Below are 57,671 nucleotides of genomic sequence, written 5' to 3' on the forward strand. Positions count from 1 at the left end.
TTCCTTGAACTTTAAGTGCTGCATTTATTCCAGCTACTAAGCCTTGCCCAGCTGCTTCTTCATAGCCCGAGGTTCCGTTGGTTTGTCCCGCTGTAAATAGTCCAGAAACTAATTTTGTTTCAAGAGTTGGACGGAGTTGATGAGGCATCACCACATCGTATTCTATAGCATAACCCGGACGCATCATTTGAGCATTTTCAAGTCCTGGAATTGATTTAACTAAATCAAATTGGACATCTTCAGGCATTGAAGTTGAAAGTCCACCAATATAGACTTCTTCTGTATTCCGTCCTTCCGGTTCAAGGAAGAGTTGATGACGAGGTTTGTCAGCAAAGCGAGTGATTTTGTCTTCTATTGAAGGACAGTAACGTGGCCCTACTCCTTTAACAATTCCTGAAAAAAGTGGTGCTCGGTGTAAATTATCACGCAAAATAGTATGACTATTCTCAGTAGTATAAGTGAGCCAGCATGGAATTTGATCTTTTAGATAATTTTCATCAGAGCTCATAAAACTAAAATGATTAGGCGCTTCATCACCTGGTTGAATTTCTGTTTTATCGTAATCAATAGAACTTGCTAAAACGCGTGGAGGCGTTCCCGTTTTAAAACGACCAATTTCAAATCCAATTTCACGTAAATTATCTGCTAGACCAATTGATGAAAGAGAGTTATTGGGTCCTGAAGAATATTTAAGTTCTCCAATAATAATTTCACCACGCAAAGCTGTTCCTGTAGTGATAATTACTGCCTTAGCACCATATTTAGTTCCTGTAGAAGTTTTGATTCCGATGACTTTTTTCTTTTCTTCATCAAGAATAAGTTCTTCAACCATTCCTTGACGGAGTGTCAAATTTTCTTGGTCAGAAACTGTATTCTTCATTGAAGCGGCATATTCATCTTTATCGGCTTGAGCACGAAGAGCTCGAACTGCTGGACCTTTTCCGGTATTAAGCATCTTCATTTGAATATAAGTCTTATCGATGTTGCGACCCATTTCACCACCGAGCGCATCAATTTCTCTGACAACAATTCCTTTAGCTGACCCACCAATTGATGGATTACATGGCATAAAGGCAACCATATTAAGATTAATCGTCATGAGTAGTGTTTTAGAGCCCATCCGTGCAGCTGCTAGTGAAGCTTCAACCCCTGCATGTCCTCCTCCAATGACAACAACATCATAATTTTCTTGAAAATTCATTTTATACTACGAATTTTTTAAATTCGCCTTTCTTTATATTTTGATAAAAGTTCTTGCAAAAATACTGACAGAATTATTTATCATTCTTTTACTGACAGCTTTTATAGCCCTTAATTAGCGTTGTTAAAAGCTGTCAGTAAATATTTTGCAAATAAAAAAGCCAAAGCTGTGAAAAATATGTCAAAAGATCCTCTCATCAGTTACTGACAGAAAAATCAATTGTGATTATTTTCTGTCAGTAACTTTTAAAAGTCTCTTGTCATATTTTCCCGAGCTTTGACCATCGAGTTCTTATCTAAGATAATGATATTTTAACTCATTTTAAACATTTTTTCAAGACTATTTTCTTATCATTTTAAATCTTAGACTGTTTTTAAAAGATTTCTTCCAATTCACGGTATAAAACTTGCTCAATGATATCTTGAGCAGACAGATAATCACTAAAAAGAATGATACGGTCTTTTTCCTTATCAGTAGAATCATACTGACCTGCGTAATCAATTTTACCATCAGCTAATCTTACTGGAATAGCACTCCCTTGTGGATAGATGCCTAAAAACTTCCCTGAGTTAATTCCTTCGCCCATCAATTTCAAATAAGGTAGCTCATTTTCAGAACTCACGCCTTCCAAAGTTAAGTCATATTGTTGCCCCTCAAAAGTTACCGAAGGGCCTGAAATAACAAGAGTTTTAGTTTTCTTAGTGATTGAGCTATTCTTCCAAAGCCCTGATAGTGTTAGAAAATTTTCTTTTTTGATTTCTTTGGTGTTTATTTTGATTTCCATATTATTTGATTCTGTTTTATTTTCAGTCGAATTTTGTGTGCTTGCTGTTGAATTCGATAGTGAATGCTCTTTAGATTGTTCCTGAACATTATGAAATAATGCCAGTCCAAGAACTGCGATAAGTAATATTAAAAATCCATCTAATATAATTAACGGTTTCTTCATAGCGCCTCCTAACATTAGATTTATATTATAAAATAATTATAATACAATTTCAAGTTTCTTACCAATGAAATGCTTACGATTATTCTATCAGAACAAAAGAAAGCTTACTCAACCAGTAAACTTTCTCATTTTTTAATTTTCAGTTTTCATTGAACAGAAACGTTCTGGGAGTTCTCCAGATTTTTTACTATAACCTGAGCGCTTTTTCTCAAGCGGAATCGCATGCCAGTCTTCCAATAAAGCAATGCTGTGATAGCGCTGTAAATAACCTACACAGTCTTCACACCATTCTTCATCTCCGTTTTTCCAAAATGCTGTTTGCAAGCCAGACTTGCTAGTGAATTCTTTAAAATTCTCAGCCATTTCAAACCATTCTTTTTTATAACATTTTAAAGCTTTATAAAAATCATCAAACTCATCTACTGAAACTATATCTTCTTTCCAGCCGTCGAAGAACCACCATGGTTCATCGGTGCCGTACATTGTAACTACTCTATACATCTCTTCTTCTTTCCGCTGATTTTTTTCTTTGTATCTTTGCATACCTATTCTAGCGGATTTTTTTCTTTTTTTAAAATAATTTGCTTAATACTTTGATCTTTGTAATTAATAAACTTTAAACCAGATCTGCTTCAATTGTTTTAAGGCAAAAATCCCAAAATTCTTGAAGTCGCTCTTTTTGTTGCGTTAAATGGAGAATTCCAACAACAGCTTCAAAACCCGTTGATATTCTGTAAGTAACAACATCGGTATTTTTGGCCGTCGTTTTAGAATGAGCATTGCGTCCTCTTTTAAAATAGGTCAATTCATATTCAGTCAAAAAATCAACTTCATCCATTGCAGAAATAATTTTTGCTTGCGCTTTAGCTGACACAAATTTCGTTGCATTTTTTTGAAGCATGGCGGGCTTTGTCAGGCCTTTATCTAATAAGTACTCACGCACAAAGACCTCATAAATCGCATCCCCAATATAGGCCAATGCAATACCATTCAAAAGTTCTGCTTGTTGCTTATTCACGATGCCACCGTACCCCGTCTTTTGTATCTTCAAGAACAATACCTTGAGCTTTTAAAGCGTCACGAATTTCATCTGACTTCGCAAAATCACGGACTTCTCGTGCCAATTGTCTTGCTTCAATCATGACTTCAATTTCGCTGTCCAAACTTTGCTCAAATTCAAATTTAATCCCTAAAATTTCTAAAACTTGGTCAAAAAATTCTTTGACCTCAGGCCCACCGTTTCCTTTATTAACCCAAGAAACAAAGTCATAAAAAACAGTCATTCCATTGGCAATATTGAAATCTTCATCCATGGCAGCAACAAAATCATTTCTGAAAGTCGTAAGTGCTGACAAATTAGACTCAGCTTGCTCATCCAAATGACGATAAGCATTTTCAATTTTTTTGATATTATTTTCAGCTTCTGTCAGTGCATCATCAGTAAAATTGACTGGTCTTCTATAATGAGTAGTTGCTAAAAAGAAACGCAAAATTTGTGGATTAACTACTTGAAGGAGTTCATGAACCGTTGTGAAATTGCCTAGTGATTTAGACATTTTTTCACCGTCAACATTTACGAATCCATTGTGCATCCAATAATTAACAAACTTTTGTCCAGTTTTTGCTTCAGATTGTGCAATTTCATTTGTATGGTGTGGAAATTCTAAATCTGCTCCTCCACCATGAATGTCAATTGTTTCGCCTAATAGTGAAGTTGACATGACTGAACATTCAATATGCCAGCCTGGACGACCAGCTCCCCAGGGCGCTTGCCAAGAAACTTCATCAGCTTTTGCAGATTTCCAAAGAGCAAAATCGGCTGGTGATTCTTTAAGTTTTGTTTCTTCATCCGTACGTCCAGAAGCCCCTGCAAGTAAATCTGCAAGATTTTTATTTGCTAATTTAGCGTAATCTTTAGATTTAGATACACGGAAATATACGTCTCCTTGAGAAACATAAGCAAATTTTTTATCCACAAGTTCTTGAATAAACTCAATCATCGCTTCGATGAATTCTGTTGCTTTCGGATTTTGAGCGGCTCTTTTAACATTTAAGGCATCAGTATCTTCATAAAAAGCAGCAATATAACGTTCAGAAAGTTCTTTAGTACTGATATTTTCATTAGCTGCTGCCTTGATAATTTTATCATCGACATCTGTGAAATTAGAGATATATTGAACTTCAAATCCTCGAAATTCCAAATATTTTCTAACCAAATCAAAAGCAACAACAGAACGAGCATTTCCCACATGGATGTAATTATAAACGGTCGGTCCGCAGACATACATTTTTACTTTTCCAGGTTCAATCGGCTGAAAATCTTCTAGCTGTCGACTATAAGTATTATATATTTTCATTCTATTTCCTTCTTAATCTTCATCATAAACAATAGAGGTGATAAGAGAACGTATTGGTAAGTAGAGCAATGGAATCCCCGTATAAGCAGGATATCCAATACTCGAAATCACAATAGCAAGAGCAGACATCACAATCAAATCCCAAGGTTTTCGTGACTGATGTCTGCTGATTATTATTTCATTCAGGCGGTAAGTATATTTGATAATCAAAGAAGCAAACCGTGAGGTCACAATAATATATAAAACATAGATGATTGTGAAGTATGCGGGATGAATTCCATTATCAATTTGGGTCATAAAGGGAAAAAGTGAGACAAGCATGAGAAAAATTGTATAAGCAAAAATCTGCCAACCACTAATTTTCTTTATGCGTCCAAAGAACTTACTAAATTGAAAATAATAAGAAACAACAACCAGAAAACTCACAAAGAAAATAATGAGTGAGCTGCTTGTTTCACGAAAATCATACTGATTATTGCCAATAAGTTTTGGTAAAGGAATTTCTAAAACCATAATCGTTGCAATGATAGACATAACAGCATCCGTAAATGATTTTAAAGTTGCAAGTAAATGTCCCTCATAAATGGCTACTTTTCTCTTTTTCACTTCTCATTTCTCCTCACAAATGTGATGAATGATAGCTTGCTTCTCTTTTTTCTTCAAGGCTTGTGATGCGCTCGACATCTTTTTTACCTTTAACTCGAACAACTTTTGCAGGTATTCCAACGACAGTTACTTCTGGCGGAACATCTGTTACCACAACAGCGCTCGCCCCTACTTTTGCATTTTCTCCAACTTCAATAGGACCTAAAAGTTGAGAATGGGCAGAAATTAATGCCCCTTGTCTAATTGTTGGATGACGTTTCCCTTTATCTTTTCCTGTACCACCCAAGGTAACTCCATGATAAAGTTTGACGTTCTTTTCAACAATGGCAGTTTCGCCAATAACTAATCCAGAACCATGGTCAATAAAGACGCCATGGGCAATTTCTGCTCCTGGATGAATTTCAATTTGAGTCCAAAATCGCCAAAATTGTGAGTGCATCCGAGCCAAAAGTTTCAAATGATGACGCCAAAGAAAATGTGAAATTCGATGAGCTGCAAGAGCTTTTACTCCCGGATAGGTCAAAAAGACTTCCAGAGCAGTTCTAGCTGCCGGATCATTTTCTTTGGTCACTCGAATTGCTTCAGACCAAAAACCTTTCTTTTTTTCGTTCATTTTTTCCTACTTCGTTAAAAAATACTTATAGTAAATTATACCATAAGCATTGTGGGCCTTGTTGATTCAAAAACGTGTAATTGACTAAATCAAGCTTTCAATTGATTTAATCTCTTGTTAATTCTTCCCAAGTGACCATTGAATTTTGAACTTCTTCTTGTGAGTAGTCCAAAGGATTTACCGTAATTCCTAGGCTTTTTCCTAAGTCATTTATGGCTTCATCTTCTCCATTTAATAATTCATCAATTTTTAAAAGTAGAACTTGTCCATTATTTTCCTTAAAGGCTTGGCTAAAGTAGGCTTCATTGTGCCATTTAGCCAAACTATCTAAATTATCAAACAAAGGAAGATATTCTTCATTGTCCTGATTGATTAGATTAGGGAAAGTTCTCTGACCACTTGTTGTGACGAAAGCTGGAACGAAATAATATTTTTCTCTTTGTTCAGCCTCAAGATTTTCCGGACTAAAAACTTTATTCAAAATTTCAGTATAATGAACTAAAAATTGCATTAATTCTGGTGTCCCAAAGTAAACGGTGTTGCCTTTATCTTCATCTTGAGGTAATTTAGGATTGATTGCTAAAATATCAATATCCGTTTCCATTAATTGGTCTAAAATTTCAATTAATGAGTGCAATTCCCATTCCGTCTCAAAGTCTGTCAGTTCTGACAGGAAAACTTCAAGTTCTTCTTCTGTTGTAAAAACAGGTAGTGCCTTGTGGTCTTCAATCGGAACAAAGAAAACTGATTTTGGTGCCAATACTGGAAATTGATGAAAAGCATAGACCAATGAGAGGTCTTCCATAAATGAGCCTGGATTTGCTAATGAAACTCGCAAACGTTCATCTAGTTCTGGATTGAGATTATAATTTGACATATTTTTTGCTGACAGACCTGTCAGTGATTATTTATAAGCTAAATAAACAAATAATTTACTGACAGAAATCCAAGCATGAATAATCACATTTCGGTTATTATCTATCCATTAGCCATCTATGACTTCTGGATAGACTAGCATTTTCATCAGTAAATTTTATTTTATTTCAAGGTCTATTTTTACAGCTTTTCCATTTTATGATTGAGCTTATTCTGGTTTTTTAGTTGAGAGTTCTGGAAACTCTTCATCAATATGTGATTTACGTTCACGGCGCTCAAAACTGTGGTTTCCAACTTTATTTCCCTGATTATTACGGTCATTATTACGACGGTCAAAACCATTACCACGGTTACTATTTCCGTTACCTTTGCGACGGTCACCATTTTCACGGCGTTCTCTTGGTTTACGCTCAGGTTCAACATAACCTTCTGGTTTCTCAACTAAAGCACGCATTGATGCATCTACGCGACCCTTGTCATCAATTTTCATGATTTTAACTTTGACAGTGTCACCTAATTTCACAACATCTTCAACATTTTCTGTCCGAGCCCAAGCCATTTCAGAAATATGCACCATTGCATCTTGCTTACCAAATAGATTTACAAAAGCACCAAAACTTTCGATACGAACCACTTTTGCATCGTAAATTTCACCAACTTTCGCTTCCCGAACAAGTTCAGCAATAATTTCTTTAGCACGATCAATCGCTGCTTGGTCAGAAGAGAAAATTGAACAAAGTCCTTCGTCATCAATATCAATTTTTACGCCCGTTTCAGCAATAATTTTATCGATTTGCTCGCCACCTTTACCGATGACAACTTTAATCTTATCGACAGGAATTGTAATTGTATCAATTTTAGGTGCTGACGGTGCCAACTCTTCACGAGGTTGTGCAATTGTTGCTTCAATTACATCAAGAATTTGGAAACGTGCAGTTTTTGCTTGTGCAAGAGCTTCAGCAAGAATTTCTGGTGTAATTCCTGAAATTTTAATATCCATTTGTAGCGCAGTAATCCCGTCACGAGTTCCCGCAACCTTAAAGTCCATATCACCAAAATGGTCTTCAAGCCCTTGAATATCTGTCAAAACAGTATAATTTGTTCCGTCAGAAATCAAGCCCATCGCAATCCCAGCAACTGGTGCTTTGATTGGCACACCACCAGCCATCAGTGCAAGTGTTCCTGCACAGATTGAAGCTTGTGATGACGAACCATTTGATTCTAAAACTTCAGCGACCAAACGAATGGCATAAGGGAATTCCTCTAAAGAAGGCAATACTTGTTCTAAAGCACGTTCACCGAGCGCTCCGTGACCAATTTCACGACGTCCAGGTGCTCCGTAACGTCCTGTTTCCCCAACAGAGTACTGTGGGAAATTATAATGATGCATAAAACGTTTTTTATATTCATCATTCAAACCATCAATGATTTGTGCTTCATTCATTGGTGCCAACGTCAATGTTGATAAAGCTTGGGTTTGACCACGAGTAAATAAACCTGTCCCATGTGTAATATTACGTGGGGTAAAGTCAATTTCAGCATCAAGCAGGCGAATTTCATCAATCTTACGTCCATCAGGACGGATTTTATCTTCAGTAATCAAGCGACGAACTTCCGCATGTTCCATTCCTTCAAGAATTTCAGCAAGATCACGCAAAATGATTGATAGATTTTCATCGTTCTCATATTTTGCACTGTAAACAGAAATTATCGCCTCTTTAACTGCTTTTGTCGCAGATTCACGCGCCAATTTTTCTTCAATTTGAACTGCTTTTTGCAAATCTGAATTGTAAGCTGCAATCACTTCGGCTTTTAAATCTTCATCAACATGCAAAAGTTCAACTTCAGCTTTTTCTTTTCCAACTTTTGCAACAATTTCATTTTGAAATTCAATTAATTCTTTAACAGCATTATGTCCTGCCAAAAGTGCACCAAGCATCACTTCTTCTGAAAGTTCCTTGGCTCCAGATTCAACCATATTGATTGCGTTGATATTTCCCGCAACAGAGAGTTCCAAACTTGAAGCCTCTTTTTCTGCAACAGTTGGATTGATGATATATTCTCCATCAATATAAGCCACTTCAACACCTGCAATTGGTCCATCAAATGGAATATCAGAAATTGCAAGCGCTAAAGAAGAGCCAAACATTGCTGCCACACGACCAGAAGCATTTTCATCATAAGAAAGAACAGTATTAATGACTTGAACTTCATTACGAAAACCTTCAGCAAACATTGGACGAATAGGGCGGTCAATTAAACGAGCAGTCAATGTCGCATCAGTTGATGGACGTGCCTCACGTTTGTTGAAACCTCCTGGGAATTTACCAGCAGCATACATTTTTTCTTCATAGTTCACTTGAAGTGGGAAGAAATCACCTGTAGCCATTTTACCCATTGTAGCGGCTGTTAAAACAGTTGTATCTCCATAACGTACAACAACAGCACCATTTGCTTGTTTTGCAACTTGACCTGTTTCAACAGTTAATGTCCGACCTGCAAATTCGATTGAAAATGTTTCTTTTGCCAATGTTTTTCTCCTTGACTTGAAATGCTATGAACTTTCTCTAACAGTCCAGTCTCCTGCTTTTGTAATATATTTTAGCTTTATGTTTTTCTAAACAAAAATCAATCTGTCATTACTGAACCTCTTGTCAGTAATTTTTCACTGGCAAAAATTTTTTTATTTTCTGTCAGTAACTTTTTTACTGACAGATTCACTTTTGTATAGAACTACACGTATGTCCCATTATACTATATTTTAAGTAAGAAAAAAAGGCTCATAGAGAGCCTTTTAGACAATTTTTAGTTCATTAGTTAGCGGCTTTTACAGCAACTTCGCCAGAAACTTTAAATTGGTTTGCAGCTGGAAGAGCTTTGTAAGTGTCAAGTTGTTCTTGAGTTGCAAAGTAAAGATTTCCAGTGATTTCAGATTGGATTGATTGACCATCAGTCCCTTTCATGTCGCGTGCCATAATTGAAGCATCTTTACCGACATAAACGTCACCTTTGATATTACCACCTTCAAGATCGAAAGCAGGTGAGTTAACAATCAAGCGTTTAACTGTCAAAGTATAAGATTTAGTGACTTGGTGTTGATCATTTTGTTTAATCATTGCAAGTGTACGTTGAACAGCTGATTTTTCATTGAGGAAAGTACCATCAATTGTAAGGTCTTTACCTGAAGCATCAACATCAGCGTTAGTAGCTACAAGCCAAGCACCATTTTTACCGAGTGCTTTTTTCAATACTGAAACATCAGCAGTACCAGTTGTTGCCCCAGTTTCTGTATCTGTACCATTTCCTTCAAATGAATAAGTTACATTTCCGTGAGCGCCAGCTGTAATTCCACCAGGTTTGAATGAAACAACATCGCCTTTAACAACTGAAGTTGTACCAGTTACTTTAACTTTTTGAGCATCTGGTAATTTATTGTAAGCATCAAGAAGGTCTTGGCTAGCAAAAGTCAAGTTACCATCAATTGTTGCTTGTCCTTCAACACCTGTACCAGTTTGTCCGTGGAAGCCAGTTGCAAATACATCAACATTCCCTTTAACAGTACCATTTGAAATATAGAAACCAGGAGATTTCACTTCAATTTTATCAACTGTCAAAGTGTAACGGTCAGTAATTTTGTGACTGCTATCTTGATTGTAGATTGCCAATTTACGAGCGACTTGTCCGTCACCTAAGAAAAGACCTTCAACAGTCAAAGTTTTCCCAGAAGCATCCATATCACCTTTAGTTGCATTCAACCAAGCTCCATTTTTAGCAAAGCCTTTTTGCAAATCAGAGAAGTTGTTTGTTCCTTGAGTTGCACCAGCAAAAACTTCTGCTTTTGATGATTGTTCTGTTTTTTTATCAGAGCTACTTGAAGAGTTATTACTTCCACAAGCGGCAAGTAAAGAAACTGAGAGTACTGAAACTGCAAGAAGTGAAATCACTTTTGTTTTTTTCATTTTTAATTCCCCTAAAAATAAATAATTTGTTCGTAACACTTAGCTTTCACGAACCTTACAGAACCATTGTAACACTTCGCTTTTGTAAACGCAAGACTTTGCCTGAACTTTCACAAACTTTGTATTCTCATTTTTTTGAAAATGTTTTCAATTACATACAGATCAACCTTTAAAGCGCTTTTGTAATTTATTGGAAGTTTAAGTTTGTGAAAAATTTTTTTGCTTGAAAAAATTATTCAAAATACTCTCAAATTTTATTTTCAGATTAATTCACAAAGATATTTACAGATATAGACTATGAAAATCACTATTATTTTGCTAAAATAGAACTATATTATTTCATAAAAGAAAATGGAGAGAAATCGTGGTTTACTCTGATTCACACTTAAAGCTTTTTGCCTTAAACTCAAACCCTGGTCTTGCTGAGAAAATTAGCCAGTTTACAGGAGTTCCTCTAGGAAAACTTTCTTCAAAACAGTTTTCCGACGGTGAAATTATGATTAACATGGAAGAAAGCGTCCGTAGTCAAGACATCTTTATTGTTCAATCAACAAGCTGCCCTGTTAACGATCACCTTTGGGAATTACTAATCATGATTGACGCATGTAAACGTGCTTCTGCTCGTACAATTAATGTTGTTATCCCATACTTTGGATATGCTCGCCAAGACCGTACTGCGACTTCTCGTGAACCAATCACAGCTAAATTAGTTGCTGATATGATTGTTAAAGCTGGAGCTGACCGCTTATTAACCCTCGATATTCACGCTGTCCAAGTACAAGGTTTCTTTGATATCCCTGTAGACAACTTGTTTACTGTCCCACTTTTTGCTGACTACTATCGTAAAAGTGGATTATTTGGTGATGACGTGATTGTTGTTGCACCAAAAAATTCTGGGATTAAACGTGCACGCTCACTTGCTGAATACTTAGAGTCAGCAATTGCCATTGTTGACTATGAAGATGATGACAAAAACCGTGAAAACGGATATGTTATCGGTAATGTTTCAGGTAAAAAAGTTATTCTTATCGATGATATTTTGAACACTGGGGTCACTTTTGCCAACGCTGCAAATGTTGTACGTGAAGCGGGAGCAAGTGAAATTTATGCAGTTGCCAGCCACGGATTATTTACTAGCGGAGCCGCTGATGTTCTTGAAAAAGCAGATATCAAAGAAATTTTGGTCACAGATTCTGTTGTAACAAACCATCGCAAACCTTTAAATGTAAAATATTTGAGTGCAGCTGAATACTTAGCCAGTGCTATTCTTCGTATCCACGAAGGACGTCCAGTTTCTCCACTTTTTGAACATGAAAAACCTCAAGATTAAAGTAATTCTTATAGAAACACTTTAAGCAATTGAAAAATACCAACACTAAGTTGGTATTTTTATTTTTGATATATTAATTTATAAAATAAAAGTCATCTCAATTGACGACTTTTTCTTTTCTTTATTTAATAACCATTACGTTGCAAGAGGCATGGTTAACAATATACTGTGTTGTTGAACCAATGATAAAACGATCAATCGCATCAAGACCAGTTGACCCAATTACAACTAAATCGATATTATTTTCGTTTGCATAATTAATAATTTCTCTTTTAGGGCTGCCAGTTAAACGTACAATCTCAAAATCAACTTCTGTGCCTTTAAGATATTCTTGAACTTGCTCTACAACATAATCAGAATGCTCTTGTACACTTTTATACAAGGTCATTGTGTCTAAATGTACTGGAATATTTGCTAACTTATCATTTAAAACATACAATATTTTCAGATGTGAATGATTTAATTTTGCTGTGTCAACCGCTTCACGAAGGGCATCATAAGCTTGTTCTGAACCATCTACTGCAACTAAGATATTTTTATATTCTTCAACCATAATAAAACCTCCCTAAGAGTATTATATAATTATTATTAGAAATATACCATCAATAAATCACATTAATTGATCTGAATAGGATTATAAGATATTTAAAGAATAATCTCATTGCTTTTCATATAAAAAGAATAAAAAAATGGTAAAATAGAGCTTACAGATAAGGGGACTTTTAATCCTGATGGAATTAAATAATTTCCTTATAAAATATCCAGCAATTACTATGAAAGGTAGGAAAATCAAATTATATATTTAGATAACGCTGCTACAACACCTCTACTTCCTGATGTTATCACCGCAATCTCAGAAAGTTTATCCGCTAATTTTGGAAACCCCTCTAGCATTCACAGTCTCGGACGTGCTTCAAGTCAGATTGTTCGTAAAGCCCGTGAAACTGTGGCAAATGCTCTAGAAGTTCCAAGTCGCAATATCATTTTTACTTCTGGTGCTAGCGAGGCTAATAACCAAGCCTTAATTGGTTATGCACTGGCTAATAAAGCTAAAGGAAACCATATCATCACAACAGCTATTGAACATCCTTCTGTTCTAAATACTGTTCAATATCTTCATGACCGTTATGGATTTGATGTTAGCTTTGTAAAACCAAAAGCAGACGGAACATTCCCAGCTTCACTTATAGAAGAAAACTTGCGTCCTGATACAATTTTAGTCAGCATGATGTGGGCAAATAATGAAACAGGCCAACTTCTTCCAGTAAAGGAAGTCGGAGAGCTCTTGAAGCAACATCAAGCCGTTTTTCATGTTGATGCTACTCAAGTAATGGGAAAAATTTCAGTGCATCCTCTGGATGTTTCGGCTGATTTCCTTTCAGCATCAGCGCACAAATTTCATGGACCAAAAGGGGTCGGCTTCTTGTATTATAACGAAAAGCTACATTTTGATGCTTTGATTCATGGAGGAGAACAAGAAGAAAAAAGACGGGCTGGTACAGAAAATCTCCATTCTCTTGTTGGTTTAGCTAAAGCCTTAGAACTTGCCCTTGAAAATATTGAATCAAATTATCAAGCAGTTGAAAAACTTAATGAAACTTTACTAACTAAACTAGAAGAACAAAAAATTTCATTCTATAAAAATAATTTTGGTCCAAGTATGCCTCATGTTCTAAATCTTGCTTTTCCGAATGAAAATCATGATTTGCTCTTGACCAAACTTGATTTAGCTGGTTTCGCAATCTCAACCGGTTCTGCTTGTACGGCTGGTACAATCGAACCTTCCCATGTTCTTGAAGCTGTTTACGGGAAAAATTCTGAAAAACTAAAAGAAAACATACGTATTTCTTTTTCAGAAATGAATACAATTGATGAAGTTAATCTCTTCGTTGAAAAACTTAGTTCTATTTTAAAAAAATAAACAATTTATTTAGGAGACTCACAATGGCATTTATCACTGAAAAACATTTGGAAGGTAGCAAATATGTTTATCAACTTGCGCCTACTGTTAAAAAATTCACTTTAAAAGATACAACTTTTATTCAAACTAAAATTGGTAATTTTGAATTTAAAAGACTTCTTGAAGAAGTTCCAAATTCAAACGAAGGATTTTTATTAAAAATTATTGTTAATCCAGATTTAAGTGGTTTTAAACTTTCAGTTACTGACAAATCCGGTTTACGAAATGTTGATATTTTTAAAAATGCGAGTGAAATGATTCAAAATAAATTTTACTTCCAAATGGATGCACTTGTTGACCGCGGTGTATTTACAAAATCAGAAATTTAAAAAACTCCCCTTGGGGAGTTTTTATTTTAAGAAAAATTTTAAATAAAAAAAGAACTGTCATAAATGACAGCTCCAATTTGCTTAGATTTATAATTAAGCTTTGATTTCAGCAACGATACCTGAACCAACAGTACGTCCACCTTCACGGATAGAGAAAGTAGTACCTTGTTCGATCGCAACTGGGTGGATCAATTCAACGTCGATATGCACGTTGTCACCAGGCATTACCATTTCAGTTCCTTCTGGAAGTTTAACTGAACCAGTAACGTCAGTTGTGTGGAAGTAGAATTGAGGACGGTAGTTGTCGAAGAATGGAGTGTGACGTCCGCCTTCTTCTTTGCTCAATACGTAAACTTCACCTTCGAAAAGTTTGTGTGGAGTGATTGAACCTGGTTTAGCAATAACTTGACCACGTTCGATTTCGTCACGTTGGATACCACGGAGAAGTGCACCGACGTTATCACCAGCAAGACCTTCAGTAAGTGTTTTACGGAACATTTCGATACCAGTAACAACAGCTTTTTTAGTTTCTTCTTTGATACCAACGATTTCAACTTCGTCACCAACTTTAACAGTACCACGTTCGATACGTCCTGAAGCAACTGTACCACGACCAGTGATAGAGAATACGTCTTCGACTGGAAGAAGGAGTGGTTTGTCAGTGTCGCGTTCTGGAGTTGGGATGTATTCATCAACGATGTCCATCAATTCTTCAACTTTAGCAACCCATTGTGGTTCACCGTTCAAAGCACCAAGTGCTGAACCAGCGATTACAGGAATATCGTCACCTGGGAAGTCGTATTCGCTCAAGAGGTCACGAACTTCCATTTCAACGAGTTCCATCAATTCTTCATCATCAACAAGGTCAGCCTTGTTAAGGAAGACGATAAGGTATTTAACACCAACTTGACGTGAAAGCAAGATGTGTTCACGAGTTTGTGGCATTGGTCCATCAGTTGCAGCAACAACGAGGATTGCACCGTCCATTTGGGCAGCACCAGTGATCATATTTTTAACGTAGTCCGCGTGACCTGGAGCGTCGATGTGGGCATAGTGACGTTTTTCAGTTTCGTACTCGATGTGAGCAGTGTTGATTGTGATACCACGTTCGCGTTCTTCTGGAGCAGCATCGATAGATGCGAAGTCAGTCGCTTTAGAGTAACCTTTGTCAGACAATACTTTAGAGATTGCAGCTGAGAGGGTAGTTTTACCATGGTCAACGTGTCCGATAGTACCAATATTAACGTGTGGTTTGCTACGGTCGTATACTTCTTTAGCCATTTTAAAAATGTCTCCTTTGGGGAATTTGTTTTATTATAGGTAGTCTGCATAAAGCAAACTACCGTTCTTTATCATTATACTTAAAATAGTTTTGAAATGCAAGTCTTATCAGCTTTTAATCGCATTTTTTCAAGAAGTTTTTTCTTATATCTAGCTTTTTTATCTATGAAGTAGTAAAATAGTTCTAGTATTGCTCTTCTCTTTTTGAGCACTGTTAAATATTTGATTTCAAGGAGACCACAATGGGCTTAACTTTTAGAAAACGTGATGATTTTGATAAAATGATGGACGATTTAGGCGTCTCAACTGTTGATTTAGTGACTGATGATGATAAAAAAAACATTCCTTCTCCTGAAAAAAAGGAAGATCCATTTGCTAAATTTTTAACTCCAAAAGAAAATAATAAGGAGAAAGACCCCAACTAATTGAAAAGTCTTCTTTTTCTTGTTACAATTAATTAAAAATATTTTTAATTGAGGAACTTATGGCATATAAAAAACCACAAAAAAGTACTTTCCAAAAAGTAACCATGGTCGTTGTGATTATCATGGTTGTTCTTACGCTTTTCAGCGTACTTGCATCAATGCTTGCGGTATTGTAATTATTAATTTTAAATAAAAAAGTTACTGACAGTTTTGTCAGTAACTTTTTTTATTTATTAATCTTCAAAACCTTCTTCAAGGATTTCAGGGAATTCTGTTTCAACGATGTGTGCACAATGTTCACAAAGCATTTTAAGATGTTCATTAGCATTGTGTCCAACTGTTTCGTCTGTTCTACGGCAACGATCACAAACTTCGCCAGCCGCATGTTCAACAAGAACTGCAAGGTCATCAAATTTCATTGCAGACTCTGGGGCATTATTTACTGGCTCATTAGCAACTACAAAGTTAGATACAATCAAAAGTTGAGCAACATTTTCATCAATTGCCGTCAATAAAGTACGCACAACTTCATTTGGATAAATAATTACTGTTGCTTCCAATGATTTACCAATCAGTTTTGCTTCACGAGCACTTTCCAAAGCTTTCAAAATCTTATCACGGAAATCAAGAAATTCTTGCCAGTTTCCTAACAATTCTTCACTTCCAGGAATTTCTGCTGCTTCTGGCATTTCTGCAAGATAAGCAAAATTTTCTGGTTCATGTTCCAAGTAAGTCCATGTTTCTTCTGCCGTGTGTGGCAAAATTGGTACAAGAATTTTCACTAAATCTTTCAAGATAACATACATAACTGTTTGCATTGAGCGGCGTTCTGGTGAATTTGCTGCTTCAATATAAACAACATCTTTAGCAAAATCAAGATAGAAAGATGACAAATCATTTGTGATGAAATTAATGATTGATTTGTAAACAGTCATAAAGCTATAGTTATCATAAGCTGTACGAATTTGTTTTACAAGTTCATTAAATTTCACAAGCATATATTTGTCTACTGGACGAAGTTCTGCAAAATCAATTGCATCTTCTTTTGGATTAAAATCAGATGTATTAGCGATTAAGAAACGCAATGTATTCCGGATTTTACGGTAAACTTCAGAAACTTGACTGAGAATGTCCATTGACACACGAACATCTGATTCAGTATCAATTGATGCCACCCAAAGACGGAGAATGTCAGCACCAAATTTCTTAGTGACATCTTTTGGCAAGATTGTATTTCCAATTGATTTAGACATCTTACGTCCTTTACCGTCTAAAACAAATCCTTGTGAAAGAACTGCTTTATATGGTGCAACACCATTTACCGCAACTGAGGTTGTAATTGATGAATTAAACCAACCACGGTATTGGTCTGAACCTTCAAGGTAAAGGTCTGCAGGAAAGCTAAGGTAGTCACGTTCGTTAAGGACACCATTCCAAGAAGAACCTGAGTCAAACCAAACGTCCATGATATCTTTTTCTTTTGTAAATTCACCATTTGGTGAAGCTGGATGAGTGAATCCTTCTGGTAAAAGGTCTTTTGCTTCACGTTCAAACCAAACTTTTGAACCAAATTCAGCAAAAAGTTTGGCTACATATTCAGTTGTTTCTGGTGTAATAATTGGTTCTCCATTTTCACCATAGAAAATTGGCAATGGAACTCCCCAAGCACGTTGACGTGAGATGACCCAATCGCCACGGTCACGAACCATATTGAATAAACGAGTTTTACCCCATGGAATTACCCAATCTACTCTTTCAACTTCATCTAAAATATTTTGACGGAAGTCATCGATTGAAGCAAACCATTGTGGTGTCGCACGGAAAATTACTGGTTTTTTTGTTCGCCAGTCATGTGGATATGAGTGAGTGAAGAATTCAAGTTTCAATAATGCATCTTTTTCTTCAAGCCATTTACTGACAACTTTATTTCCTTCATCGTAGAAAAGTCCTTCAAGTCCAGGGGCCTCATCAGTATAATAACCACGATTATCAATTGGTGAAAGAACAGGCAATTTATACTTACGACTTGCGAAGTAGTCATCTTCACCATGTCCTGGGGCAACGTGGACAAGGCCAGTACCAGAATCAAGAGTAACATAATCCGCATTCATGATTAATGTTTCACGGTCATAGAATGGATGTTTTGCAACCATATATTCTAATTCAGAACCTTTAATCGTTTGAAGGACTTCTGGATTTTCCCATTCTAATTTTTCAGCAACAGCTTCAAGCATTTCTGAGGCAATTACAAATTTACGACCATTAACTGCTACAACTGAATAATCATAGTCAGGATGAGCAAAGATTCCCAAATTTGATGGAATTGTCCATGGTGTTGTTGTCCAGATTACAAATTCTACATCTTCTGGTAATTTACCTTTAGTATCTTTAGCTTTAAATGCCACAAAAATTGATGCTGAACGAACATCTTGATATTCGATTTCAGCTTCAGCCAGTGAACTTTCTGATGAAGGTGACCAATAAATTGGTTTTTGTCCTTTATAGATATATCCTTTTTCAGCCATTTTACCAAAAACGCGAATTTGAGCTGCTTCATATTCTGGCAATAGTGTCAAATATGGACGGTCCCAATCAGCAAGAACACCAAGGGATTTAAAATCTGAACGTTGCATATCTACTTGTTTCATCGCGTATTTACGACATTCCTCAAGATAATCAAGCAAATCCATTTCTTTACGTTTCATGCCTGCTTTAGCAAGTTGTTGCTCAATTGGCAAACCATGAGTATCCCAACCTGGAACATAAGGAGCCCGAAAACCTGCCATTGATTTATAACGAACAATAATATCTTTTGAAATTTTGTTCAAAGAGTGTCCGAGGTGAATATTTCCGTTCGCATAAGGAGGGCCATCATGAAGCATAAATGAAGGTTTTCCTTCATTTAATTCTTGACGTTTTTCATAAAGTGTCGCGTCTGCCCAGTCTTTTTGCCAGTTTGGTTCTTTATTTGGCAAGCCTGCACGCATTGGGAAAGCTGTTTTCCCCAAATTCAAAGTATCTTTGATTTTCATATTTTCTTCTTTCTTTCGATTTTGTTTTTATTGAATAAAAAAAACGATTTTTCGCAAAGGACGAAAAACCGCGGTACCACCTTCATTTTTTCTGTCAGTAAAATTTACTGACAGAAACTCTTTTGCGTAACGTGCAAGACGCTTGAACTTACTTTTCGTTCAGCCCAAGATTTTTCTAAAGATTCTTTGAGAAAATAAATTCTGTCAGTAACTTTAGAAGTCCAATCAGCTGATAATAAGAAAAATAGGGAATACGAGTCTTCCATCATCACTCGCTTGCTTGAATTATATTTTTTCTTATCTTGGTCTGATTTTTAATTTTTTAATTCGCTTAAATCAATTGTTTCTTGATTATCTTTTTCATCAACCTCAGCTGTTTCAGCTGGTGCTTTTGAATCTAATTCGGGAAAAATTTCTGAATCATCTGCTTTTGGAGCTTCAACTTCTGACTCTTCGTTAGAATCATCAGTAGTATTAGCTTCATCAGTAAATTCTACTTCTTCTTTTACTTCTTCAGGTACTTCAGTTTCAACAACACTTTCCTCTGAAACAATTGTTTCTGTTTCAGACTCATCAGATGTTTCATTTGCTTGTGCAATATCTTCATCTGTTAAAGGTTTAATTGCTTGGGTTTTTGCCAAAGTAGTTTCAGCATTTTCCAAATGTTCTTCAATGATTGATTGCAATTTTTCTTCAGGATTGATTGCATAATCTTGAGTAGGCCTAAAAATTTCAGCCCAGTCATCCGATTGAATAGACGCAAGTTGATTTTCAATAATTGAAGTCATTCGTTGGTGATAGAGACGCATTTTACGTTTCAAATCATCAGTATCACGTACTAATTTACGAGCATCATCAGAAGCAGCATTCAAAATAAATCCAGCTTCTTTTTTAGCCGCTTCAATAATTAAAGAACTCTTTTGTCCTGCATTTGCAATAATATCAGCAGATTCTTTTTCAGAATTAATTCTAAGCGTATCAGCTTCACTTTTGGCTTGTTCACGAAGATTATCAGCAGCATCTTGAGCAACAACAATTGACTTGTTCAGTGAATCTTTCATGTCATCAAAATATTTCACGCGTTCGCGTAATGCCTTTAATTCACGTTCTTGATCTTTAATTGTTTGAGCGAATTCATCATAATCTCGAACAACGATATCCAAAAATTCATCAACTTCATGTTTACTGAAGCCGCGAAATTGTGGATTAAAAGTTTTGTTTTGAACATCTAAACTATTTAATGTCATCAATCACTCCTCTTTATCCTTAGAAAATCTTATAAATCTGATTTTCATCTTAGAATCTATTTTTTTCGATTTCTTATAAGTTCTATTTCAACTCTCTGTTTTCCTTTTTTAGTAAAATCTAAAATCCTTAATATTTTGATACGCCCAAAACCTCGAACGCTAATCAAATCATCAAGACCAACAGAGAAATCTTTTTTATCAATTTCTAGGTAATTAACCTTAACCTTCTTTGATTCTAACATATTTGTAGCAATATTGCGAGAAATTTTGAAAGCGACTGCAATCATTTTGTCAACTCTTAAGTTATCCACAAGAACAACTTCTCTGACAGCTTTATCTGTTTCTTCAACTAAGTTTGCCAAAGAAATTTCTTGAATGTTGACCGCTGCTCGCCCAATTTTTTCAATTGCTTTAAAACTCTCAACAAGATGTTTACTTACAAAAACTTGAATTTTATTGTCACTAACAATAATATCACCCAATTCTTGCCGTTTAACACCAGCCTGTCCCAAAAAAGTTCCAAGGACTTGGGCATGTGAAAGTTCTACAAATTTTGAAGCATAATTAATTTCAAGCAAAGAAATATCAAAGTCTTCTCTGTCAAGAACATAAAAATCTGGCGCCAAAATTATTTTGGCTAACTCCGTTCTTGCTAGTTGCTCACTAGAAAAAATTTGAACATTTCTCTTATTTGCCAGTGTTTTTAAAATATCCACTTCTCGGGGATTAAGAAAAAATGTACTTATCACCGAATAAGATTCTTCTACTCGATTTATCCATTCTAAACAACGATCAATAAAATGCCGTTCCTTTTCTTGAAAGTGTTGATAGACATTTTCAGTAATCAATAGAATACTCCGTTAAATACAATAACAATAAATCTTTGAATAAATTTCAAAACAATAAAAGCAATAACGATTGAAAAATCTAATCCCCAAAATTGTAGAGGTAAATTTTCAAATAAACTTAAGTAGGGACGAGAAACTTTAACAATTATACGTCCAAACCAAGTTCCATAAAGGGTTGGTATCCAACTCATTAAGGCGTAAATAACTAGAATAATTGAATAAACATCAAGTAAGCGTAAAAGCCAATTTATTATTGTAAGTGTAATAAGCATTAGTAAATATCGTAACTTTCAAAATTTTGACCAGCTAAGATAGACATTTCTTTCGCTGCATCGACTGTGATATTTGCTGGAGTCATCAGGAAAATTTGACCACCAACATTTTGAATATCACCATCAAGAGTAAAGACCACCCCAGTCATGAAATCAATTGAACGACGCGCTTGGGCGTCACCCATAAATTTAAAATTGACAAGGACACATTCACCGTTTTTCACGATGCGTGCTGATTCCATGATGTCTGCATAGGCACGTGGTTCTTTAATTGCAATAGTAGAAACCGTTGCAGCCACTGATTGAGATTGTGAAACGGTTTGTTGTTGTACGATTTTTTCAGGCATAGGTTTTGTGAATGTTGAACCAGCGCGTTTTGGCGCTGCTGTTTGTGTTTGTGCTTTTGAAGTTGATTGTGCAGGACGACGAGTCTGATATTCCGGCTGTGCTTTGCGTTCCTCAACCTTTGGTTTTGGCGTAGATGCCACCGTTGGCCTAGATTCTTGCACAGGACGTGCAGGTTCATTGAACTCTTCATCATCCTCTACAAAATAATCACGTAGATTATTCATCCAATCTTTAAATGCCATATTTTCCTCCGTTGTTTACGTTAATCTTAAGACTTATAGATTTTTAAAAAATTCTGTACCGATTCGAACAAAAGTTGCACCATTTTTAATGGCAATCTCATAATCTCTACTCATTCCCATACTTAATTCAGTACAAGGAATTCTGGAAAGATTCATTTCGGATATTTCAACTTGTAATTTTTTCATTCGTCCAAAAATGTCATTACATTCACTTTCAGTCGCATCAAACGGAGCCATTGTCATCAAACCAACAATCTCAATATTTTCCAATTCAGAAAACTCAGGTAATATTTCCATAAGTTCATTGACAGAAAATCCATGTTTACTTTCCTCACCAGAAATGTTAAGTTCAATAAAACATTTAATGGTGTGTTCAGCACGTTTATTTATTTCCTGAGCTAATTTCAGAGAATCTAAAGCGTGGAAATAATCAACATAATTAATAACTTGTTTAACCTTACGTCTTTGTAAATTACCAATCAAATGCCAAGTAATTTCTAAATCCTTAAGAGCTTCGTATTTTTCCAAAAAAAGTTCTGTTCGATTTTCTGCTAAATGTGAAACTCCATTTTCAAAAACTTCACGTGCAAGATTAGCATCAACAGATTTGGTCACAGCGACGACTGAAACTGACTGATTAGAATAAGAAGACGCAGCCTTTGCCGCATCTACATTACTCAGTATTCTTTTAACATTCTCATTAATCGTCATTGGTTAGTTTTTACGGAAGAATGGTGGTGTATCAAGATCTTCATCTGTTGTTGGAACTCCGCCGAAACTTGTTACTGAAGAAGTATCACGTGTGTTACTTACGTTTTGACGTGTTGAAGTTTCACGACGAATATCCCAATCTCCAAATGCAGAAGATTGATTTTGCCCTTGTGGAGCCGCCGCTTGCGTTTGTTGTTGACTTTGCATTGGACGGCTTGTTTGAGCATGTTGCATATTAGAATTGTGAGTCAAGTTAGGTTGACGACGTGGTTCAGGTTGCAAACCCAAAGCTTCGTCAGCATCTTCCTTAGCAACACCAGTTGCAACAACTGTTACACGGATTTCGTCTTTAAGGTTAGGGTCAATCGCTGTACCCAACATAATATTAACATCATTACCTGCTGCTTGGATAACAATTTCTGAAGCATCTTGTGCTTCAATCAAGCTCATATCCATACCACCAGTAACATTCAAAAGAACATTTTCTGCGCCTTCGATTGTAGTTTCAAGAAGTGGTGAGTAAATTGCTTTACGAGTTGCTTCAATAACGCGTTCTTCACCAGTCGCAACACCGATACCCATAAGGGCATCACCTTTGTTTTCCATTACTGTTTTAACATCGGCAAAGTCAAGGTTAATCATTCCTGGGTTAGTAATCAAGTCAGTTACCCCTTGAACCCCTTGACGTAAAACATTATCAGCTTCACGCAAAGCTTCAGTTAAAGGAGTTTTCTTATCAACAATTTCAAGCAAGTTATTGTTTGAAATAATGAGAAGTGTATCAACATTTGCACGAAGGGCTTCAATTCCTTCAGTTGCAAAGTATGAACGTTTTGATCCTTCAAAACCAAATGGACGAGTAACAACACCTACAGTCAAAGCGCCAAGTTCTTTAGCAATTTGTGCGATAACTGGTGCAGCACCTGTACCTGTTCCACCACCCATACCGGCAGTGATGAAAATCATATCTGAGCCTTCAAGGGCTTGTGATACTGTTTCAGCTGATTCTTCAGCTGCGCGTTTACCAACTTCAGGTTGCGCACCAGCACCCAAGCCGCGAGTTAATTTTGGCCCAAGTTGAATAACTGTATCTGCTTTTGAGCTACGCAATGCTTGTACGTCAGTATTTGCAGCGATAAATTCAACGCCAGAAACACCTTCTTCAATCATACGGTTGATGGCATTACCACCACCGCCACCAACACCGATAACTTTAATTACAGCACCAGAAGTTAAGTCTGTATCAAATGAAAATTCCATGTTTTTATTTCTCCGTTTTTACTTTCAGATTAATCAAAGAGATTGCCAAAGAAATTCTTGGCACGGTCAACGAGACCTTCTTTTTCTTCTTCAGGCTCAGAAGCTTTTTGAGCTACTACTGGACGTGCCTGAGGTTCAACGTAGAAATCATTTTCTACGTCAGCAACTGTTGTTGCTTGTGGTGTAATTGTTGGAACAGGAGCAACATACGTTTCTTCTGTCGTCGTATAAGCATAATCACCAGAAAATGCTTGAGATACTAAAATATCAATATCACTACGATTTCCAATGTAATTAACAACACTAATCACTTGAGCAAATGCTGGATTACGTAATCCCATTTCGCCTGGAACAAAAAGACGAGCATTTATCCCTAAGATTTTTGTTGCTAAATCAACAACACCAGGCATCGCAGCAGTTCCACCGACCAAAATCAAACCTCCAGGAGTTTCTGAAGTATGTCCGTGTTCCAAATCTTGACGTACACGATTAAAAACTTGAGTCATACGTGCTTCAATAATTTGTGAAAGATAATATTCTGTAATTTGTTCTGGTTCTTCTTTACCTACAACATCAACAAGGAAGTACTCATCTTGGCTAGCACGTTCTGTACTTGCTTCACCATAGTTGACTTTCAAATCTTCTGCTGCAGAAACAGAGGTGTTAAGAACTGTTGAAATATCTTTGGTTACATAATCGCCGCCTTCGGGGCTAGTATGTGTAAATCTTAATGATTGTTCTTTAACGATGCTAACTGTTGTTTGTCCAGCACCCAAATCAACCATGATTGTTCCAAACTCACGTTCACCTTCTGTAAGCACGTATTGTGCCATTGCCAAAGGAGCAATTACAATATTGTCAACGAGCAATCCTGCGCGTTCAACAACTTTGCGAATATTATGAACAAGAGTTTTAGGTCCAGTGTAAACAACCCCACGAATCTCAAGACGTACACCAAACATTCCACGAGGGTCTGAAATACCTGTAAATCCATCAACTGTAAACTCTTTCGTTTCAACAGCAATAATTTCTCTTTCAGGAACAATCCCACGCATCAAAGCATTTTGAACAACTTGAATAACATCGTTATCCGTGATTTCTTTAGTATCACTGACAATAGGAACCATTCCTTGGCAAGGTTCCATTTCGAGGGAATTCGCTGGGATGCTCACGTTAATTCTATCAATCGTGATTCCTGCGCGTTCTTCGGCAGCATTTACAGCTTTACGCAATGCTTGTGCCACCTTCTCAATATCTACAATAATTCCATTTTTAAGGCCATCGGATTTTGCATTTCCGACACCGATTATATTCATTTCACCTGAGACGTATTCAGCAACAAGCACCTTTATTGTGTTTGTTCCGATATCTACGCCTGTATAAAGTCCACTTTTGGCCATAAAAGCGACTCCTTTCCCTCACACATCACGATTCATATTTTTTTAATAAATTAGGTAAGTGTACAGATAATTTTGTATACAATTACACTCATTAATTATTTTAACATAAAATCACAGTAAAACAAGAGTTTAGCTGTGATTTTTTTCGTTTTTTATTGAATTATTCTCTACTTTTTCTACTTATTGAAAAAATTGCGATTGTACCATCACCTGTATGAGTTACAATTGTTGGACTAAGTGGGCGAACATCGACATCACTAATCCCCTTTTTTTGCATGGCTTGTCTTTTAATTTCTTGTGCTATTTCATCTGTTCCAGAATAAGAGATAAGTAGGCGGGGATAGGCTGTATCCATCTCATCAAGACTCTTTTCAAGGAGTTGATTAATTGCTTTTTTCTTTCCTCGAACTTTGGTCACTTGCCGAAGTCTTCCCTCAGGGTCAACATCAAGAAGAGGTTTGATATTTGCCATTGTTCCAACAAGAGCAACAGCTTTAGGAATTCTTCCACCTCTTGCCAAATGGTTTAAGTCGTCAACCATGAAGCGACTTTGTAAACGTGGAATAATATCTGACAAAACTTCAAGCGTTTCTGTCAGTGTTTTTCCAGAGTTACGCAACTTTACAGTCTCTTCAATAAGGAAACCTTCTCCAGAAGCTGCTGCCAGTGTATCAACAACGGTGATTTTTGCAGAAGGAAATTCTTCTAAAACCATATCTTGAGCAATAAGAGCTGATTGATAAGTCCCAGAAAGTCCTGACGAAAAAGCAAGATAAAGGAGTTCTTCATCTGCAGATGCAAATTTTTTAAAAACTTCTAAAAATTGGCCTGAATTAATTTGAGACGTGTGGACAGTAGCCCCTTTTTTTATTGCTGCAAGAAGCGTGGAATTATCTAATGCGGCTTCACCTATAGTTTCATAAGTTTCTTCTCCAACAGTTACAGTCATTCCCAAAACTGTAAGATGATGTTTTTTAATATAATACGGACTCAGATCTGCTGTTGAGTCTGTCATGATTTGAAAAGTCATAATAATCCTTTCTGCTGTTTCAACTTGCTGATAATTTCTTGAATTTACTGACAGATTAGTCACACGCTTGGGCTCTGATTATTCCAAACGCATCAAAGTTTTCAACGTAATTTTTAAAGTCGATTTCTAAAAATTTCATACATCAAAACACTTGCTGCTACTGATGCATTTAAACTTTGAACGTGTCCTGTCATTGGAATTGTAATCATTTCGTCAACTTGTTTTTTGAGATTTTGACCAATTCCATGCCCTTCGTTTCCGATAATCAAGGCAACTTTGCCTTTGGTATTCCACTTACTGTAAACCGTGCCATCCATGTCCGTTCCAAAAACCCAGAAATTAGCAGCTTTAAGTTTATCCAAGGTCTGAGAAAGATTAGTAACACGGACAATAGGGACATGTTGTAAAGCACCAGTTGAAGCTTTGACAGCAGTTGGGGTAATTCCAACTGCTCGGTGTTTAGGAATAATAATTGCATCGACTCCTGTAGCATCAGCCGTCCGAGCAATTGACCCTAAATTATGAGGATCTGTTAACTCATCTAAAATTAGGATTGTGGCATCAGATTTCTCGGCTAATGCTGGGAGAATCTTTTCTAAATCTGCATAAGCAAATTCGGATACTCTTGCCATAAAGCCTTGGTGAACGCCATTTTCTGTTAATTTATTTAATTCTGTTTTGGGCGTCCATGAAATATTAACTTTTTTAAGCCGTGCTAATTCTTTTATTTTTTCAACATTTTTACCACGCAAATCTTCTTGAACGTAAAGTTTGTTGACAAGGTCTCCATTTAAAGCTTCCGTGACTGCATGTAGTCCGTAAATCAAATCTGTATTTTCCATGAAATTATTATATCATTTTTAGACAAAAAAACCTGACTCAATTCGTTACTTTGGCTCATTATGTATCTGATAAAAAAATTATGTAAAACACCAAAAGTTCTTCTTCTGATGATTTACATAATTTTTTAGTGTGATAATAAGGCTTTTAATTGCCCGTTTTTTCTATATTAATATAATTTTTTATATCTTTTTGATAATTTGAACTATCCCAAGAAATTTCTGGATGATTAAAATATTGGGCAAGTAAATAGGCGATATAAGGACCAGTAGTTAATCCAGATGACCCCAAAGCGCTAGCAAAAGCTAATGAAGAAAAGTCAGGGTGCGGACCAAAAAAAGGAGAAAAATCAGAAGAATAAGCACGAGTTCCCACACGATAATGATATGGAAAGTCAATTAGTTTTGTATTCGATAAGTAAGCTTTGACCCCCTCTGTCAAACTCTCAAAAGCTTCCTGACTCTCTGACAAATCCCACCCCTCTTCATTTTCATGAGTTGCTCCCAAAAGAACTTGACCGTTTTGAAAGGGAATGATATCTGCAGCCCCTTCTAAAAATAAAACTGGCCATTTTTTTGTTTCAAAATCCGTTTGAAACGAAAGTAATTGTCCTTTTTGTGGTTTGACATCCACTTGTGTTCCGATTGATTCCAAAAGTTCTTTTAAAGCTGGCCCCGGGCATAAAACTAAATCATCTACCACTTCCGTCACCCCTTCATGAATGACTTGCCATTTATCTAACGCTCGAGCAATCGCTGCCCGCTCTGAATAAAATTTGACCCCTCTTTTTTGAGCTCGTTTTTTTAATGACGATAAGTAAGCTTTTCCATCTAATCTTGCACCTCCTGAAAGATATAAACTTTCTCTAGGTTTTAATAATGGAAACAAAACAACAGTTTCTTCCTCCGAGAGTCTCTTAATTTCACCCATCTCGGGAGCTTCTTTTTTTCTTTCAATTGCCAACTTTTCTAACTCAATTAAGTCTGATTTTTGTCGCAAAAAAAGAGTACCACATTTTTCATAAACATCTTCAGTTAGCTCAAAATCATTTTTCATTTTTTCAAAAAAAGCTGCACCATCTTTTGCCAATTGATACCATTTTTTATTTCTTCTTTTAGAAAGCCAAGGAGAAATAATCCCAGCACTTGCTTTAGTTGCCTGATTTTTCTCATCATCAAAAAGACTAATATCAAATTTATCAGTATCTAAATAATTGGCTAAGGTCATACCGATTATTCCACCACCAATAATTGCAATTTTTTTCATCACATTCTCCTTTTTTTCAATGAAATATAGAAAAAATCAAGACCCTCTAGGCTTGATTTTATTTTTGGTTTTAAAAGTTCTAGCTCTCTAAAGTATATCACTTTTGCATAAAAGCGTGAGAATCTGTGTTTTAGTCTTCTAGTTTCCATGACAAAAAGTTTTTTTCTTGCTCCTCATAGGTCATCGTAAAATAAGGTTGTTTTTTATTTAATTTACGAATTTCTTTTATTTCGGAGCAGGATAATTCAAAATCAAAAATATTTATATTTTCTGCTAAATGTTCTTTTTGCGTTGAGCGTGGAAAAACAATAATTCCCTCTTGAATATGCCAACGCAAAATGATTTGTGCGACTGTTTTATTATATTTTTTAGCCATTTTTTTAAATATTTTTTCTTCAAGTAAGTTTTTATCGCCATGTCCCAGAGGATACCAACTTTCAATTTTTGTACCATAAGGTTTCAAAAATTCCCGTAATTCTACTTGTTGATGATAGGGATGAGTTTCTACTTGAATGACACTCGGTTTGATATCAGCAAAATTAAATAAATCAACTAATCTTTCTCCATCAAAATTTGAAATTCCAATTGATTTCACCTTTCCCTCTTTTACAGCATTTTCTAAAGCAATCCATGCTTTTCGATAATTTCCAACCTGTTGATGCAATAAGAGTAAATCAATTTGTTCAACTTTTAAACGTTTTAGCATTCGTTCAATTGCTTCTGGCGCATGCTCATAATCAGAAGGCCAAAGCTTGCTTGTTATCCAGATTTCAGAATTTGAAATTTCTGAGTCTTGAATTGCTTGACCGACAGAAGTTTCATTTTGATAAGCGTGTGCCGTATCCAGATGACGATAACCTAATTCCAAGGCAGTTTTTACAATATTTTGCGTTTCTGTTCCTTCTGGAAGCTGATAAAGTCCCAAACCGAATTGGGGAATGACATTGCCATCATTTAATGTTAATTTTGTTTGCATTTTTTCTCCTTTTATTTTTTATTATTGTCTGGTCTAGTAAAAATTAAGACAAGAAGGCCTATTGACAGAAAAACGGTGATGAATCCCATGACCAAGTGATAATAAGCACTTAAGTCAACAATATTTGAGCTAAATAACACAACAATAGATAAACCAACAGGTCCTCCAAGTTGATGCATCATATTTGTCAAACCTGATGCAGCTCCTGATAATTCTGGACTGACCTCTTCTACTCCCGCTGCCGTCAGCGGAGCAAGAAGCCAACCTTGCCCTAATCCAATAATCATCATTTGAAAAAACATCGCATAGAAATATCCCCATTCTGGTTGCGAAACTAATGACAAAATCATTCCAGTCAGTAAAATCACTTGTCCTAAGATCATTACTTTACTATTTCCTAATGCTCTTGTTAATCTAGGAAGAAAAAGAGCCGCAATAAAATTTACGATTGTTAAAGGAAGAAAAGCAAGTCCGGATTGCAATGGTGAAAAATGATACATTTTTTGCATAATCTGTGGCAGAATAAACCAGTAAGTCAACATTGCCATCATAAAGGCAAAGCGTGCAACATACGAACCCGACCGTACTTTATTTTTAAATAATTCTAAAGGAATTAATGCATAAGTTAACTTTTTTTCCCAAAGTATAAATAAGATAATTAAAATGAATGAGAGGATAATGATGAACAAATTACTTACCGTAATTCCGAAAACAAATAGGACTGAGATAAGGACTGACAGAAAACTTCCCAAAAAGTCAATTTTGCTAGCTTTGATATCGCTTTGATGAACATTAACAAGAGTTAGAATAATTAATAATAAACTAAAAGGAACATTTAATAAAAAGCCAACACGCCATGAAAGAGCCGAAGTGAGCCAGCCACCTAGAATAAGTCCAAAACTTGAGCCAATTCCCGCAGTTGCTCCATAATATGAGATAGATCTAACTCTTAAATCCCCTTTATATGTATCCATTAATAAAGCTAAACTTGTTGGAGCAAGAATAGCCGAACCAATCCCTTGAACTGCTCTGGCAATAATCATCATTTCTGAAGAAGTTGACAAACCGACAACTAAACTAGAAAATCCAAAAATGAAAAGTCCAAGAAGGAAAATTATTTTTCGCCCTAATAAATCACCCAGGCGTCCTGCTAATAAAAGAAAACCACCAAACGTAATCGTATAAGCATTAGAAACCCAAGATAAAGTTGATTCATTCATTTTTAAATCTTGAGAAATTTTTAAGCTACTTGTAAATATTATTGAGTTATCCATTAAAATAAGGAAATAGGAAAACAAAATAATAAAAAGGATAAGACCAAATGTTTTTTTATTTTTCATAGATTTATTTTAAAATAAAAATTCACTGATTAGAAATGCTTATTTTAGTTATTATTATGCTTTGCGAGCATAATACTGACAAAAAAGTTACTGACAGAGCTGCCTGAGAATAGCTGTTGACACTTTAGTCTTTACAAATATGCTCTAATTTCTGTCAGTAACTTTTTATTCATTATCTTGAAGATATTGCTTAATAAATGCTCTTGTAAGAGGAGTCAGTGGAATATTTTTTTTCCAAGCAAGCACACTTAAAGTTTTCACTTCCGGACTCAATGGAATAGCTTTTAAATCAGGATAATCTCGAATAAGTGCCCCTTCTGTAACAACTGCTTCGCCAATTCCTGCACGAGCAATTTCAAAAAGATGAAAACCGAGATTAAAGCCACCAATAATTTCTAAATCACTCACTTGGCAGCCTGCCCAATCGGCTATAAATTGACGAACTTCTGGTCGTTCTGAAATTAATATTCTTTGCTTTTTAAATATTTCTGGACTTACTTCATCTAATTCTGCAAGTTCTGAATCGGATTGAGTGAGCATCATCCAACGTTCAGGAAAACCAATTTTTTCAACATTATATTTTTCAGTTGATGTTGGCTCTAACAAAAAACCAACATCAACTAGTCCGTTGTCAATCTTCCATTTGATATCATCTGCATTCCCTGACAAAATTGTAAAAGTAATTGACGGATATTTATTTGTCAGTCTTTGGAGCGTTTTAGCGATACTGGAAGTTGTCCAACCTTCTAAAGCACCAATCGTCAGATGGCCAGATAATTCTGCATTTTTTCGGTCTTCAAAAACTTGTACTGTTTTACTGGTCAGCTGTAAAATTTCCTCAGCCTTAATTTTAAGAAATTGTCCATCTTCAGTTAAGATCAGTTTTTTCCCATCACGCATAAAAAGTTGTGTATCTAGTTCGCGTTCAAGTTCTTTAATTTGTCTAGATAATGTTGGCTGCGTAATATATAACTGTTCAGCAGCTTTGGATACTGTTCCAGCAGTTGCAACTGTCCAAAAATATTTTAATAATCGAAGTTCCATTTATTCTTTCCCTATTTAAATCTTGATTGTTTCTTTTGAACTTTGGTTCAAATTAATTTCATTTGGCAACATCACTTCATCATAATTTTCAATTTTGAATGTTAAATAATCCAAGGCAGATTGCTTTTCAATAATTTCTGTTCTCAATTGTTCAACCTGGTTCTTCAAAATTTCAATTCTTTCTTCTTTCGTTTCGGGATTTCCCTCATTCACTAATGCCATATAACGGGTCAAAGGTTCAACTTGCACGCCTGCATCTCGCATGTGTTTGACAAATTTCAAAGTTCTAATATTAGCTTCTGTAAAATTTCTTATTCCAGATTCTGTCCGAGTAATTTTAGGAATCAGCCCAATTCTTTCATAATACCTTATATTATCTGTTTTTATCCCTGATAATTCAGCAGCTTTTTTTATATTCATTCTTTTATTTTAACACTTGAAGCGAACTTTAAGTCAATAAAAAACATTTAACCTAAAGTTAAATGTTCTTTGTTTGCAAATTAAGCTAAAGCACCCATTGGGTCCCATGGTAGAAGTACTTGAGGTTTCTCTTCGTAAGCAGCCAATTCTTCTTCAGTTAAAAGGTCTTTACGGACAACAATTTGATAAGTATATTCATCCATCCATTCATCAGAGGCAACAAAATATCCTTTTTGACCCGCATCTTTACCCCATGAATTTTCAACTTTCCATTTAGTTGAATTTCCGTCAGCATCTAAATCAACACCCGCTAAAACCATGGCATGCGTCATCAACGACTCACCATAATCAAGACGTCCTGCTTTGCTTTGAGTAAATTCAATATCCAATGAAGATTTGAAATCATAAGAATCCATTGTCAAAAGTCCTGCTGAACGATTTGATTCTTGACCCACGTCACAACCGAACCAAACTGTTTCACCAGCTTGCATTTGGGCAATGGCCAATTTTTTAAAGCGGTCCATTTCAACATTCAAATGTTTCACTTCTTTACCACCGACAACATTTCCAAGAAACTCAACTGTGTAGCTCTTATTATAAGGTTTGTCAGCAGTTGGAGCATTGATTACTGACACATAATTATTCAAATCAATTCCAACATATTCATTGTAAAATTCTTTTGGACTACCAACAAATTTTTTGTATTCATTATCTTTATTACGGAAAGCAAATTCAAAATTTTGTGGTGGCAAACCTAAAGTTACCGCAAGGAAATTAAAGACTTCTTGTAAAAGTTCTTCTTTAACTGCTTCAACATCTCCACCTTGCTCAATTGTATAACGCAAAATTTCGGCATCTTGACGGAGTAGTTTATTCAAGTATTGATTCAATTCTCGTGAGCTACTTGAAGCTTGTGATTCAGGATAAACAGCTTTGGGAACAATTCCATATTTTTCAAAAATTGCAACCATCATATCCCATTGGCCGCCATCTTGTTGTGGTGTTTGTAAAAGGAATTTCAAACGACGATCGTCCATTTCAATATCACCAATAATTTGTTCCATGAACCAGTTTGATTTTTCATATTTATCCCAGAAGAAAGTGTAAGCTTGTGAAAACTCAAAATCCTCTGTTTTAAATTCATTGATAAATTTATGACGGAAAGTGTTCAAAGCAGCAAACATCCAGCAACGACCAGATTGTTTTTGATTCGTTACAGGGTCTTTTGTCAAGTCAATTGAAAACTCAGGCAAATTTGCTGCATGCGAACCACGGACTTCTAGTGATGAAAGCAAACCATTTTTAGTCACGGCATTTTCCACCGCACGCAATTTTGTATTTTCTGCAAAATTTTCGTAGAGTTTTTGTGTGAAATCTGATGTTACTGTCATAATACCTCCCAATAAATCGAAACTTCTGACAAAAGTTTCGATAAAAATAATCATTATCAATTTTGAATAATGATATTCTATTATTTTTTACATTCTTCTATTATAATCTAAATTATCAAAAAAATCAGCTAGGAAAGCTGATTTTCTAAATCTTTCTTTGCTTCTAAAAGCCATGGGTGTGCAACTTTCAATCCATCATTAATAATGAAATTAATATAATAAAGTGCCGCACTTTGCAAATTTACTGACAGAGCTGTCAGTAATCCCTGCCTAAATGGCGCATTATCTCCACCATCCCAACTAATTTTGTCAGCAAGAAAAACAATCAAGTCCAATTCTGTAAAATTTTTTCTTAGAGTAGTATGACATTCAATTGCTGACAGAACTTGTTCGTCAGTAATTTTAAAATGTTGACTCGCCAAATACTTAGAAAGTTTCTGATGAATAATTAATGGAAATTCACGCTCTTCTGTCAGTAATTCGATATTAAAAATTTCTGCTTTTTCTACTCTTTGATCATTTGGATAAATTCCACCAATATCATGTAAAAGTCCTGCTATAAAAGCTTGCGAACGTCTTTCATTAGAATCAGTTAATTCTTCTGTCAGTGCCTCAGCCGTCTTTGCTACTGCCAAACAGTGCTCAAACAATTGATCATTATTCAAAAATATATTAACTTCCTCAATTAGAAGTTCTAACCTTTTATCCTTGATCTCTCCCATTTCACTTCCTCTTAGTTCTCATAAAAAGAAAAATCTATCAAAAGATAGATTCCAATTTTATACCATTTCTTCGAGTAAACGAATCAAGCCCTCAGCTGATTTTTTTCCTGCTTCAATAATAAATTTATCAAAATTAACATTAGCATCATGGTCAGCAGTATCAGACATCGCACGAATAATTACAAATGGTTTTCCAAGTGCTGTTGCTGCTTGAGCAATAGAAGCCCCTTCCATTTCAACGGCTAAAACATCCGGAAAATGCTCTTTAATCTCAGCAATTTTACTAGAGCTACTGATAAAACTATCCGAACTAGTAATCAATCCAACATGCACATTTTCTAAAACTTTTTTCAATTCAGAAACAAAATATTTACTTGATTCAAAATACAAAGGTTGTTGAGCCATTTGGCCATAAGCATAACCAAAAGCAGTAACATCAACATCGTGATAAGCAAGTTTATCAGCAACTACAACATCACCAATTGCTAAACCTTGAGCAACTGCTCCCGCTGATCCAGTATTGATAATGGCGTCGACATCAAAAATGTCAACCAAAAATCCAACTGCCAAAGCAGACATCACTTTACCAATTCCAGATTGGACAAGGACCACTTCATGCCGGCCAATTGAACCTGAATGAAAAACTAAACCATGACGAGTATGTTTTTCTGCATTTTCTAAGTTTTCAACAAGTATGCGAATTTCTTCATCCATCGCACAAATAATTCCTATTTTCATTTTTTTTACCTTTTTTCTAATCTTTTTACTCTCTAAAAGTAGTACAAAAAGAAAGCTACTGCCAATAGAACAACAATTAATGTAACGATGAAAAGCCATTTATTAATTGCTTTCCCACGTTTTTGAGCCTTGGCATTTTCAATTCTTCGACTTTTATAAACAGCATTTTTGCTTAAATTTTTCTCAATACTATCGTATTTTTCAGCGATTTCAGTATCTTCTTCAAGCTCTCTTTGCAATCTGCGTTCAAGATTTTTCTTGTCCTGTTTTGCTTGTTCAATTACTTCGTCTGTTAAAAGAGGTTTAGGCATTATTTTCAAGCTCCTTTTTCAAATATTGCATTTCCCAATACCAAATAGCCATAATTGTTTTTGCATCCGCAATTTGTCCAAGTTCAATCATTTTTTTTGCTTCACTTAAAGTAACTTCAATTTGTTCCAAAAATTCACCGTCATCAGCGGGTTTTGGATGTTCCACTTTTGTTAAATTTGATGAGAAATAGACATATGTTTTCTCTGATGAAAAACCGGGTGTCCCATAAAAAGCTGTAATTTCTGTCAAATCTTGCGCCAGATATCCAGTCTCTTCTTCGAGCTCTCTTAAGGCCGCAGCTTTGGGATCTTTTTCTTCCCCTTTTTCAAGTTTTCCTGCTGGAATTTCAAAAATAAATTTTTCCAATGCTTTACGATATTGACCAACTAAAATCATCTTATTGTTGTGAACAGGCGCAATCGCTGTTCCTCCATTATGAAAAACAAGTTCTCTAAAACTCTCTTGTCCATCATGCAAGGAAACTACATCTTTTACAACATGAAAAATCTTCCCACTAAAAATTTCTTCTCTAGCTAAAGTTTTTTCTTCAAATTTTTTATCATCAAAATTTAACATTGTGTCCTTTCTTCCGAAAACTTCTCTAAAGAATTTAAAGAATAGTTTTCTCATCAAAATCGAAGGAAAGAGCTTCAGGAGAAACTCTTTCTTTTATTTGTTAATTATTGACCACGATAATGTGGCATTTTTTTAGCACGTCCAAGTTTATTCACTTGTTTTCCACGTCCAATTTCGACTGCTTCATCTGGTACATCTTCTGTTACAACAGAGCCTGCTGCTGTTAAGGCATTTTTACCGATATGCAATGGAGCAATAATTGTTGAATTCGAACCAATAAAGGCAAAGTCATCAATTTCAGTATTGAATTTATTTTTACCATCAAAGTTTGCTGTAATTGTACCAGCACCAAAGTTCACTTTCTCACCAACCGTTGCATTTCCAATATAAGTCAAGTGACCAGCTTTTGTACCTTTGCCAAGCGTTGAACCTTTAATTTCGACAAAGTTCCCAACATGAACTTCTTCGCTCAAAACAGTTCCGGGACGCAAGTGAGCATAAGGTCCTACATTACTTCCAACACTCATTCTGCTTTCTTCAACCGTTGAATTACGAACTTCACAATTTGAATGAATTTCTGAATTTTCAATACGGCTACCATTTGTAATCAAAACATTTTTACCAATAAAGGTATTTCCTTTTATTGTTACATTTGCTTCAATCACAGTTTCTTCACCAATCGTAACTTCACTGTCAATATAAGTTGTCGCAGGATCAATAAGAGTTACACCATTCACCATATGTTGATGATTGATTCGTTTGCGCATCGTCAACTCAGCTTGTGAAAGGGCAACACGGTCATTAACACCTAAACTTTCGTCAAAATCATCAAGAATATGTGCCGCTACCGTTTGACCAGCTTTTTTGAAAATTTCAATGACATCTGTTAAATAATACTCTCCTTGGGCATTATCAGTTGTGATTTCATTTAAGGCTTTGAAAAGTGACTTATTATCAAAAATGTAAGTCCCAGTATTAATTTCGGTAATTGATTTTTCAAAATCATTCGCATCTTTTTGCTCAACAATCTTTTCTACTGAGCCATTTTCATCACGAATAATTCGCCCATATCCTGTTGGATTTGGTGCAGTTGCTGTCAAGATAGTTGCTGTTGCATTTTGTGCAAAGTGATAATCAAAAAGTGCTTCTAATGTTTGACCAGTAATTAATGGTGTATCACCAGCAATAACAAGAGTTGCTCCATCTTCATTTGCCAATAAATCCGCAGCAATTCGAACGGCATGACCTGTTCCCAATTGCTCAACTTGTTTCACAAATTGAGTCCCTTTAGGTAAAGTTGCAATCACACGATCCGCTTCATGACCAACAATCACTACATTTTTTGCAATTTCTACTTCAGAAACACTTGTAAGAACATGAGCAAGCATTGATTTTCCAGCCACTTGATGTAAGACCTTCGGAAGTGCTGATTTCATACGAGTTCCTTTACCAGCCGCTAGGACAATTGCGAATTTATTCATAGATTTCTCCTTTATTATTACAAATAAAATAAAATGTTTACCTAATTATACCATAATCAAGGCGCATTTTCGTTATCTTTTTAATTCAAATCCTCTCAATATATGTTAAATATACAAGCTTGTAGTAAGACTTAGAAAAAAATCTGTTCTATTTTACGGTGCTACTAAAATGCTTTATTATTACTTTTTATGATAAAATGGACGAAAAGAAAAGAAAAGAAGGGATTTTATTTATGAAAACAATAGGTTTTATTGGAGTTGGAAAAATGGCAACAGCTATTATTTCTGGACTTGACAAAAATAAATTCAAAATCATTATTTCCGGACATAATTTAACAAAAACTCAAACTCAAGCGGAATCTCTTAATGTTACGGCTGCAAATAATCATGAAGAACTCGTTCAAGAATCTGATTTTATCATTCTATCAGTTAAACCTCAAGTACTTCCCTCTGTTTTAAGTAAATTAATCAATCATTTAACTAAAGATAAAACATTAATCTCAATTGCTGCGGGACTCACTTTATCTGATTTGAAACATCTGGCTGATTCAGAAAATCAACCGATCATCCGAGTGATGCCAAATATCAATGCGCAAATTGGTCAGTCAACATCAGCCATTGTCAAAAATGAATTTGTTGATGATTCTGCTTATGCTACGGTTCAAGAAATTTTTAAAGCAACTGGTTCTGTCCATGAAATTGCTGAAAAAGATTTTTCAACATTTGCAGCAATTGCCGGTTCAAGCCCTGCTTTTATTTATATGTTCATTGATGCCATGGCACGTGCCGGTGTATTGCATGGTCTTCCTAAAGATCAAGCCACAGCAATTGTTGCCGAAACGGTTCGCGCTTCAGCTGAAATGATTCTCCAAAGTGGTGAAAATCCTTGGTCATTAGTTGATAAAGTCTCAAGTCCTGGTGGAACTACTGTCGCTGGTGTGGTAAGTTTAGAACAAAACCACTTTATCGCAACAGTTATTGATGCTATTAGCGCTACTATTGAAAAAGAAAAAAATCTTTAAAAATAAAAAAACTAGAAGGAAAACACTCCTTTTAGTTTTTAGTTTATAAAATAAAAAATGCCAAATGGCATTTTTTTATTAACGACGAAGTCCCAATGAAGCGATAAGTTCACGGTAACGTTGAACGTCTTTTCCACGAAGGTATCCAAGAAGGTTACGACGGTGACCGATTTTTTTCATCAAACCACGTTGAGTTGCGTGGTCTTTTTTATGAGATTTAATGTGGTCGTTAAGGTGGTTAATTTCCCAAGTCAGTACAGCGATTTGTACTTCAGGTGAACCAGTATCGCCTTCTTTACGAGCGTATTGAGCGATGATTTCTTGTTTTTTTTCTTTTGAAATTGCCATGAGTTTTTCTCCTTTATTTGTATTGCCCAGTCCGAGTGACAGCTTGGCAAGCATGAAACCAAGAACGGGTTGTAAAAAACTACTCTACTATGATACACTTTTTTACCTAATTTTACAAGCTTCTTGTCAATTAACTTATTTATCAAAAAACTAGGAATATGAGATTCCTAGTTTATTTTTATCAACTACTTGATGTAGTTGTTGAAGATTCTTTAGTACTACTACTATTAGCATTCTCTGGTGATGACTGAGTTGTTGTTGTGGAGCTCGAGCTGCTTGACGATGTTTCAGGCGTCGTTGTTGATTCAGAAGTTGTTGAACTTGAACTTGGAGCATTATAGACGCTATAAGTGACTACAATTTCTTGAGTTGGATCAACAGATGTTCCTACATTTGGATACACTGAGTAAACATAACCATCAGCTTGTTGATTTGTTGTCGCTTGAGGATCTAGTGTAATATTAGTGAAACCTGCAGCTTTTAAGGCAGCTTGATACTGTGAATAAGTCATATATTGACCGTTCGGTTTATAATCTGGAACTTCAACTTGTTTTCCACTTGAAACTTCAAAGGTAATTTTTTGACTCCCTTTGGTATCAAAACTAGAACCTTTTTTAGGACTTTGTTTAATGATTGTACCTGCTGGGTAAGAATCACTAGGAACGGAGGTTTGAGTGACTTGGCTTTCATCAATACCATAATCCTTAAGTAATGTTGCCATCGCCTCATCGATCTTTTCACCGACAAAGTCCTTCATTTTGATGATATCTTCATTTCCTGTGGAAAGATAAATATCGACTGAACTGTTGGATCTTACGGTTGTCCCTTTATCTGGATCAGTTTTAATAACCTTTCCTTCATCAATCGTTGAACTTTGCTGTTTATGAACTGTCCCCACTTTAAGGTTTGCAGCCTTAATTTTAATTTCAGCTTGACTAAGTGTGGAATTTGTTACATTGGGTACCTTAACATTGGTTGGTGTTGATACAACCCAAGCCAAAGTAGCACCGCCAACAACTAAGAGGAGAATAATCAGACCAATAATCAGACCTTTTTTAGGTTTTTTGGTTTTATTTCCTTTTTCTAAGGATATAGCTTTTTCACCTGTTGATGAATCCTCTTCTTCTTTTTTATCAATCAGAGGTTTAGTATCATATGGATTGATTAAATTAGCAGGCATAATTTTAGTCTCATCATGATCCTTATTGAAAACTAATTTTTCTTCCCCACGACGGTCAAGACTCGTTGAAGTTGCCACATCAGTCATCATTTCTTCTACATCAGTATAGCGATTTTTAATATCTTTTGCTGTAGCTTTAATGACAACATTTTCCAAAGCTTGCGGAACTTCTGGATTGAGATTAATGATGCTTGGAATACTCTCTTGGAAATGTTTTAGAGCAATAGCAACTGCTGAATCTCCATCAAATGGAATTTGACCTGTTAAAAGTTCAAATAAAATAATTCCAATCGCATAAATATCTGATTGAACAGTCGCATTTGAACCACGCGCTTGCTCTGGTGATAAATAATGAACCGAACCAAACATTGTATTTGTTTGAGTAAGTGAAGTTTCAGAGAGTGCTTTCGCAATTCCAAAATCCGTTACTTTTACAGTTCCACTACTGGAAACTAAAACATTTTGTGGTTTTAAATCCCGGTGAATAATACCATGTGAATGGGCCATGTCCATTGCTGATAAAATTTCAGTAATAATTTCAATAGCTTCATCATTGGCTAAAGGTGCATTTTGATTGATGTATTGTTTGAGTGTCATGCCGTCAACAAATTCCATGACAATGTATTGTTGACTTTCAAATTCACCAACATCAGAAATACCTACGATATTTGGATGTGAAAGTTCTGCCATGGCGAATGCTTCTCGCTGAAAACGAGCAATCGCAATGTCATCATTTTCAAAATTTGAACGTAGCACTTTTATTGCAACTAAGCGGTCACCAAGAAAAGTATCTTCACCTTGATAAACGTTCGCCATTCCGCCGCGTCCGATTTCTTTGATAATCCGATAACGATCGGCAAAGATTTTACCGATTTGAATCATCAACTAACCTCCTGCGTTGGTGTTTCGCTTTCTGACGTTTCATCATACTTAATCAAAACGACGGTAATATTATCTAAACCTCCATGTTCATTGGCTAAACGAACTAAAGCTTCAGATTTATTATCTAAAGTTAAATCTTCACGCTCTAAAACTTCCATAATTTCAGTAGTTGAAACCATGTTTGTTAACCCATCGGAGTTCATCAAAATAATGTCTCCAACTTGAAGTTCTAAAACTTGAATATCTGCTTGAACTTCACTAGTTTGCCCAAGTGAACGAGTAATGATATTTTTATTCGGATGAACTTCAGCTTCCTCTTCGGTAATTTGTCCTGCATCTACAAGCTCTTGAACTAAAGAATGGTCTGTAGTTATTTTATTTAATTCACCATCGCGAATTAAATAAGTCCGGCTATCACCTACATGGGCAGAAACGAGCATTCCTGCTTTAATAACTAAAGCTTCAAGGGTCGTTCCCATTCCTTGGTACTCGTCAAGTTTTCCAAGACTGGCAATATTTTCATTTTCATTACGAACTTGATTTTTTAGCCAAATCTCAAGAGTTGCTTCTGGTGTTCCCGCATCAAAAAATGTCTCTGACCAAAGTTTGCCGAGATCTTCTACGGTAAGTTTACTTGCGACATTACCTGCTTTGTGTCCTCCCATGCCATCAGCTAATAAAAAAAGCTGATAACCTGCACGGTTGACATAAGTACCGGCATAGTCTTGATTAGTACTACGTTTTGAACCGATATCTGATAAAATACTGTATTCCACTTTTTCTCCTTAACAAGAATAAAGTTTTATTTTTAGGTCTAAAAATTACTGACAGAATTAAAAAAAATATTTGTCAGCAGTTATTCGCCTATTTTCTTAAATTTCGCGATGAAAAAGCCATCTGTATGATACATTTCTGGAGTAATAAAAATACATCCTTCTTTAATCATATCTGCCTTATCACTAGAAATTTCAACTTGTTCAAAATTAGGATGACTTTCTAGAAATTGACGAACAACGTCAAAGTTCTCTTCATCAAAAATTGTACAAGTACTGTATACCATTATACCACTTTTTTTCAGGCTTTTCGAGGCGCTGTTCAGAATTTCTAGCTGAATTTTTTGTAAATCAACAAAATCCGAACTTTCTTTTCTGTAGCGAATATCTGGTTTGCGTCGAATTAATCCAATACCTGAACATGGAGCGTCCACAAGAATTCGGTCAAATTTATCTGAACCAAATTCTTCAAAAATCATTGTCGCATCGGCTTTTTGAGTAGTAATTTTATCCGCAACATGTTGACGCTCTGCATTTTGATTAATTAAATCAAGTTTATGATCATATAAATCTAGTGCCGTGATATGGCCACTTGTTAAATATTGAGCCATATGAGTACTTTTACCACCAGGAGCTGCACAAGCGTCAAGAACTTCTTCTGCTCCTTCTAAATCAAGTTGAGGGGCAACTAATTGACTTGTTTCATCTTGAATCGTAATTTTGCCAGATTGAAATTCTTCTGTCATTGCAAAATTTCCACTGTCAGCAATTAGAGCACTTTCTGTCAGTAGAGAAGCACGCGTTCCTGCAATTTCTACGGTTGGGTCAATTTTTCGTAAGCTAACGTGGCTTGGCTTTTCAAGACTTTCTAGAATTTCTCCTGTTCTTTTTCCACCAAATTGACGAACCATTTTATCCAATAAAAGTTTGGGCATTGAATATTTTGTTTCCCAATCCTTTGGTTCTTCATTTCGATGTTCAGAACGCATGAAATTGCGTAACACAGCATTGATAAAGTTAGCCGTCGCTTGGCCGTCACGACGTTTAGCGATTTTGACTGCTTCATCTACTGCTGCCGAAGTTGGGACCTTATCCATAAATAAGATTTGATAAACTGTAAGCAATAAGAGCATTTTTGCCCAAGGTTTTGGTTCTTTTTTCAAAAAGGGAGTAATATGCCACTCCAATAAATCCTTTTTAGAAACCACTCCATATACAAGGGCAGTCACAAAAGCTTTATCAATTGTGGATAGTTCAGAATCTCGCAAATTTCGATCCAATGAAATATTGGCATAAGCGTCATTGCCAAAAATGTCATTCAATACATCGAGTGCGGTTTGTCTTGCATTTTTTGTCATAGAGCTATTATGGCATACTGTGTCAATAAATGTCAATAGATACCGCTAAACCTTGTTTTGTGGGATTTATAAAAATTATTGTGCTAATGAATACCTATGAGTTACTTCTAAAACGTAACTAAAAACGTAACTAATTTTTGTCGGGCAAGAGGCTGTATACCTTAGATATACAGTTTTTTTATTTTAATTAACGTAACTAAAAAACTCCTTTCAAGGAGTTTCTACTATTACGTGTAACATTTCATTTATGGTTCTTGCTGGACTCGAACCAGCGCTAACCCCGTTATGAGCGGGGGACTTTAACCAACTAAGCTAAAGAACCGAGTATGATAATCTGTAGCACTTATCTTGGTTATTATATAAGATCTGTGTGGATGGAACCGCAGATTATCAAGTGTGTGTAATTGAATTTTTACTCATCCACTAAAACTATTATACAACTTTTTCACTAAATAAAAAAAGCCACTCCGAAGAGCAGCTTAAAGTTGAGGTGAGCAGGAGTTCTAAACCGCTCGAATTTATTATAGCACAAAAAAACGCCTATAGTAATAGGCGCTTAGGAGTTTTATCTTGAGCATTTTATCAGCAAAAATTCTCAAAGATTGTTTAGGGTAACTTATTATAACTCCCTGATTAGATTTTGTCAATAATTATAGAAGATTATTTTACAACCATAACATTGCATGGTGATTTTTCAACAACATAAGAAGTTGTAGAACCAATCAAAATACGATCTACTAATTTTTTACTATTTGCCCCAATCACAATTAAATCCATTGCATTATCTTCAGCAAATTTAACAATATCTTTCTTTGGATTTCCTATAAAAGTTACCGTTTGAAATGCGACATCTTTAGGAAAATCTTTAGTTAGGTTATTGATAATTTGTTTTGACTCTTCTTCAATCTCATCTAGGCTCATTGCTAAAGCAATTGAGGTTCCTCTTAACCTTGTTTCATCTTTAACATTCAGAATAAATAATTCAGCTTCATTCCTTTTGGCAACTGCAATCGCTTCATGAAGCGCATTCATAGCTTGGTTTGAATCATCAACTGGAACCAGAATTTTCTTGTAAACATCTTTCATCTCAGGCACCTCCTGTAAATGTTATTGTTTTCACAATTTTATTCTATCATTTTTTGAATGCGTTTGCAAACTTTAGAATTAAAAAGCACCCCAGTTAGGAGAGGGACGCTTCGGAATGAATTTATGAAAAAAGTATTTTTGGAATATAAAAATTATATAACTTTCCGTTTTCGTTGTAAAGAAAAACGCCCCGGAGGGCGAAGGTAATCATTTTACCTTTTTTGTCAACGACACTTCTTGCACCAGGATTGATTTCTGATGTTTCCATCGCCCATATCTCTAAAACCAAACTCACTAATAGGTTTTTCTCGTTCACATTTTGGGCAAACTCTCGTAGGTTCGCTACCATTATAACCACTTGATTGAATGGTAGGTCTGCTATTATTTCCAGCCATAACTTTCCTCCTCTCTAATGTTTTTGCGATTTATAATTAAACCACCTCTATTCTATATTTTATAACCCAATATTGTCAATAAAAATTGCATAGAAAAGGGGTACTTAACTATTAAATAAATGCATTCATTTTTTAATAGTTAAGTTAAATTAATATTTTATAAATGAAAAACACCTCACGAGTAAGGTGAAAACAAATTAATCATTTAATTCTTTTAAAAAGTTCTCAAAGGTTACAAAATTAAACATATGTTTTATTTTAGATAAAGCTTTTTTGATTTGACTTTGATGTTTTTTTAAACCTATACCATCTGTCACCCAGATAAACTCCAAGCCTTCATAGTTTTCAAAAGTACTACTTAGTTCTTCACATCTAGCGGCCTCAGAATTTATTTTTGAACCTGACGTATTGAAAAAATTGATTTCTAAACAGTAAGTGATATTATTGACCGTAAAAACATAATCAAAATTTTTGTCACGTTCTAAATTAATGTTAATCACGTTTTTATATGGTACTTCACGTTCAAATTCAATTTTATTTTGAGAAAGTAAATTGGATATTTGAGAACTTGCCCATTTACCTGAGAGATTTTTCTTATCTGCGCTTGTCAATCCTACTTCCAACCCTAGATAATATTCTCGCATATTTCTGTTTTTTTGATGATTGATGAATAAATTATCTCTCAATCCAGAATCCCTCAAAAAGTTTTCTACAGAATCCCTATTTGTATAATCGAATTTTGTAATGTTTGCATCCGCTTCTAAATATACAAATTCCGAACTTCTAGAAGCCAATAGTAACGGTAAAATAGAAAAACTTTCTGGATTTCGTTTATATAATTTTTCAAATTGATTTGTAAATTCGACAATATTACTAGCAAATAAATAATTTAAATCATTTAACATCAAGTCATTATCTTCAAGCCTGTTAACTATTTTCTCCCAATTCACATAGTTATTCAATATATAGCTTGTTGGTTTTAATTGCTTGAAAAATTTTGTTATTTCAAAATTGCGCTCTTGTTCTTTTGTTATTGGATAATTAACAATTATAACTTCCGTAGCAGCATTTGCTCGATTAGTTCCTTTAGAATTGATTGCTCGATTTACTGGTAGCTCATAGATGGAAAAATCTTTATATAAATCTTTAATAAGCTTCGTATTATGATTGGTTAACATGAACTTAACCTTTTTTTGATGGAGTTTATGGACAACATCAGACAAACGTCTATGTTCGTCTTGATTAAATCCTTCTTTAGTATAATCTACAAAACTTTGGTCATATGGGCTATCTATAAAAACAAAATCACCTTCTTGTGCTGCTTCTAAAACATAAGAAAAATCAACACTAGATAATTTTATATTCTTTGTCCTTAGATATAAAGAAATTCTTTTTAAATTTGTTTCAGAAAACACCGTTGTGTTTTCTAACTTGTCCTTTTTACCATAAGGGACATTAAATTTTCCAGAATTATTAACTCTATACAGCCCATTAAATCCTGTTTTATTCAAATATATGAAGCGAACAGCTTTATCAAAATCGGAGAAAACTTCTAAATCTCTTATTTTATAATAAAAATCATGTGGATTATCTGAAGAGTTATGGGTTTCAACTAAATTTTTTAATATTTTTATAAGTTCAGTACAATTACTTTTTATTGTTTGATAGGTTGCCATCAACTCATCATTTAAATCATTTATCGTCCCAGAGTTTGGCAATTCTTTAAATAAAAATGCCCCTCCTCCTACAAATGGTTCATGATAATTATTGTAATGTTTAGGTTTTAAAGCAAAAATTGCATCCAATAATTGAGTTTTCCCCCCTGCCCATTTTACAAAAGGTGTAACTTTTTCATTTTTCATTAAGAAGTGCCTTTCTAGATTCCAATAATTCTTGGAGTTCTATGATCGTTGCTAGAGTTGAGTGATTTTTAATATAAGATTTTGCGCTTCTATACTGTGCCTTTATATTTTGTTCGTTTTTCTTTTCTGAATCCAAGGCTATTTTTTTCCTATATTTTTTATCTGCTTTTTGTTGAGCTGAACCAACATATGACATAATCTATCTCCTTAAATTTCATTATAGCGCGATCACTATAATTTGTCAAAAGTAAACTTTCAAAACAAAAAACACCCGCCGAAGCGGGGGCTAATTCATACTTTTGTTAATTTTTTTACTTGGTCTTTTATTAAATCTCTAGTCTTTCTAAACTCTTCTAAAATTTCTTCATTTGTTCCTTTTGCTCGAGCTGGATCTTGTAAATCCCAATGTTCGTGGTTTACTCCTTTAGGAATCATTGGACATTTATCTAATGCATCTCCACATAGAGTAATAATTAAATCACAACTATTAAAGTAATCTATATCAATAAGTTCAGATTTCTGTTGAGAAATATCAATATCTTCTTCTGCCATAACTTGTACAGCTCTTGGATTTAATCCATGAGTTTCTATACCTGCAGATTTCACTTCCCAATCTTTTAATAATTTATGCCCATATCCTTCCGCAATTTGTGAGCGGCAAGAGTTCCCAGTACAAAGAAAGTAAATTTTTCTCATAATATATTCCCTTACTAAATTTTCTTAATATATTATACCTTAATTTATGATTTACCATAACAAAAAGCCCTGACCGAAGTCAGGGTTAATTTTATTTCCAAGCAACTTCCACTGTTTTTTGATTGATCGCTTGCATGAAACGAACATACCAAGGTGCATCAGTCCGCCAGTCATAATGCTTCATATCCTTTCTTGTTGTATCTTTGTAGATTTGACGAATAATTTTAAGCTGGTCTTCATTAGATAAAGCAACTATTTTATTCCCATCGTAGTAATAAACCGTTCCTTGAGATTTATTTGTTTTTGCATCGATAATTTTATAGGTAAACTTCATAAGGTCATCATCCTCCAATTCTGAATTTGAGTTATTGTTATTTTGTTCTGTAGAATTTCCGCCAGCTAGTTGTTTCCATTGATTAGCATCAATATAAGCCAAGTTTAAATCAAGCTGTCCGTTCCAGTTCATTAAAGTTCCTGATGAACTGTACTGATGAATCGCTGCAGAACTCCAAGCACCATATCCTTTGCCGTCTGACCAAGGTTCTGATTGATAGCCTGTAGGACTTGTAGAAGCATATTGAGCAACCCATAAAGCATTACTACTTGAAATAGTACTCCAATTAAACTGACGAGTAACTTCTGCAGACATGTAAATCATTGGATAAACGCCCGTTTTTTCTTTTACACGATTCAAAAATTGACGAGCACCAACATTTCCCCATGCATTAATTGCCCTAGCTTCAAAGTCTAAGACGAGAATTGCTTTACCAATATAGTCTTTAACAACACTGATAAAGAAGTCTGCCTCCGCAATTGTATTGCCAGTGCTAGCGAAATGATAGAATCCTAGAAGCTTATTTGCTTGAGTGACTTGACCAGCTTGTTCTCGCCAAGTTGGATTAATATATTTTGTTCCCTCAGTAGCTTTAATAAATACAAAGTCAGAAGGAACAATTCCAGCATTCAATTCTGCTTGATAGCTGGAAATGTCATATCCATTCATACTAGTCTCCTATTCTTCAGTAAGTCCTTCTGTTCCATTAATGATTGGTTCTACAAGTGAAGCGAGTTCTTCAGCATTGGTAGAAATATTATCCGCTGTTTTAGATACTGATTGAGCAACTTCAGATGTAGCTTGCGCAACATCTTTAATTGTTTTAGCTGGGTCAGCAGTAAAGTTCTTTTTCAACTGAGCCAAAGAAGCTTCAATTTGTGCTTCAATCTGAGCTGGATTAGTCTTGATTTTAAGATTCTTAGCTTCTTCTGTCACATAATTAATGGCTTCAGATAACTTTTCGGGATTATCTGTATAATTTTTTTGTACCCAGCTTACCGCTTGATTAGCCAGTTTAGCTAATGCATCGATATTTTTCACGTTGCTATGTTTTTTAGCGGCCTGTGAAATGAAGTAAGTCACTATAGAACCAGCTAAGGTTAAGATACCACTAAAGATTGTCATTAAATTTTGATCCATTTTATTTTTCCTCTTTTTCTTTTTTATATTTTTCATAAACACTATGGAGGTAATGATTTCCTCCCATTTCTTCGTATTCATCAAAAATACTTCCAACAATTTGCAAACCATAATCTAAAGTTACTGCTTGCATAAATTCAATTCGTTTAATTTCTTGCCGCATAACTAGCAGTTGCTCTTCTTGTGCCTTATCTCGCTCATCTTGTCTTTTATTAAGCTTGCGATAACCTAGGGCTACAATCCCACTCGCTGAAACGATAGCCGGCCAATAATTAATAATGTCTCTCATAAAATAGAGTGCATCATGAATTAGTACCTCCATAAACCCCAACTTTCTAATTAGCTTTTATTGTTGTTAAAGCCTTAGATTGACTGATTGAATCATTGACCAAATTAACCAAATCTTGAGCTGCTTCTGCCGAACTGTGGAATGTTGTAGGGTCATTAATCATGAAACTTGCATTCATTGTCCCGTTATTGAACGTTGTGAGGGTGAAATTACCAACGTTCTTATCGCCAACAAAGATGTCAGTTGTTGTATTTGTTGTATTTACTTTTTCCATTTTTTCTCCTTTTATCCGATTGGGAATGGTGCCAAAACATTAACTAAGTTTGAAGTTGCTGATACAGCTGCTTTACATTGAACGTATAAACCTCCTGCAGAGTTGACTAAGAATCCCCAAACAGATGCATTACCAAAAGCAACAGTTACACGGTCAGTCTTGGGAATAGCTGAGCTTCCTGTAGGCAAAGTTGCAATTCTGTACCATTGGTTGGCTGACATTGCTGGAACCCCAAGCCCTGAAACAGAGAAATAAGCGACCGCATTTTGCACAGAAAATTGAATTGAACCGCCACTAAAGCCATTTGTTGGAGACAAGGTTGTCCAAGGAACATCAGTTGATAACTTTGTGCCTTGAGGTGTAAGGCGTGCAAATTCATTTGTAATGTTGTTTTGCATAAACAAACCTTGGAAATTAACACCGGCACTTGTATATTCGCCTGTATCACTATTCTGATACGTCATGCCCAAGCCCGAATCAGATTTAAGTGCAATTGTATGTATCTCATTGTGTGAAGTATCCATTTTATAAATCAGAAGATGATCATCTTTGATTTCTGTCTGGATTTGAACTGGCCCATCGATTATGGTGCTGACAAATTCACCATCAGTTATGGTTAAATTTTTTGCATCAATTAAGTCAGCAGTTATCGAATTAGCTTCAAAATTATTCGCACTTAAATAGTTAATCATCCAGTGAGTGCCATTGTAGTAGTACTCAGTATTTGTCTTAATCACTGTTCCGTCACTCGCTGTAAGGTCTGCGGTGCCTGAATATTTCCAAGTCAAGCCTTTAAAGCGTGTTGTTGGCTCAGTATCGGAAACGATTTTACCGGGATTACCATTACTTCCAGCAGGGCCAGTTGGGCCTTGGGGTCCAGTATTCCCCTGAGGACCTTGCGGCCCTGTTGCTCCATCGCTTCCCATTTTAGCGACTGAATACCCTGTTTCGCTGGTATTATCCGTATAAGCCCAAACAGTCTTAGTCCACAGATAACTACCTGCTTCAACTGTCGGAACTGTGGCAGTCCAACCGCTAGTCGGTGCCGTTGTTCCACTTGTTGAGCCTGCATAAGTAATGGTCGTAGTCAGAATACCAACACCATCTTTACCAGCAATTCCATCATTACCGTTATTCCCGTCTTTAGAAATATAAGTTACTGAGTAACCTGTTTCAGATGAGTTGTCCGTGTATGTCCAGACTGTTTTCGTCCAGAGATATAGCCCCTTTACAAGACTTGGAACCGAACTTGTCCAACCAGTAGTCGGCGCTATCGTTCCGCTTATTGAAATAGCGTAGGTGATAACAGTGGTTTTTATTCCAACACCGTCATTCCCCTTAAATACAGTCCAAGGCGCATATTTAGTAGGGTCTGTGGATGCTGTAGTTGTGAAATCTGAATACTGACCAATGTAGCTTGGCCAGTCAGCAGTTGTGACTTCACTAGCTGAGGGCATGTGTGGAGTGGCAGTTGAACCAAACTCGACTTTTAAATTTGTAATTGTGACTTTTGTTCCAGCAGGTAAGCCTGATGTTAGGATTCCATACGAACTTTGACCCACATTTGTTAAAGTAACTGTCTCTTTATGAGTACCACTTAGATTAGTATTACTAACACTTTGATTTGTACCTCCTAAACCATAAGTAGGTCTAATCATACCTGACCAAGTTCCTGATGAGTTTGTAATCGCATAACTATACGTAATAGTAAGCGGTTTATTTAATATATCAGCTATAATTCCATCTAATGGGTAGTTATTAGATGAGTTATTATTTGCCGTCCCAGTAGAAGTGTAAGATTGTGATTTTGTGTTTTTCAACAAATTCAAATTCGGATAAACGGTCGTGAAACCGTCAGTGCCTGTTATATTATTAGCCCAAGCTACGTGAGTGTATGATGTTTTACCATCAGCACCGCCCTTTCCGTCATTAACATTAGTGATAGTCACCGACTGACTTGCGACTACTTTGCCCGCAACTGTCGCTTTAAAGCTGTAAACTGCTTTATCCCCAACTCCGCTTGCATCAACTGTGATAGTTTGAGTTGGAGCGACAACCGTTCCGTCTTTCGACCATTCGTAACTGTCTGCTGTTGTTTCAGTCGTTGCAGAACCCTTAAAAATATGAGCAGATAAGGTTGTTGAACCAGTGCCATTTTTGAACTGTGTGCCATTAGTTGTGTCGATACTACCAATATATGGAGTAGCTGCATCGACCAACTGATTAACTATGGCTTGGATGTCTGTGGATACTTCGCTATTTAGCTTCTTATAATTTGAAAAAATAAGTTTATTATTTTCAGGATGGGTTTCAGATACTATTTTTTCTGAAACCCTAGCAGATAATAACAGTCCTACATTCCCATCAATGTCAATATAATTATTATCTTGTATGATGACTGTATCGCCTTTTGCAAGTGGGGGGCCATCTCCAATTTCTGCATTTACTAGTTTTGATGATGGAGTCACAGTATAAGTAACTTGATGATAAGCATACTGCTTAAATTGGCGTACCGCATAAGCCCACATATCATTTACATTCTTATACTCAGTAGTAAAATCTATTCGTGTCCAAATATCATCTTTATCTTTTGATAATTGAGCTGGGTATATTTTGGCAGATAGTGGTGCATACGCTGTATTATCTCCTGCTCTTTTATAAAATTCTTCCACTCCGTCATCATTTATATAACTGAATGAAGCACTTTTCCAACTTAAATTGTCTGCCCCGGTTACAGTTGTTGCGTTTAAAAAGCCTTCTGTACTAACATCGCGTTCTACTGCTTGAATGTTTTCACCAAATATTAGACGAACATCATCTCTTTTTTTGCCTACACCTTGTATGTTCAACCCATCATTTTCTTTGAAAATATTGAGCGTAACAGAATCGAGAGAACTATCATTATTAAGCTTAGTAATAAATTCAAACTCTGCATCAAAGTTTCCAATAACAGAAATTAGACGAGCTAATTTTGTTTCTTGTCCATCATAGCTAATGGTTCGTGCCAAATTAGAAACTTCATTAATCCCAATTGTAATCTGAGTGTTTGATATCAACCCCATTTGGTCAAAATACCACTGGATACTATGGCTCGATGTATTAACCAGAGGGTTAGATTGCTCGCTCATTAGTTCTCTATCAAGAGAGACACAAAAGAATGAAATCTCTTCACTTGTTTCGTGGATTGCTTGTTCAGAAGCAGGGGTCATCAAATAATCATTACCATCAATTCGGAAACTAAAATACGACTGACCATTTAGGAATCGAGCATAGGATTGAAGTTTGTTATTGATAACTTTCTTTACTGTAAATTTGAAAGTAGCAGCACCTTGGTCACGATATTCATGAAATTCATCATCATAATAATTTGGAAGTCCAGGAACATCATTACTCAAAAATGCGACTTTTTGTAAATTTACATCTAAAACATTAATTAACATTATAAATAGTTCTCCTCCCAGCTATATTCAATTTCAAGTGGAACACTAACAAAATTTGAAGGCACAGTAACGATGGTTGTTTCTCCCGGTGGAATCATAAGAAAGTTAGAACCATTGACCATCTCTGTCAATGAAGGAATACCATTAACAAGAATACTTCCTTCCCCCATATCTATTCTTATTTCTGAATTTGCCGCATAGCGGTTTGGAATATTATGCCAAACATCTACATTATCTTTTCGATAAGACATATTTCTAATTGCTAAATTGGTCATGAATTTATTGGAATTTGTATATTGTCCGATGTACAAATAAACTTTGGCAATTTCTGTATTTTCTAATTCTGGAACATAAGCAGGAATTCTCGAACCTTTCCAAAAGAATCCAAGATTCGCCCCACTTTTACGAAAGTCAGTATGCCCAGTTTTTTGGTTGAATTGAGTATTGTTATATGAACCGGAACCACTCCCTTCTCCGTTATTGGCTGCAAAGTCACGACTAATAACTTCGTGAGGATTGTTTCCGCCTACCCAGCCTTTCATAACAGCGATATTACCTGATTTATCTGGTTTAATAATTCCATAGCCAGCCACCAATTTATCATTAATATCTGTGAACAGAACTTGTAGAACCCCAGTCTGGCCAAAGGCAGTTGCCCAAGCAAATAAATTAAAGTAAGAGTAAAAGTTAACCGCTCCTACATGACCGTTTGAATCTGCAGGTAAAGTCATCACTTTCATACCACCGGCAATAATTTGATTAGAGGTTGCAGTTCCTGCATCTTTTAATCTAAGCCCATCGTTTTGAAACTCAATTTTACCGTTAGTTGCGAGTAAGTTACTTTGAGGATTGACAGTTCCAGGAGCAACATCTTTAAAAGCTGAAAATGTTGTATCATCCTTGCTATCATAAAGATACTCACTTTCAGGTTTTATAACTCCATCTGCTTCTTCGATATTTCCCATTTCAAAAACTCCAGTTGGTGCTACAATACCAATATATCCAATTTCTTGAACGTTTTTTACCTTAAAACGTAACCAAGCCGGAAGCGTACCTTTATTTTTAATAACCGCTGTTACTGATCCATCAACTGTGCTAGGAGTAATTATTCCATTTGCTCCACCAGAGTTAGATAAATTAAGGACATTTGTAAAACTTGAAACTGCGTGGCCAGAAGGAACTAAAAAGGTTAGTGTTCCTTTATTTGATTCTGGCTCATAGGATTGTTCTCCGTCTGGCAATGCATACCAGACTTTATTTGGTTCATCTTCAAATACTAAGCCTAAGGTATCTTCTGAATTGATATAACTTGCTAACTTTTGCTTGTTTGCATTTATCTCACTAAAAAATGTTCCTTTTATCAAATAATCAAAAGAGATATTTCTTGGCCCACGAGATGATGTGATGACATCAACTCCTTCTTTTTTAGCTTGCGTATTATTAGTCCAGCCTGAGCCGATGTCACGTTTTATGTTAGTTACACTTTCGAATAAATCTGAAAGAATGTTATCTCCATAAGTAACTTTAATAACTTTGCTCATTAGTTCCTCCTTCCGTTTACGATATTATCGATTGATTGGTTAATATACTGTTGCTTTGTAATCGACGGTGTTAGCGCTCTTGCAGCCTCATCTTTGTCAAATACTGCATTGATTGGGCGATTTGCTAAAGATTGAATTGCTTTGATTAATGACTCGTTATTACTCCCTGACATTAATTTAAGTAACTCAATGATGACATTAAGCTGGCTACTATTATCAACAACTGGAGCGCTAACAACTAACTGTTGTTGAACTGCTCGCATATCTCTAAATATCTTCGCATCAGCCGGAATTCCTCCAGTCCCATCGGAATATTTAGGGATAAGTTGTGCTGTTTTGCTAGCTTTTAAAATTTTTGTTCCTTTAGGCAGTGGCATTGTCACATCTCGACCTTCTGGAATAAAACTTACTCCATTAGGAAGGCTGATTAATTCCTTATAAGTCGGTCCTTTTTGGTCATTAACCATAGCAAGTCCGCCCGGATGGTATGGTGTACCTTGAGCGTTGTTTGTTTTATTTATGATTAAATCAATTGTTTTTGAAGTCGGAATATCACCTAAGAATCCACTCAATGTTTTTCTTGCTCCACTGTCATTGGCATTTAAATCGACAGTTTTCCCAAGGAAATTATTTTGTATCCATGAATTAGCTGAATTAACACCACTTGCCGTTTGGTTGCTTGCTAATAATTTTTTTGCATCTGCAGGCAAATTATTCCATTGCAGAATTGCATTAGTAGCCCCTTCTTTTTTAGCTAATACATCAAAGTTATTAGCGAGCATTTTCTTAACATTCTCAGGCATGGCATCCCATGCTTTTAACGCACTTGCAGCCGCTCCTTTTTTGTTTTGAAAATCTGCATCATTACCAAGAAGTTTTTTAACATTTTCTGGCATAGAGTTCCATGAGTTTAATGCTCCGGTAGCATTTCCTTTTTTACTCAAAAAGTCAGTATCATCACCTAATAATTTTTTAGTTTGAGCAGGAAGTGTATTCCAACCAGTTAAAGCTTGTTGGGCAGTTTCTTTATTTTGTAAGAAATCTTTATTATCACCAAGGATTTTCTTAACAGAATCTGGCATTTCATTCCAAATTTTCATGTTTTGTCTACTATCAGCAATAGCAAGCAATCCTTGTTGATTGTTGACAACCAAATTCTTTTGTTCAGGAGAAAGCTGGTCCCATTGCCCACTAGCAATTAAAGCTTCTGCGACTGTAAATCTGGCATTCGTTGTTAAATTAGCGTTCTTCAAGATGAACTGCATATTATCCCAACCTTCTTTAGATTTAACAGCTTCTGCTATAACTTCAGGAGCATTTGTTTTGATTTCCCCAGTTTTAGGGTCAAAAATAATACTATTCCATGCATCATTGGCTTTTTTGGCGTCATCCGACATACCAGTAGTATATTTGGCTAAGAGTTTGCCATTATCGCCTAACTTCTTGCTTGCATCTCCAGCTTTAGCCAAAGCCTCATCGAATGATTCACCATATAGGCCCATTTCTGCTTCAGCATTTTCACGCCATTCTTTATACCCTGCTTCACCTAATTTAAGATTCCCTCTGATTACATCCTCAGCTTTAGCGACAGCTACTCCATATTTGCTTAGTTTGTCAACACGTTCTTGTTCTGCAGCAGCCATATTTTCGTTATAGGTATCTTGAGTGATAATATGACCATCAAGCAATTTTTTTTGGTCTGCGGCTTGTTGGTCATATTCTTTATTTGCTTGTTCTCTCATCCCTCGCATGTCATTGATAACTTGTTGAGCTTGAGATTTAGACATATTATTGAACTCGCCATTGAGAGCCTTCATTAAAGTATTCTTTTTATCACCCGTTATTTTAAGTGCATCAGCTTCTGATTCGAAAATAACTTTCATGTTAGAACTTACACGAGCTTGCTCATCAACTGTCAATGCTCTATTTTTTTCGTCACGTTTATTGGCATTGATGTAAACTTGTGAAATATCATTTGCAGCAGCTTCTACAACAGACTTAGCGCTTTCACCTCTTTTTTTCATTTCAGCAATTTGGTCAGCGGTATAACCCGTTCGTTTCATTGCATCTTCAAGTTCTTTAGTTGATTTGTCAATATCACCTTTTGTTCCTTCGGAAAGTGAATTGATAGCATCTTTAACTTTTTGAGCTGAATTTTGGCTTCCGGTACCGAACTCTTCCATTGCTACCTTGGCTTTGTCAATCCTATCCCTAAAATCATCTATTTTATCAACAGTTTCTTTTGGAACTTCAACTTGGCCAAAGAACTTAACTCTATCTTTTGCTTCATCTACAGCTTTGCTTACGCCGATAATTAGCCCAGCTAGACCAGCTACGCCTAATGCACCCACAGCCACTGGACTTAAACCAGCTAATATTGGATAGATTCCAGCTAAGGAAGCAGATAGTCCACCACCTCCAGCTATCGCAGCAGTTGCACCTCCTGCTTCTGTAGCAATTCCTCTAAGTGCGAGTTCGCCTGCTCCTTTTGCTCCGATTCTTGCCAAACCTCCAGTAACTCCCGAAATAATACTTGTCAATCCACTCAAAGCTTTCGCTGTTGGAGCAACTGCGGCCGCTGCTATTGCCATTTTAATGATGAATTGTTGAGTTTCTGGGCTTAGTTTTGAAAATGAGCCTGCCAAATTATCTATTTCTTTAACAACTGGAATGATTGAAGGTAAGAGTTTTTGACCTAAATCAATGGATAACACTTCCAAAGTCGCTTTAGCTTTATTAAAAGCATTCTTATCAGAATTGTTCATTTGGTCTGCGAGCTTTTTAGTATAACCAGTTGCATTTTGAGTTTCTTTGGTTAAGTTGCGTAATGCATCTCCGCCTTGGTTAATCAGCACGTTCATACCTGTTTGAGCTTCTACACCAAACGCTTTAGCAACTAATGAACTTTTTTCTGCATCTGTCATACCTTCGGTATGTTTTTTGATGGTATCGAGCATATCAGGTAAACCGATATTTCCTTTTTTCCACTCATTGATATTAATGCCAAGTTCTTCAAAAGCTGCCGAAGATTGTTTAGTAGGTTTTAACAAGCGAGATAGAGCACCACGAAGTGATGTACCAGCTTTTTCTCCTTCGATACCATTATTTGAAAGTAATCCTACTGCGGCAGCAGTTTGTTCAACATTCATACCTAAAGAATGAGCAACGGGTCCGACATATTCCATTGCTATTCCCATGTCTTCAAAACCTGCGGATGTTTTATTGGCTACAAATGTCAAACTATCCGTTACACGTTGGGTATTTTTCATCATGGATGCTGTATCTTCAGTCTTTAAACCAAACTGTTCAAGAATAGCAGTTGATGCAGACATTACTGTTCCGAAATCTTCCCCTGAGGCTCTTGAGGCATCTAATACCGCAGGCATAGCCCCAACGGTTTGATTAAAATCATAACCTCGCTTAATCATTTCTTCCATACCATCATTGATAGATGTGGTATCGATACCGTATTGTCTAGCCCATTGTTTAGATTTATCTGATAAAGTATCCATTTGCTTAGAAAGAACACTTGCTGGTGTTCCATCTGATAATAAAGCTTGGATTTCAGTCATCTTACCATTGAAATTAGTTGCTGCTTGAATTCCTTTTGCGAAAACTGCAGTGACTGCTACTGAAGCAGGAGTAGAAACAGAAGCGATCGAATTTAAT

At 35.7% G+C, this 57,671-nt stretch carries 55 protein-coding genes and 1 tRNA gene (2 of these 56 running past the window's edge); 6 read left to right on the forward strand and 50 right to left on the reverse strand.

Translation table 11 applies throughout. From position 1 onward, the window contains the following. The 10 genes from mnmG to ACRYLU_RS09205 all read right to left on the reverse strand — a co-directional run. Nucleotides 1-1,201: the 5' portion of a tRNA uridine-5-carboxymethylaminomethyl(34) synthesis enzyme MnmG gene (mnmG, locus tag ACRYLU_RS09160; RefSeq protein ID WP_015427015.1), read on the reverse strand. The gene continues 677 nt to the left of window position 1, outside the view; 1,201 of the gene's 1,878 nt are visible here — the first part of the coding sequence; the start codon lies at nt 1,199-1,201; its stop codon lies off the left edge, out of view. A gap of 373 nt (nt 1,202-1,574) precedes the next feature. Further along, on the reverse strand, nt 1,575-2,150 hold the full coding sequence (locus ACRYLU_RS09165) for a hypothetical protein (RefSeq protein WP_098393269.1): 576 nt from the start codon (nt 2,148-2,150) through the stop codon (nt 1,575-1,577). Nucleotides 2,151-2,282: 132 nt separating this feature from the next. Then, on the reverse strand, nt 2,283-2,651 hold the full coding sequence (locus ACRYLU_RS09170) for a DUF1033 family protein (RefSeq protein WP_012898417.1): 369 nt from the start codon (nt 2,649-2,651) through the stop codon (nt 2,283-2,285). Between the two features lie 115 nt (nt 2,652-2,766). Then, nucleotides 2,767-3,168, reverse strand: a complete 402-nt coding sequence (locus tag ACRYLU_RS09175; protein WP_021722593.1) for a Mini-ribonuclease 3 — start codon at nt 3,166-3,168, stop codon at nt 2,767-2,769. Next, entirely contained in the window at nt 3,161-4,507 is a 1,347-nt protein-coding gene (gene cysS / locus ACRYLU_RS09180) for a cysteine--tRNA ligase (RefSeq protein ID WP_445080894.1), read from the reverse strand. Before cysS ends, ACRYLU_RS09175 begins: the two co-directional genes overlap by 8 nt. 12 nt (nt 4,508-4,519) lie before the next feature. After that, nucleotides 4,520-5,113: a TMEM175 family protein gene (locus ACRYLU_RS09185; protein WP_012898419.1), complete on the reverse strand. Its 594-nt coding sequence runs from the start codon at nt 5,111-5,113 to the stop codon at nt 4,520-4,522. Between the two features lie 13 nt (nt 5,114-5,126). Beyond that, nucleotides 5,127-5,726, reverse strand: a complete 600-nt coding sequence (epsC, locus tag ACRYLU_RS09190; protein ID WP_029344387.1) for a serine O-acetyltransferase EpsC — start codon at nt 5,724-5,726, stop codon at nt 5,127-5,129. Nucleotides 5,727-5,832: 106 nt separating this feature from the next. After that, nucleotides 5,833-6,603, reverse strand: coding sequence for a hypothetical protein (locus ACRYLU_RS09195; RefSeq protein ID WP_012898420.1), 771 nt, complete (start codon nt 6,601-6,603; stop codon nt 5,833-5,835). A 207-nt stretch (nt 6,604-6,810) separates the two neighbouring features. Then, nucleotides 6,811-9,132 (reverse strand): polyribonucleotide nucleotidyltransferase, encoded by a 2,322-nt coding sequence (pnp, locus tag ACRYLU_RS09200; RefSeq protein ID WP_445080895.1) that lies wholly within the window; start codon nt 9,130-9,132, stop codon nt 6,811-6,813. 283 nt (nt 9,133-9,415) lie between these two features. Then, nucleotides 9,416-10,561, reverse strand: a complete 1,146-nt coding sequence (locus ACRYLU_RS09205; RefSeq protein WP_010906169.1) for a hypothetical protein — start codon at nt 10,559-10,561, stop codon at nt 9,416-9,418. A gap of 364 nt (nt 10,562-10,925) precedes the next feature. Between ACRYLU_RS09205 and ACRYLU_RS09210 the strand changes: the two genes are divergently transcribed. Beyond that, entirely contained in the window at nt 10,926-11,891 is a 966-nt protein-coding gene (locus ACRYLU_RS09210; RefSeq protein WP_012898422.1) for a ribose-phosphate diphosphokinase, read from the forward strand. A gap of 121 nt (nt 11,892-12,012) precedes the next feature. On the opposite strand, the gene ACRYLU_RS09215 is transcribed toward ACRYLU_RS09210, so the two are convergent. Continuing rightward, the gene (locus ACRYLU_RS09215; RefSeq protein WP_010906170.1) at nt 12,013-12,444 is read right to left on the reverse strand and encodes a universal stress protein; all 432 of its coding nucleotides are present in this window, start codon (nt 12,442-12,444) and stop codon (nt 12,013-12,015) included. Between the two features lie 240 nt (nt 12,445-12,684). On the opposite strand from ACRYLU_RS09215, the gene ACRYLU_RS09220 reads away from it, so the two are divergent. Then, the gene (locus ACRYLU_RS09220; RefSeq protein WP_038601972.1) at nt 12,685-13,812 is read left to right on the forward strand and encodes a cysteine desulfurase family protein; all 1,128 of its coding nucleotides are present in this window, start codon (nt 12,685-12,687) and stop codon (nt 13,810-13,812) included. A 23-nt stretch (nt 13,813-13,835) separates the two neighbouring features. Continuing rightward, the gene (locus tag ACRYLU_RS09225; protein ID WP_015427022.1) at nt 13,836-14,180 is read left to right on the forward strand and encodes a DUF1831 domain-containing protein; all 345 of its coding nucleotides are present in this window, start codon (nt 13,836-13,838) and stop codon (nt 14,178-14,180) included. A 93-nt stretch (nt 14,181-14,273) separates the two neighbouring features. Here the strand turns inward: ACRYLU_RS09225 and tuf are convergent, their stop codons facing one another. Continuing rightward, a complete protein-coding gene (gene tuf / locus ACRYLU_RS09230; protein ID WP_003132374.1) occupies nt 14,274-15,461 on the reverse strand; it encodes an elongation factor Tu in 1,188 nt (395 codons plus the stop codon). Nucleotides 15,462-15,703: 242 nt separating this feature from the next. Here tuf and ACRYLU_RS09235 point away from each other — a divergent pair, with 242 nt between their 5' ends. Both ACRYLU_RS09235 and ACRYLU_RS09240 read left to right on the forward strand, forming a co-directional pair. Continuing rightward, complete coding sequence (locus tag ACRYLU_RS09235) at nt 15,704-15,886, forward strand: SPJ_0845 family protein (RefSeq protein WP_058205229.1); 183 nt, start codon at nt 15,704-15,706, stop codon at nt 15,884-15,886. A gap of 59 nt (nt 15,887-15,945) precedes the next feature. Next, on the forward strand, nt 15,946-16,062 hold the full coding sequence (locus ACRYLU_RS09240; RefSeq protein ID WP_014570713.1) for a DUF4044 domain-containing protein: 117 nt from the start codon (nt 15,946-15,948) through the stop codon (nt 16,060-16,062). 57 nt (nt 16,063-16,119) lie between these two features. Here ACRYLU_RS09240 and ileS read toward each other — a convergent pair whose 3' ends face one another. From ileS to glmU, 21 genes are all read right to left on the reverse strand, one after another. Beyond that, on the reverse strand, nt 16,120-18,918 hold the full coding sequence (gene ileS, locus ACRYLU_RS09245; protein WP_445080896.1) for an isoleucine--tRNA ligase: 2,799 nt from the start codon (nt 18,916-18,918) through the stop codon (nt 16,120-16,122). A gap of 314 nt (nt 18,919-19,232) precedes the next feature. Next, the gene (locus ACRYLU_RS09250) at nt 19,233-20,165 is read right to left on the reverse strand and encodes a DivIVA domain-containing protein (RefSeq protein WP_038601980.1); all 933 of its coding nucleotides are present in this window, start codon (nt 20,163-20,165) and stop codon (nt 19,233-19,235) included. 56 nt (nt 20,166-20,221) lie between these two features. Next, nucleotides 20,222-21,013: a YlmH family RNA-binding protein gene (locus ACRYLU_RS09255; RefSeq protein ID WP_038601982.1), complete on the reverse strand. Its 792-nt coding sequence runs from the start codon at nt 21,011-21,013 to the stop codon at nt 20,222-20,224. Next, nucleotides 21,010-21,285, reverse strand: a complete 276-nt coding sequence (locus ACRYLU_RS09260; protein ID WP_010906174.1) for a YggT family protein — start codon at nt 21,283-21,285, stop codon at nt 21,010-21,012. The genes ACRYLU_RS09255 and ACRYLU_RS09260 overlap by 4 nt, the downstream gene beginning before the upstream one ends. Next, a complete protein-coding gene (locus ACRYLU_RS09265; RefSeq protein WP_003132390.1) occupies nt 21,285-21,875 on the reverse strand; it encodes a cell division protein SepF in 591 nt (196 codons plus the stop codon). Before ACRYLU_RS09265 ends, ACRYLU_RS09260 begins: the two co-directional genes overlap by 1 nt. Before the next feature lie 33 nt (nt 21,876-21,908). Next, nucleotides 21,909-22,586, reverse strand: a complete 678-nt coding sequence (locus tag ACRYLU_RS09270; protein WP_445080897.1) for a YggS family pyridoxal phosphate-dependent enzyme — start codon at nt 22,584-22,586, stop codon at nt 21,909-21,911. 3 nt (nt 22,587-22,589) lie between these two features. Beyond that, nucleotides 22,590-23,846 (reverse strand): cell division protein FtsZ, encoded by a 1,257-nt coding sequence (gene ftsZ / locus ACRYLU_RS09275; protein WP_445080898.1) that lies wholly within the window; start codon nt 23,844-23,846, stop codon nt 22,590-22,592. A 29-nt stretch (nt 23,847-23,875) separates the two neighbouring features. Then, a complete protein-coding gene (ftsA, locus tag ACRYLU_RS09280; RefSeq protein WP_256294019.1) occupies nt 23,876-25,246 on the reverse strand; it encodes a cell division protein FtsA in 1,371 nt (456 codons plus the stop codon). Between the two features lie 160 nt (nt 25,247-25,406). Next, on the reverse strand, nt 25,407-26,276 hold the full coding sequence (locus ACRYLU_RS09285) for a DegV family protein (protein ID WP_445080899.1): 870 nt from the start codon (nt 26,274-26,276) through the stop codon (nt 25,407-25,409). 113 nt (nt 26,277-26,389) lie between these two features. Next, the gene (gene rlmB, locus ACRYLU_RS09290) at nt 26,390-27,118 is read right to left on the reverse strand and encodes a 23S rRNA (guanosine(2251)-2'-O)-methyltransferase RlmB (RefSeq protein ID WP_098393262.1); all 729 of its coding nucleotides are present in this window, start codon (nt 27,116-27,118) and stop codon (nt 26,390-26,392) included. Nucleotides 27,119-27,263: 145 nt separating this feature from the next. Then, the gene (locus ACRYLU_RS09295; RefSeq protein ID WP_445080900.1) at nt 27,264-28,382 is read right to left on the reverse strand and encodes an NAD(P)/FAD-dependent oxidoreductase; all 1,119 of its coding nucleotides are present in this window, start codon (nt 28,380-28,382) and stop codon (nt 27,264-27,266) included. Between the two features lie 130 nt (nt 28,383-28,512). Further along, nucleotides 28,513-29,358, reverse strand: coding sequence for an aldo/keto reductase (locus ACRYLU_RS09300; RefSeq protein WP_058205235.1), 846 nt, complete (start codon nt 29,356-29,358; stop codon nt 28,513-28,515). 11 nt (nt 29,359-29,369) lie between these two features. Next, nucleotides 29,370-30,698, reverse strand: coding sequence for an MFS transporter (locus ACRYLU_RS09305; RefSeq protein WP_445080901.1), 1,329 nt, complete (start codon nt 30,696-30,698; stop codon nt 29,370-29,372). Nucleotides 30,699-30,863: 165 nt separating this feature from the next. After that, the gene (locus tag ACRYLU_RS09310; protein WP_021722576.1) at nt 30,864-31,742 is read right to left on the reverse strand and encodes a LysR family transcriptional regulator; all 879 of its coding nucleotides are present in this window, start codon (nt 31,740-31,742) and stop codon (nt 30,864-30,866) included. 15 nt (nt 31,743-31,757) lie between these two features. Beyond that, nucleotides 31,758-32,162: a MerR family transcriptional regulator gene (locus tag ACRYLU_RS09315; RefSeq protein ID WP_003130788.1), complete on the reverse strand. Its 405-nt coding sequence runs from the start codon at nt 32,160-32,162 to the stop codon at nt 31,758-31,760. Nucleotides 32,163-32,242: 80 nt separating this feature from the next. Beyond that, nucleotides 32,243-33,553: an aminopeptidase C gene (gene pepC, locus ACRYLU_RS09320; RefSeq protein ID WP_010906180.1), complete on the reverse strand. Its 1,311-nt coding sequence runs from the start codon at nt 33,551-33,553 to the stop codon at nt 32,243-32,245. Nucleotides 33,554-33,681: 128 nt separating this feature from the next. Beyond that, nucleotides 33,682-34,275, reverse strand: a complete 594-nt coding sequence (gene yqeK / locus ACRYLU_RS09325; protein WP_098393258.1) for a bis(5'-nucleosyl)-tetraphosphatase (symmetrical) YqeK — start codon at nt 34,273-34,275, stop codon at nt 33,682-33,684. Between the two features lie 57 nt (nt 34,276-34,332). Beyond that, entirely contained in the window at nt 34,333-35,013 is a 681-nt protein-coding gene (locus ACRYLU_RS09330; RefSeq protein WP_445080902.1) for a 5'-methylthioadenosine/adenosylhomocysteine nucleosidase, read from the reverse strand. Between the two features lie 32 nt (nt 35,014-35,045). Then, the gene (gene macP / locus ACRYLU_RS09335; RefSeq protein ID WP_003130796.1) at nt 35,046-35,324 is read right to left on the reverse strand and encodes a cell wall synthase accessory phosphoprotein MacP; all 279 of its coding nucleotides are present in this window, start codon (nt 35,322-35,324) and stop codon (nt 35,046-35,048) included. Beyond that, nucleotides 35,317-35,901, reverse strand: a complete 585-nt coding sequence (locus ACRYLU_RS09340; RefSeq protein ID WP_310573357.1) for an NUDIX hydrolase — start codon at nt 35,899-35,901, stop codon at nt 35,317-35,319. Before ACRYLU_RS09340 ends, macP begins: the two co-directional genes overlap by 8 nt. A gap of 104 nt (nt 35,902-36,005) precedes the next feature. Then, a complete protein-coding gene (gene glmU, locus ACRYLU_RS09345; RefSeq protein ID WP_104141439.1) occupies nt 36,006-37,382 on the reverse strand; it encodes a bifunctional UDP-N-acetylglucosamine diphosphorylase/glucosamine-1-phosphate N-acetyltransferase GlmU in 1,377 nt (458 codons plus the stop codon). A 233-nt stretch (nt 37,383-37,615) separates the two neighbouring features. Here glmU and proC point away from each other — a divergent pair, with 233 nt between their 5' ends. Continuing rightward, entirely contained in the window at nt 37,616-38,404 is a 789-nt protein-coding gene (gene proC, locus ACRYLU_RS09350; RefSeq protein WP_445080903.1) for a pyrroline-5-carboxylate reductase, read from the forward strand. A 78-nt stretch (nt 38,405-38,482) separates the two neighbouring features. On the opposite strand, the gene rpsO is transcribed toward proC, so the two are convergent. From rpsO to ACRYLU_RS09435, 17 genes are all read right to left on the reverse strand, one after another. Continuing rightward, on the reverse strand, nt 38,483-38,752 hold the full coding sequence (rpsO, locus tag ACRYLU_RS09355) for a 30S ribosomal protein S15 (protein WP_010906184.1): 270 nt from the start codon (nt 38,750-38,752) through the stop codon (nt 38,483-38,485). 181 nt (nt 38,753-38,933) lie between these two features. After that, complete coding sequence (gene pknB / locus ACRYLU_RS09360; RefSeq protein ID WP_278227670.1) at nt 38,934-40,814, reverse strand: Stk1 family PASTA domain-containing Ser/Thr kinase; 1,881 nt, start codon at nt 40,812-40,814, stop codon at nt 38,934-38,936. Continuing rightward, a complete protein-coding gene (locus tag ACRYLU_RS09365; protein ID WP_038602007.1) occupies nt 40,814-41,590 on the reverse strand; it encodes a Stp1/IreP family PP2C-type Ser/Thr phosphatase in 777 nt (258 codons plus the stop codon). The genes pknB and ACRYLU_RS09365 overlap by 1 nt, the downstream gene beginning before the upstream one ends. Before the next feature lie 80 nt (nt 41,591-41,670). Next, nucleotides 41,671-42,945: a 16S rRNA (cytosine(967)-C(5))-methyltransferase RsmB gene (rsmB, locus tag ACRYLU_RS09370; RefSeq protein WP_445080904.1), complete on the reverse strand. Its 1,275-nt coding sequence runs from the start codon at nt 42,943-42,945 to the stop codon at nt 41,671-41,673. A 248-nt stretch (nt 42,946-43,193) separates the two neighbouring features. Further along, a tRNA-Ile gene (locus ACRYLU_RS09375) sits at nt 43,194-43,267 on the reverse strand. 338 nt (nt 43,268-43,605) lie between these two features. After that, nucleotides 43,606-44,031, reverse strand: a complete 426-nt coding sequence (locus ACRYLU_RS09380; RefSeq protein ID WP_017864806.1) for a universal stress protein — start codon at nt 44,029-44,031, stop codon at nt 43,606-43,608. Nucleotides 44,032-44,152: 121 nt separating this feature from the next. Continuing rightward, nucleotides 44,153-44,380, reverse strand: coding sequence for a hypothetical protein (locus tag ACRYLU_RS09385; protein ID WP_445081391.1), 228 nt, complete (start codon nt 44,378-44,380; stop codon nt 44,153-44,155). Between the two features lie 243 nt (nt 44,381-44,623). Next, the gene (locus ACRYLU_RS09390; RefSeq protein ID WP_270331528.1) at nt 44,624-46,288 is read right to left on the reverse strand and encodes a DpnII family type II restriction endonuclease; all 1,665 of its coding nucleotides are present in this window, start codon (nt 46,286-46,288) and stop codon (nt 44,624-44,626) included. Next, a complete protein-coding gene (locus ACRYLU_RS09395) occupies nt 46,278-46,484 on the reverse strand; it encodes a hypothetical protein (protein ID WP_270331527.1) in 207 nt (68 codons plus the stop codon). The genes ACRYLU_RS09390 and ACRYLU_RS09395 overlap by 11 nt, the downstream gene beginning before the upstream one ends. A 95-nt stretch (nt 46,485-46,579) precedes the next feature. After that, nucleotides 46,580-46,984: an arsenate reductase (thioredoxin) gene (gene arsC, locus ACRYLU_RS09400; protein WP_064974053.1), complete on the reverse strand. Its 405-nt coding sequence runs from the start codon at nt 46,982-46,984 to the stop codon at nt 46,580-46,582. A gap of 91 nt (nt 46,985-47,075) precedes the next feature. After that, entirely contained in the window at nt 47,076-47,987 is a 912-nt protein-coding gene (locus ACRYLU_RS09405; RefSeq protein WP_445080905.1) for a GH25 family lysozyme, read from the reverse strand. 9 nt (nt 47,988-47,996) lie between these two features. Continuing rightward, a complete protein-coding gene (locus ACRYLU_RS09410) occupies nt 47,997-48,458 on the reverse strand; it encodes a phage holin (RefSeq protein ID WP_118263437.1) in 462 nt (153 codons plus the stop codon). Nucleotide 48,459: 1 nt separating this feature from the next. Beyond that, a complete protein-coding gene (locus ACRYLU_RS09415; protein ID WP_118263436.1) occupies nt 48,460-48,780 on the reverse strand; it encodes a hypothetical protein in 321 nt (106 codons plus the stop codon). Nucleotides 48,781-48,793: 13 nt separating this feature from the next. Continuing rightward, nucleotides 48,794-49,021, reverse strand: a complete 228-nt coding sequence (locus ACRYLU_RS09420; RefSeq protein WP_118263435.1) for a hypothetical protein — start codon at nt 49,019-49,021, stop codon at nt 48,794-48,796. A gap of 11 nt (nt 49,022-49,032) precedes the next feature. Beyond that, the gene (locus tag ACRYLU_RS09425; protein ID WP_445080906.1) at nt 49,033-52,461 is read right to left on the reverse strand and encodes a phage tail protein; all 3,429 of its coding nucleotides are present in this window, start codon (nt 52,459-52,461) and stop codon (nt 49,033-49,035) included. Continuing rightward, nucleotides 52,461-54,002 (reverse strand): distal tail protein Dit, encoded by a 1,542-nt coding sequence (locus ACRYLU_RS09430; RefSeq protein WP_445080907.1) that lies wholly within the window; start codon nt 54,000-54,002, stop codon nt 52,461-52,463. The genes ACRYLU_RS09425 and ACRYLU_RS09430 overlap by 1 nt, the downstream gene beginning before the upstream one ends. Beyond that, nucleotides 54,002-57,671 carry the 3' portion of a phage tail tape measure protein gene (locus tag ACRYLU_RS09435; protein WP_445080908.1) on the reverse strand. Its footprint extends 422 nt past the window's final position, so the window shows 3,670 of its 4,092 coding nt (coding positions 423-4,092); its start codon lies off the right edge, out of view; the stop codon is at nt 54,002-54,004. The genes ACRYLU_RS09430 and ACRYLU_RS09435 overlap by 1 nt, the downstream gene beginning before the upstream one ends.

This window comes from Lactococcus sp. KTH0-1S, assembly GCF_052544945.1.

What these genes read in the sequence shown, in the direction of transcription:
- ACRYLU_RS09165 (WP_098393269.1), bottom strand. Translation starts at nt 2,150, where the DNA reads ATGAAGAAACCGTTAATTATATTAGATGGATTTTTAATATTACTTATC.
- ACRYLU_RS09170 (WP_012898417.1), bottom strand. Translation starts at nt 2,651, where the DNA reads ATGTATAGAGTAGTTACAATGTACGGCACCGATGAACCATGGTGGTTC.
- cysS (WP_445080894.1), bottom strand. Translation starts at nt 4,507, where the DNA reads ATGAAAATATATAATACTTATAGTCGACAGCTAGAAGATTTTCAGCCG.
- epsC (WP_029344387.1), bottom strand. Translation starts at nt 5,726, where the DNA reads ATGAACGAAAAAAAGAAAGGTTTTTGGTCTGAAGCAATTCGAGTGACC.
- ACRYLU_RS09195 (WP_012898420.1), bottom strand. Translation starts at nt 6,603, where the DNA reads ATGTCAAATTATAATCTCAATCCAGAACTAGATGAACGTTTGCGAGTT.
- ACRYLU_RS09205 (WP_010906169.1), bottom strand. Translation starts at nt 10,561, where the DNA reads ATGAAAAAAACAAAAGTGATTTCACTTCTTGCAGTTTCAGTACTCTCA.
- ACRYLU_RS09215 (WP_010906170.1), bottom strand. Translation starts at nt 12,444, where the DNA reads ATGGTTGAAGAATATAAAAATATCTTAGTTGCAGTAGATGGTTCAGAA.
- ACRYLU_RS09225 (WP_015427022.1), top strand. Translation starts at nt 13,836, where the DNA reads ATGGCATTTATCACTGAAAAACATTTGGAAGGTAGCAAATATGTTTAT.
- tuf (WP_003132374.1), bottom strand. Translation starts at nt 15,461, where the DNA reads ATGGCTAAAGAAGTATACGACCGTAGCAAACCACACGTTAATATTGGT.
- ACRYLU_RS09235 (WP_058205229.1), top strand. Translation starts at nt 15,704, where the DNA reads ATGGGCTTAACTTTTAGAAAACGTGATGATTTTGATAAAATGATGGAC.
- ACRYLU_RS09240 (WP_014570713.1), top strand. Translation starts at nt 15,946, where the DNA reads ATGGCATATAAAAAACCACAAAAAAGTACTTTCCAAAAAGTAACCATG.
- ileS (WP_445080896.1), bottom strand. Translation starts at nt 18,918, where the DNA reads ATGAAAATCAAAGATACTTTGAATTTGGGGAAAACAGCTTTCCCAATG.
- ACRYLU_RS09250 (WP_038601980.1), bottom strand. Translation starts at nt 20,165, where the DNA reads ATGACATTAAATAGTTTAGATGTTCAAAACAAAACTTTTAATCCACAA.
- ACRYLU_RS09260 (WP_010906174.1), bottom strand. Translation starts at nt 21,285, where the DNA reads ATGCTTATTACACTTACAATAATAAATTGGCTTTTACGCTTACTTGAT.
- ACRYLU_RS09265 (WP_003132390.1), bottom strand. Translation starts at nt 21,875, where the DNA reads ATGGCATTTAAAGATTGGATGAATAATCTACGTGATTATTTTGTAGAG.
- ACRYLU_RS09270 (WP_445080897.1), bottom strand. Translation starts at nt 22,586, where the DNA reads ATGACGATTAATGAGAATGTTAAAAGAATACTGAGTAATGTAGATGCG.
- ftsZ (WP_445080898.1), bottom strand. Translation starts at nt 23,846, where the DNA reads ATGGAATTTTCATTTGATACAGACTTAACTTCTGGTGCTGTAATTAAA.
- ftsA (WP_256294019.1), bottom strand. Translation starts at nt 25,246, where the DNA reads ATGGCCAAAAGTGGACTTTATACAGGCGTAGATATCGGAACAAACACA.
- ACRYLU_RS09285 (WP_445080899.1), bottom strand. Translation starts at nt 26,276, where the DNA reads ATGACTTTTCAAATCATGACAGACTCAACAGCAGATCTGAGTCCGTAT.
- rlmB (WP_098393262.1), bottom strand. Translation starts at nt 27,118, where the DNA reads ATGGAAAATACAGATTTGATTTACGGACTACATGCAGTCACGGAAGCT.
- ACRYLU_RS09295 (WP_445080900.1), bottom strand. Translation starts at nt 28,382, where the DNA reads ATGAAAAAAATTGCAATTATTGGTGGTGGAATAATCGGTATGACCTTA.
- ACRYLU_RS09300 (WP_058205235.1), bottom strand. Translation starts at nt 29,358, where the DNA reads ATGCAAACAAAATTAACATTAAATGATGGCAATGTCATTCCCCAATTC.
- ACRYLU_RS09305 (WP_445080901.1), bottom strand. Translation starts at nt 30,698, where the DNA reads ATGAAAAATAAAAAAACATTTGGTCTTATCCTTTTTATTATTTTGTTT.
- ACRYLU_RS09310 (WP_021722576.1), bottom strand. Translation starts at nt 31,742, where the DNA reads ATGGAACTTCGATTATTAAAATATTTTTGGACAGTTGCAACTGCTGGA.
- ACRYLU_RS09315 (WP_003130788.1), bottom strand. Translation starts at nt 32,162, where the DNA reads ATGAATATAAAAAAAGCTGCTGAATTATCAGGGATAAAAACAGATAAT.
- pepC (WP_010906180.1), bottom strand. Translation starts at nt 33,553, where the DNA reads ATGACAGTAACATCAGATTTCACACAAAAACTCTACGAAAATTTTGCA.
- yqeK (WP_098393258.1), bottom strand. Translation starts at nt 34,275, where the DNA reads ATGGGAGAGATCAAGGATAAAAGGTTAGAACTTCTAATTGAGGAAGTT.
- ACRYLU_RS09330 (WP_445080902.1), bottom strand. Translation starts at nt 35,013, where the DNA reads ATGAAAATAGGAATTATTTGTGCGATGGATGAAGAAATTCGCATACTT.
- macP (WP_003130796.1), bottom strand. Translation starts at nt 35,324, where the DNA reads ATGCCTAAACCTCTTTTAACAGACGAAGTAATTGAACAAGCAAAACAG.
- ACRYLU_RS09340 (WP_310573357.1), bottom strand. Translation starts at nt 35,901, where the DNA reads ATGTTAAATTTTGATGATAAAAAATTTGAAGAAAAAACTTTAGCTAGA.
- glmU (WP_104141439.1), bottom strand. Translation starts at nt 37,382, where the DNA reads ATGAATAAATTCGCAATTGTCCTAGCGGCTGGTAAAGGAACTCGTATG.
- proC (WP_445080903.1), top strand. Translation starts at nt 37,616, where the DNA reads ATGAAAACAATAGGTTTTATTGGAGTTGGAAAAATGGCAACAGCTATT.
- rpsO (WP_010906184.1), bottom strand. Translation starts at nt 38,752, where the DNA reads ATGGCAATTTCAAAAGAAAAAAAACAAGAAATCATCGCTCAATACGCT.
- pknB (WP_278227670.1), bottom strand. Translation starts at nt 40,814, where the DNA reads ATGATTCAAATCGGTAAAATCTTTGCCGATCGTTATCGGATTATCAAA.
- rsmB (WP_445080904.1), bottom strand. Translation starts at nt 42,945, where the DNA reads ATGACAAAAAATGCAAGACAAACCGCACTCGATGTATTGAATGACATT.
- ACRYLU_RS09380 (WP_017864806.1), bottom strand. Translation starts at nt 44,031, where the DNA reads ATGAAAGATGTTTACAAGAAAATTCTGGTTCCAGTTGATGATTCAAAC.
- ACRYLU_RS09385 (WP_445081391.1), bottom strand. Translation starts at nt 44,380, where the DNA reads ATGGTAGCGAACCTACGAGAGTTTGCCCAAAATGTGAACGAGAAAAAC.
- ACRYLU_RS09390 (WP_270331528.1), bottom strand. Translation starts at nt 46,288, where the DNA reads ATGAAAAATGAAAAAGTTACACCTTTTGTAAAATGGGCAGGGGGGAAA.
- ACRYLU_RS09395 (WP_270331527.1), bottom strand. Translation starts at nt 46,484, where the DNA reads ATGTCATATGTTGGTTCAGCTCAACAAAAAGCAGATAAAAAATATAGG.
- arsC (WP_064974053.1), bottom strand. Translation starts at nt 46,984, where the DNA reads ATGAGAAAAATTTACTTTCTTTGTACTGGGAACTCTTGCCGCTCACAA.
- ACRYLU_RS09405 (WP_445080905.1), bottom strand. Translation starts at nt 47,987, where the DNA reads ATGAATGGATATGACATTTCCAGCTATCAAGCAGAATTGAATGCTGGA.
- ACRYLU_RS09410 (WP_118263437.1), bottom strand. Translation starts at nt 48,458, where the DNA reads ATGGATCAAAATTTAATGACAATCTTTAGTGGTATCTTAACCTTAGCT.
- ACRYLU_RS09415 (WP_118263436.1), bottom strand. Translation starts at nt 48,780, where the DNA reads ATGGAGGTACTAATTCATGATGCACTCTATTTTATGAGAGACATTATT.
- ACRYLU_RS09420 (WP_118263435.1), bottom strand. Translation starts at nt 49,021, where the DNA reads ATGGAAAAAGTAAATACAACAAATACAACAACTGACATCTTTGTTGGC.
- ACRYLU_RS09425 (WP_445080906.1), bottom strand. Translation starts at nt 52,461, where the DNA reads ATGTTAATTAATGTTTTAGATGTAAATTTACAAAAAGTCGCATTTTTG.
- ACRYLU_RS09430 (WP_445080907.1), bottom strand. Translation starts at nt 54,002, where the DNA reads ATGAGCAAAGTTATTAAAGTTACTTATGGAGATAACATTCTTTCAGAT.